Origin of the sequence: Streptomyces sp. NPDC090499 (genome assembly GCF_044769305.1) — a bacterium.
Classification (GTDB): domain Bacteria; phylum Actinomycetota; class Actinomycetes; order Streptomycetales; family Streptomycetaceae; genus Streptomyces.
Window position 1 is genome coordinate 1 of record NZ_JBIVXP010000032.1, and the last position, 57671, is coordinate 57671.

At 68.5% G+C, this 57671-nt stretch carries 48 protein-coding genes and 4 pseudogenes (1 of these 52 running past the window's edge); 20 read left to right on the plus strand and 32 right to left on the minus strand.

Annotation, left to right across the window (positions count from 1 at the left end; all coding sequences use genetic code 11):
• Positions 1–264 precede the first annotated feature (264 nt).
• From ACIQVL_RS49350 to ACIQVL_RS49365, 4 genes are all read left to right on the plus strand, one after another.
• A complete protein-coding gene (locus ACIQVL_RS49350) occupies positions 265–804 on the plus strand; it encodes a hypothetical protein (protein ID WP_403478986.1) in 540 nt (179 codons plus the stop codon).
• The gene (locus ACIQVL_RS49355; protein WP_403478987.1) at positions 747–1835 is read left to right on the plus strand and encodes a hypothetical protein; all 1089 of its coding nucleotides are present in this window, start codon (positions 747–749) and stop codon (positions 1833–1835) included. The genes ACIQVL_RS49350 and ACIQVL_RS49355 overlap by 58 nt, the downstream gene beginning before the upstream one ends.
• Positions 1836–2414: 579 nt before the next feature.
• Positions 2415–3668, plus strand: coding sequence for an IS110 family transposase (locus ACIQVL_RS49360; RefSeq protein ID WP_403479034.1), 1254 nt, complete (start codon positions 2415–2417; stop codon positions 3666–3668).
• 92 nt (positions 3669–3760) lie between these two features.
• A protein-coding gene (locus ACIQVL_RS49365; RefSeq protein WP_403479035.1) for an IS5 family transposase occupies positions 3761–4629 on the plus strand; the annotation gives its coding sequence in 2 pieces (ribosomal slippage) (positions 3761–4100 and positions 4100–4629; 870 coding nt in all).
• Positions 4630–5022: 393 nt separating this feature from the next.
• Here the strand turns inward: ACIQVL_RS49365 and ACIQVL_RS49370 are convergent.
• Both ACIQVL_RS49370 and ACIQVL_RS49375 read right to left on the minus strand, forming a co-directional pair.
• Complete coding sequence (locus tag ACIQVL_RS49370) at positions 5023–5457, minus strand: hypothetical protein (RefSeq protein WP_403478988.1); 435 nt, start codon at positions 5455–5457, stop codon at positions 5023–5025.
• 130 nt (positions 5458–5587) lie between these two features.
• Complete coding sequence (locus ACIQVL_RS49375) at positions 5588–6229, minus strand: hypothetical protein (RefSeq protein ID WP_403478989.1); 642 nt, start codon at positions 6227–6229, stop codon at positions 5588–5590.
• A gap of 204 nt (positions 6230–6433) precedes the next feature.
• Here ACIQVL_RS49375 and ACIQVL_RS49380 point away from each other — a divergent pair, with 204 nt between their 5' ends.
• The 3 genes and pseudogenes from ACIQVL_RS49380 to ACIQVL_RS49390 form a co-directional block, all read left to right on the plus strand.
• Positions 6434–7120, plus strand: coding sequence for a DUF1524 domain-containing protein (locus tag ACIQVL_RS49380; protein ID WP_403478990.1), 687 nt, complete (start codon positions 6434–6436; stop codon positions 7118–7120).
• Positions 7121–7202: 82 nt separating this feature from the next.
• The gene (locus ACIQVL_RS49385; RefSeq protein WP_403478991.1) at positions 7203–7514 is read left to right on the plus strand and encodes a hypothetical protein; all 312 of its coding nucleotides are present in this window, start codon (positions 7203–7205) and stop codon (positions 7512–7514) included.
• Between the two features lie 323 nt (positions 7515–7837).
• A pseudogene (locus ACIQVL_RS49390) lies at positions 7838–8047 on the plus strand (serine/threonine-protein phosphatase); the annotation flags it as partial.
• Between the two features lie 74 nt (positions 8048–8121).
• Here ACIQVL_RS49390 and ACIQVL_RS49395 read toward each other — a convergent pair.
• Positions 8122–8682 (minus strand): hypothetical protein, encoded by a 561-nt coding sequence (locus tag ACIQVL_RS49395; RefSeq protein WP_403478992.1) that lies wholly within the window; start codon positions 8680–8682, stop codon positions 8122–8124.
• 242 nt (positions 8683–8924) lie between these two features.
• Complete coding sequence (locus ACIQVL_RS49400) at positions 8925–9398, minus strand: transposase family protein (RefSeq protein WP_403478993.1); 474 nt, start codon at positions 9396–9398, stop codon at positions 8925–8927.
• Between the two features lie 169 nt (positions 9399–9567).
• Here ACIQVL_RS49400 and ACIQVL_RS49405 point away from each other — a divergent pair, with 169 nt between their 5' ends.
• Positions 9568–10779: a phosphoglycerate kinase gene (locus ACIQVL_RS49405; RefSeq protein WP_403478994.1), complete on the plus strand. Its 1212-nt coding sequence runs from the start codon at positions 9568–9570 to the stop codon at positions 10777–10779.
• 27 nt (positions 10780–10806) lie between these two features.
• Positions 10807–10912, plus strand: a pseudogene (locus tag ACIQVL_RS49410) (triose-phosphate isomerase); the annotation flags it as partial.
• Between the two features lie 728 nt (positions 10913–11640).
• Here the strand turns inward: ACIQVL_RS49410 and ACIQVL_RS49415 are convergent.
• From ACIQVL_RS49415 to ACIQVL_RS49550, 28 genes and pseudogenes are all read right to left on the minus strand, one after another.
• Positions 11641–11997 carry a hypothetical protein gene (locus ACIQVL_RS49415; protein WP_403478995.1) on the minus strand — a complete coding sequence of 119 codons (357 nt, stop codon included), beginning with the start codon at positions 11995–11997 and terminating at the stop codon, positions 11641–11643.
• 93 nt (positions 11998–12090) lie between these two features.
• A complete protein-coding gene (locus ACIQVL_RS49420) occupies positions 12091–12975 on the minus strand; it encodes an IS3 family transposase (protein ID WP_403478996.1) in 885 nt (294 codons plus the stop codon).
• Positions 12972–13280: a transposase gene (locus tag ACIQVL_RS49425; protein WP_403478997.1), complete on the minus strand. Its 309-nt coding sequence runs from the start codon at positions 13278–13280 to the stop codon at positions 12972–12974. The genes ACIQVL_RS49420 and ACIQVL_RS49425 overlap by 4 nt, the downstream gene beginning before the upstream one ends.
• 913 nt (positions 13281–14193) lie before the next feature.
• On the minus strand, positions 14194–14553 hold the full coding sequence (locus ACIQVL_RS49430; protein WP_403478998.1) for a hypothetical protein: 360 nt from the start codon (positions 14551–14553) through the stop codon (positions 14194–14196).
• 261 nt (positions 14554–14814) lie between these two features.
• Positions 14815–15144, minus strand: coding sequence for a hypothetical protein (locus ACIQVL_RS49435; RefSeq protein WP_403478999.1), 330 nt, complete (start codon positions 15142–15144; stop codon positions 14815–14817).
• 1014 nt (positions 15145–16158) lie between these two features.
• Positions 16159–23778, minus strand: a complete 7620-nt coding sequence (locus ACIQVL_RS49440; RefSeq protein WP_403479000.1) for a DUF6531 domain-containing protein — start codon at positions 23776–23778, stop codon at positions 16159–16161.
• 864 nt (positions 23779–24642) lie between these two features.
• Positions 24643–25130 (minus strand): annotated as a pseudogene (locus ACIQVL_RS49445) (hypothetical protein).
• A 30-nt stretch (positions 25131–25160) separates the two neighbouring features.
• Positions 25161–25892: pseudogene (locus ACIQVL_RS49450) on the minus strand (DUF317 domain-containing protein); the annotation flags it as partial.
• A 444-nt stretch (positions 25893–26336) separates the two neighbouring features.
• A complete protein-coding gene (locus tag ACIQVL_RS49455) occupies positions 26337–26648 on the minus strand; it encodes a hypothetical protein (protein WP_403479001.1) in 312 nt (103 codons plus the stop codon).
• Complete coding sequence (locus ACIQVL_RS49460) at positions 26645–32836, minus strand: DNRLRE domain-containing protein (RefSeq protein WP_403479002.1); 6192 nt, start codon at positions 32834–32836, stop codon at positions 26645–26647. Before ACIQVL_RS49460 ends, ACIQVL_RS49455 begins: the two co-directional genes overlap by 4 nt.
• A 713-nt stretch (positions 32837–33549) precedes the next feature.
• Positions 33550–35886 carry a tyrosine-type recombinase/integrase gene (locus ACIQVL_RS49465; protein ID WP_403479003.1) on the minus strand — a complete coding sequence of 779 codons (2337 nt, stop codon included), beginning with the start codon at positions 35884–35886 and terminating at the stop codon, positions 33550–33552.
• Entirely contained in the window at positions 35874–36047 is a 174-nt protein-coding gene (locus ACIQVL_RS49470; RefSeq protein ID WP_403479004.1) for a hypothetical protein, read from the minus strand. The genes ACIQVL_RS49465 and ACIQVL_RS49470 overlap by 13 nt, the downstream gene beginning before the upstream one ends.
• A 3-nt stretch (positions 36048–36050) precedes the next feature.
• Complete coding sequence (locus ACIQVL_RS49475; RefSeq protein ID WP_403479005.1) at positions 36051–36866, minus strand: tyrosine-type recombinase/integrase; 816 nt, start codon at positions 36864–36866, stop codon at positions 36051–36053.
• Between the two features lie 314 nt (positions 36867–37180).
• Positions 37181–37801: an HAD family hydrolase gene (locus tag ACIQVL_RS49480; RefSeq protein ID WP_403479006.1), complete on the minus strand. Its 621-nt coding sequence runs from the start codon at positions 37799–37801 to the stop codon at positions 37181–37183.
• A complete protein-coding gene (locus ACIQVL_RS49485) occupies positions 37798–38940 on the minus strand; it encodes an MFS transporter (RefSeq protein WP_403479007.1) in 1143 nt (380 codons plus the stop codon). The genes ACIQVL_RS49480 and ACIQVL_RS49485 overlap by 4 nt, the downstream gene beginning before the upstream one ends.
• The gene (locus ACIQVL_RS49490) at positions 38937–40163 is read right to left on the minus strand and encodes an ATP-grasp domain-containing protein (RefSeq protein WP_403479036.1); all 1227 of its coding nucleotides are present in this window, start codon (positions 40161–40163) and stop codon (positions 38937–38939) included. The genes ACIQVL_RS49485 and ACIQVL_RS49490 overlap by 4 nt, the downstream gene beginning before the upstream one ends.
• A 237-nt stretch (positions 40164–40400) precedes the next feature.
• On the minus strand, positions 40401–40703 hold the full coding sequence (locus ACIQVL_RS49495) for a hypothetical protein (RefSeq protein WP_403479008.1): 303 nt from the start codon (positions 40701–40703) through the stop codon (positions 40401–40403).
• Positions 40704–40734: 31 nt separating this feature from the next.
• On the minus strand, positions 40735–41970 hold the full coding sequence (locus tag ACIQVL_RS49500; RefSeq protein WP_403479009.1) for an MFS transporter: 1236 nt from the start codon (positions 41968–41970) through the stop codon (positions 40735–40737).
• Entirely contained in the window at positions 41967–42470 is a 504-nt protein-coding gene (locus tag ACIQVL_RS49505; protein ID WP_403479010.1) for a regulator, read from the minus strand. Before ACIQVL_RS49505 ends, ACIQVL_RS49500 begins: the two co-directional genes overlap by 4 nt.
• Positions 42467–43309, minus strand: coding sequence for a winged helix-turn-helix transcriptional regulator (locus ACIQVL_RS49510; protein WP_403479011.1), 843 nt, complete (start codon positions 43307–43309; stop codon positions 42467–42469). Before ACIQVL_RS49510 ends, ACIQVL_RS49505 begins: the two co-directional genes overlap by 4 nt.
• Before the next feature lie 42 nt (positions 43310–43351).
• Entirely contained in the window at positions 43352–43765 is a 414-nt protein-coding gene (locus tag ACIQVL_RS49515) for a hypothetical protein (RefSeq protein WP_403479012.1), read from the minus strand.
• A 10-nt stretch (positions 43766–43775) separates the two neighbouring features.
• Positions 43776–44219 (minus strand): hypothetical protein, encoded by a 444-nt coding sequence (locus ACIQVL_RS49520; protein WP_403479013.1) that lies wholly within the window; start codon positions 44217–44219, stop codon positions 43776–43778.
• On the minus strand, positions 44216–44698 hold the full coding sequence (locus ACIQVL_RS49525) for a hypothetical protein (protein WP_403479014.1): 483 nt from the start codon (positions 44696–44698) through the stop codon (positions 44216–44218). The genes ACIQVL_RS49520 and ACIQVL_RS49525 overlap by 4 nt, the downstream gene beginning before the upstream one ends.
• A 187-nt stretch (positions 44699–44885) precedes the next feature.
• On the minus strand, positions 44886–45650 hold the full coding sequence (locus ACIQVL_RS49530) for a hypothetical protein (protein WP_403479015.1): 765 nt from the start codon (positions 45648–45650) through the stop codon (positions 44886–44888).
• Complete coding sequence (locus ACIQVL_RS49535) at positions 45650–46339, minus strand: hypothetical protein (RefSeq protein WP_403479016.1); 690 nt, start codon at positions 46337–46339, stop codon at positions 45650–45652. Before ACIQVL_RS49535 ends, ACIQVL_RS49530 begins: the two co-directional genes overlap by 1 nt.
• 19 nt (positions 46340–46358) lie before the next feature.
• The gene (locus ACIQVL_RS49540; RefSeq protein ID WP_403479017.1) at positions 46359–46844 is read right to left on the minus strand and encodes a type II toxin-antitoxin system RelE/ParE family toxin; all 486 of its coding nucleotides are present in this window, start codon (positions 46842–46844) and stop codon (positions 46359–46361) included.
• Positions 46841–47392, minus strand: a complete 552-nt coding sequence (locus ACIQVL_RS49545) for a DUF4913 domain-containing protein (protein WP_403479037.1) — start codon at positions 47390–47392, stop codon at positions 46841–46843. The genes ACIQVL_RS49540 and ACIQVL_RS49545 overlap by 4 nt, the downstream gene beginning before the upstream one ends.
• 233 nt (positions 47393–47625) lie before the next feature.
• Complete coding sequence (locus ACIQVL_RS49550; protein WP_403479018.1) at positions 47626–48381, minus strand: DNA-methyltransferase; 756 nt, start codon at positions 48379–48381, stop codon at positions 47626–47628.
• Between the two features lie 516 nt (positions 48382–48897).
• Between ACIQVL_RS49550 and ACIQVL_RS49555 the strand changes: the two genes are divergently transcribed.
• The 11 genes from ACIQVL_RS49555 to ACIQVL_RS49605 form a co-directional block, all read left to right on the plus strand.
• Positions 48898–50031 carry a C40 family peptidase gene (locus ACIQVL_RS49555; RefSeq protein ID WP_403479019.1) on the plus strand — a complete coding sequence of 378 codons (1134 nt, stop codon included), beginning with the start codon at positions 48898–48900 and terminating at the stop codon, positions 50029–50031.
• A 68-nt stretch (positions 50032–50099) separates the two neighbouring features.
• Positions 50100–50456: a hypothetical protein gene (locus ACIQVL_RS49560; protein WP_403479020.1), complete on the plus strand. Its 357-nt coding sequence runs from the start codon at positions 50100–50102 to the stop codon at positions 50454–50456.
• 166 nt (positions 50457–50622) lie between these two features.
• Positions 50623–50937, plus strand: coding sequence for a DUF6112 family protein (locus tag ACIQVL_RS49565; RefSeq protein ID WP_393846127.1), 315 nt, complete (start codon positions 50623–50625; stop codon positions 50935–50937).
• Positions 50937–51635 (plus strand): hypothetical protein, encoded by a 699-nt coding sequence (locus ACIQVL_RS49570; protein ID WP_403479021.1) that lies wholly within the window; start codon positions 50937–50939, stop codon positions 51633–51635. Before ACIQVL_RS49565 ends, ACIQVL_RS49570 begins: the two co-directional genes overlap by 1 nt.
• 35 nt (positions 51636–51670) lie before the next feature.
• The gene (locus ACIQVL_RS49575) at positions 51671–53041 is read left to right on the plus strand and encodes an ATP-binding protein (RefSeq protein WP_403479022.1); all 1371 of its coding nucleotides are present in this window, start codon (positions 51671–51673) and stop codon (positions 53039–53041) included.
• 81 nt (positions 53042–53122) lie between these two features.
• Positions 53123–54592 carry an SCO6880 family protein gene (locus tag ACIQVL_RS49580; protein WP_403479023.1) on the plus strand — a complete coding sequence of 490 codons (1470 nt, stop codon included), beginning with the start codon at positions 53123–53125 and terminating at the stop codon, positions 54590–54592.
• A gap of 94 nt (positions 54593–54686) precedes the next feature.
• The gene (locus ACIQVL_RS49585) at positions 54687–55151 is read left to right on the plus strand and encodes a DUF6238 family protein (RefSeq protein WP_403479024.1); all 465 of its coding nucleotides are present in this window, start codon (positions 54687–54689) and stop codon (positions 55149–55151) included.
• A 28-nt stretch (positions 55152–55179) separates the two neighbouring features.
• The gene (locus ACIQVL_RS49590) at positions 55180–56712 is read left to right on the plus strand and encodes a VirB4 family type IV secretion system protein (RefSeq protein WP_403479025.1); all 1533 of its coding nucleotides are present in this window, start codon (positions 55180–55182) and stop codon (positions 56710–56712) included.
• Complete coding sequence (locus tag ACIQVL_RS49595) at positions 56702–57265, plus strand: hypothetical protein (RefSeq protein WP_403479026.1); 564 nt, start codon at positions 56702–56704, stop codon at positions 57263–57265. Before ACIQVL_RS49590 ends, ACIQVL_RS49595 begins: the two co-directional genes overlap by 11 nt.
• Positions 57266–57373: 108 nt before the next feature.
• Positions 57374–57544 carry a hypothetical protein gene (locus tag ACIQVL_RS49600; RefSeq protein WP_403479027.1) on the plus strand — a complete coding sequence of 57 codons (171 nt, stop codon included), beginning with the start codon at positions 57374–57376 and terminating at the stop codon, positions 57542–57544.
• A 64-nt stretch (positions 57545–57608) separates the two neighbouring features.
• A protein-coding gene (locus tag ACIQVL_RS49605; RefSeq protein WP_403479028.1) for a hypothetical protein crosses the window boundary here: on the plus strand, positions 57609–57671 show its 5' end (the start). Its footprint extends 387 nt past the window's final position; 63 of the gene's 450 nt are visible here — the first part of the coding sequence; it begins with the start codon at positions 57609–57611; the stop codon falls past the right edge of the window.

A 57671-nucleotide genomic window follows, 5' to 3' on the forward strand; every position in this document is an offset into this window, starting at 1 on the left:
GCACACGGCAGGGCAGACAAGAAGCACCTCGGCGCACGCCACGACATTTACCACGCCCCCGGCGCGCACCGAAGGTGCGCTGGGTCGCTGACCTGGGATTTCTTGCAAGGTCGTCTACCTTGACATGACCTCGCACCCGTTGGCCAGTCTTTCCGCGATCTTCCCTGTCTGCCCCCGGCGAACTGTTCTCCGCTGTAGTCCTGTAGGATCTCAATTTCCGTGTCGGAATCTCACGGTCAATGTCGGATGAATTTCGGATCCGACATGAAATTGAGATTGCCAGGCAACGGCCAGCCCGGATTCGTCTCCGACGGCGGCCCCGCCGACGCCACGTCCTTGAATTACCCCGCCACCGTGGCGGTGGACGGGGCGGGGAACCTCTACATCGGCGACGGCCACAACCAACGGGTCCGCAAGGTGACACCCAGCGGAATCATCACCACCGTCGCCGGCAACGGCATCGCCGGGTACATCGCCGACGGCGGACCGGCGGTGGGCCAGCAGCTCTACTACCCCTACGGCGTGGCTGTGGCCCCCTCCGGCGACCTGTACATCGCTGACGCCGGGAACCAGCGCGTGCGCAAGGTCTTCGGAGCGGCGACGATGACCCCGCCGCCCCACCCATCGCCGACCTGTACGGCGAGCCTGTCCTGCTCGTCACCGTCCCGCGCCGTCAGGAGTTCGACCTCGGCGCCTGCGTCCACAACTGCGGCCCCGCCATCGCCTGCGGAGAACACGTCACGATCGTGCTCACCCTGGCCGACGGCCTGGAAAGCGCCCGGGAGACCAACGGACGGCGCCTGACGCGCACCTTCCCCGGCACCGACCTGGCCCCCGGCAAAGGCACCCTGGACGGCGTGTTCCGCATCCGCGCCCTCGACACCACCCCACCAGGCACGTACGAGTCCACGCTGGAGATCCAGTACGGCGGCGACCTCAACCTCAAGGACAACAGCTTCACCCTGCCCGTCACCGTCGTCGTCCCCGAACCGGTCGCCGACAAACGCGCCCTGACTATCTACCAGGAGAACGTCCCCGAAGCCTGCCCCGGCCAGTCGGTCCGTGTCCTGCTGCGCTTCGTGTCACCCGTCGGCCAGCCAGTCAACCCCGGCATCATCACCCAGCGCTTCACCACCCCCACCGGGTTCGTCTTCACCGGCCGGCCCACCTACACCTACCCCGACACCGTCCAGGGCGCCATCACCGGCGAACTCGACCACGAGCTCTACGACTCCGGCCGTACCCTGGCCATCCGCGACAACCCGCACCTGAACACCACCGACACCGACGCCGGCACCCTCGTCTACAGCCTCGGCCTGCGCGCCGAGCCCGGCGCCAGCCCCGGCCTCGCAAGCGACGGCTCGGCCAGCATCGGCCGCCGCTCCCCCGTTCAGATCCTGGCCAAAGTCTCCGGCACCGCGGCCGAACCCACCCTCCGCATCGTGCAGACCCGCCTCGACCAGTCACGGGTCAGGCCCGGCCAGCAGTGGACCTACCCCGCCGTGTTCACCCTCACCACCACCGGACGCACCCGCATCGGGTCCGCGGACATCATCTTCACCGCACCCGAGGGCCTGTGGTTCACCGAGAACCGGGTGATGGCGTGGCGGGAAGGAGCGACCGACGAGGACAAGCTGACCGGGCAGCGCTCCAACGGCAACCGCACTCTGACCCTCAAGGGCGCGGCCCTCGACCTGGACGGCGGCAAGTGGGCCGTCCTCTACCCCGAGATGGAGATCGAGTCCGATGCCGCGACCGGCGCGGTACGCGTCGGCATCCGGATCGGCACCCCGCCCATCGCCACCGGGAACGCCACCGTCACTATCGAGGCATAACCCCAGCGCCCTAAGCCTGTCGCAGACGGGCATCAGCTCGGCAAGGGCAGACCGCCACGGCTGGCGCAGCCGGTCCAGGCCCGGCTGTGCCGGTCACCGTGACCTCGCTGGCGCCGACCGCCTCGAAAGACCACGGTGAGGCAGCACACGCAGCTGCAGCCGTTTCCCCGCAGAGCAGTGGTGGGTTCGTTTCTAATTCGATTCCAAGGAGTAGTCCTCGCCAGGAGGAACACGCCTTGAGGCCGGGTCGTCCCGGCGGGAATGGGTGGCCGGGTCACTCCGGCAGAAGCCTGGATCGTTTCTGGCCGTTGAGGCCCAACCGCAGACCGTGCTCAGCAGGAGCTGGCCCGGCCACTCAGCCCCAGTTTTCCCACCTGTCTCGGTAGATTCACGGCGCGAGCCCGTCGCACGGTGACCTCTTGCTCCCTTCGAGCTCTTGCAGCTCCGACACAAGACCGAGGCCCGTACGGTGCGCTGGTGTCACGAACGGCTAGTGAGGTGGCGGCCCGGCCCTCGGCCGAGGCCTGGAATTAGAACGCTGCGTGACCCGCATGGACTCGTGATCAGCGGGGTCGAGGCATTTTCGGAGAGGGCAACGTGATCTATTGCGGCATCGATTGGGCAGAGGACCACCACGACGTGGCATTGGTCGACGATTCAGGTCAGCTGCTGGCCAAGGTCAGGATCACCGACGATGTCGTCGGCTACGGGCAGCTGCTCGACCTATTGGTCGAGCACGGCGACAGCGCCGAGGAACCCATCCCCGTGGCGATCGAGACCAGCCGGGGGCTGCTCGTCGCTACTCTTCGGTCGGGTACCCGAAGCGTCTATGCGATCAACCCTCTGGCCGCCGCCCGTTATCGGGACCGCCACTCCGTCTCCCGGAAGAAGTCGGATCTCGGCGACGCGCTTGTCCTGGCGAACATACTGCGCACGGACATGCACGCTCACCGCGCCATACCCGAGGACACTGATCTGGCCAGGTCTGTGGCCATCCTTGCCCGCGCCCAGCAAGACGCCGTGTGGAACCGGCAGCAGGTTGCCAACCAGCTGCGGTCACTGCTGCGCGAGTACTACCCAGCCGCCCTGGAGGCCGTGGCCCGGTGGAAGGGAGGCCTGTGCAGGCCGGAGTCGCTGGAGCTGTTGAAGGCGGCTCCGACCCCGGCCGGCGCCGCTCGACTCACCCGGGCCCAGCTCGCGGCCGCGCTGAAGCGGGCAGGCAGACAGCGCGGGATCGACGCGGACGCAGGACGTCTCCGGGACATTTTCCGGGCGGCCCGCGCATCTCACCCTCCCCTCACCGAGCAGGCCATGGGCCGGCAGATGCTGGCCCTGCTCCGCCAGCTCGAAGCCGCCTGTCTTGCCGCGGACGATCTCGCTCTAGCGGCTGAGGAGGCATTCCTTCAGCATGAGGACGCCGAAATCATCCTCAGCTTCCCCGGTCTTGGTCCGCAGCTCGGGGCCCGCGTTCTCGCCGAGATCGGCGACGACCGAACACGCTTCACCACCGCCCGCGGCCTGAAAGCATACGCAGGCTCATCACCGGTCACGCGCGCCTCGGGCAAGAAGACTTCCGTCGCCTACCGAAGGATCAAGAACCAGCGCCTCAACCACGCCGGTTACCTCTGGGCCTTCTCCGCCCTGCGCGCCTCCCCCGGAGTGATGGCACGCTACCGCCACCGCCGGAACACGGGAGACTGGCATGCCTCTGCCCTACGCAACGTCTTCAACGGCCTGATCGGACAGCTTCACCACTGCCTCCGGCACCGGCAACTCTTCGACGAGCAGGCGGCTTCACGCACGGACGCGGCTGTCCCCACGGAGGTTGCCTGATTCCCAACGCATCCCTACGGCTTACTGATCGTTTCAGAATGAGTCGAGCTGCGGGTCTTGTGCTCGACGATCTTGGTCGGCAGGGTGTCCGGGTGCGTGCTGATCTTGTTCCTGACGAGCTGTGGGAGCGGGTGGCCCCGCTGCTGCCGCCCGCTCCCGAACGGCGCCACCGCCACCCGGGGCGGCTGCGGATTCCCGACCGAGCGGCGCTCGCCGGCGTCCTGTTCGTGCTGCGGACCGGTGTCGCGTGGCGCGATGTCCCCGCGGAGACCGTGGGCTGTTCCGGTGTGACGGCCTGGCGCCGGCTGCGGGACTGGACCGAGGCCGGTGTCTGGCCGCGCCTGCACGCTGCCCTGTTGACCGAGCTTCGCCGTGCCGGCCTGCTGGACCTGGACGACTGCTCCGTGGACGGGTCGCACGTCCGGGCTCTCAAAGGGGGAATCACGTCGGTCCCTCGCCCGTCGATCGGGCCCGTCCTGGCTCGAAGCACCACCTGATCGTCGACCGTCACGGAACCCCGCTCGCCGTCACGCTGACCGGCGGGAACCGGCACGACGTCACCCAGCTCCTACCGCTGCTCGACGCCGTCCCGTCGATTCGCGGCCAGCGGGGACGCCCTCGTCGCAAGCCCCGGCGCCTGTACGCGGACCGGGGCTACGACTTCGACAAGTACCGCCGCCTGCTGTGGAAACGCGGCATCAAACCGCTGATCGCCCGACGCGGCGTCGCCCACGGCTCCGGACTGGGCAAGGTCCGCTGGGTGGTCGAGCGCGCCTTCGCCTGGCTGCACCAGTTCAAACGGCTCCGCACCCGCTACGAACGACGCGCCGATCTCCACCAGGGCCTGCTCGAACTGGCCTGCAGCCTGATATGTCTGCGCGAGCTCCAACGGACAGCCAATCGCTCGGTCAGTAGCGCAGGCGAGCTTCAGCCCCATAGATACGCACCATGCAGTCCCTGAAGAGCTGCAACGGAGTCTGCTGGCCGTCAACCGGAGCCAGCGCGAGCCCCAAATCTTGCAACGGCTTGGCCAGGGCGACGAACCTGAGCCCATCCGGGTCCGGGCCCCTGTAGGCCGCCAATGCCTCGAACAACGGCCTCACGCTCTCCCAGCCAGGTCCCGGGCTGAAGCGCGCCAGGAAGAACGGCTGATCACAGCCGTACTCACTGAGCTCACCGACCAGGACGTCTCCCTGTAAGAGCTGCCACCGCGTCATCTGGTGTCCCCGTCCCCCACCGTCCAGTCGAGTTCGCATCATCGCAGCGCGTAACTCTCTGGCCAAGCGCTTCATTCTGAAACGATCAATTACAGTAGGGGTAGATCTGCGGTAATGCTGGACGTCCCCGGCACGCTTCACTGCCCGCTGTCATCGACGACGGGTACAGAACCGTCGTCCGGGAAGAAGGCGTCTTCGATCCGGGCAAGTTCGGCGTCGCTCAGCTGAGGCGGTGTCCAGCCGCGGCCGCGTGCGTGGTCGATGAAACGTGCATCCAGGAGTACGTGATAGCGCTCGACGTAGTGCGCCAGGTCCGTGTACCAGAACCACTCACCGTCAGTGAGGAGATGCAGGCTGCCGATCAGATCGCTCCTGGCGCTGAGGACATCGTGGACTCGTGAGGTGGTCGCGGCCAGCACCGAGCCGGCACGCAGGTAGCGAACAAGGTCCGCTTCATAGGGCGCACCTTCCCGTTGCACGCAGTCCCTCAGCGAGGGCCCGTCAGTGCGGCCATGCTCAAGCTCCCGGAACTCCCCGAGGAACCGGCCTGCGTACATCATCTGGCTGCTCACGGCAGCACCCTAAGCGTCGATCACGGACGAGGGCAGATCCTGCGGGAACGAGCTTTAGTAACGCTCGGTCACGACAACAGGACCCGTTTTCAGAGGAGTTCGAGCTCCGTCACTCGGCCCTCGGGTCCGTTCAGCTGATCGCACACGGCGCAGGAACAAGGCCCAGCTTGCTCCGGCATGAGTCGACGGCCCGCGTGACCCAGTCGCTCACGGCGTCGCGATCTGCCGCGATCGCGTGAAGCTCACGCGCCTTCTTCTGGGCATCGACCATCCACGGGGCCAGTGCGACCTCTCGAAGGACTTGTTGAAAGTGATCGCGGGCCATGTCCGGGTCCCTCGCCAGGGCGGCTGCGATCCCAGAGTCGAAGTTGTCCCACAGGAATCCCCGCCGGACCGGCCTGGAGGTCAGGTGTCGGGCTGCGTCCGACAGAGTCGGGAACCTTTCCCTTAGCGCGGTCACGTTCGCAGCCGCCTGCTGACTGAGGTCGAGTGCCAGCCGCGTGAACTGGTCCTCGGTGCGAAACAGCTCGGAGCCGACCCTGACTGCGTCCACATGGAAGGCCAGGTGGTCCACGTCGTGCCACAGCCACATCGCACCGACGTGCAGACCACTGCCGGCGATTCGCGACGGGGTGAACTCCACAACGCCGAGCCACCACCCGTGATCATCAATCCACAGCCGCGACCGCCCGCGCTGGGCCAGGCCGAGCGGCTTCAGGGAATCCCGCGCCGCCGAGGTGATGATCCGGAGCACCGGACTGCGATCTGCCATAAGCGGGCATTATCGACTGCCGCACCGACACGCCGTCCATCAGGGTGGCCCGCCGTCAACTTGACTACTCCGTTCGTGAGGTGTCTGCGGTGAATTCCTGCCCGCTGTTCGGGTGACACCGCCTCGGGGTGCCCTGCCCCAGAGCGCGTCCACGGCTATCTCTCTTGACCGTCAGCACCCCTGCCGGTCAAGAGAGACGAGCACATGCGCCCCGTCCACAAACTCGCCCTGGCCTCTGTCACAGCGACCGCACTACTCGCCCCGCTCACCACCGTTTCCGCTTCCGCAGCACCGCAGGCGGCCCCTCACACGGCCACTGCCGCACGCGCGTTGCGGGACCTTCCCGAGCCCCCGCCGGCCGAGGTCGTCCGCAAGGAGCTCGGCGAACTGAACGTCGCCGCCCCGCACCCGATGACCGGCTACTCACGGGCGAAGTTCCCGCACTGGGTCATCCAGTACGGAACCTGCGACACCCGCGAGGTCGTCCTGCAACGCGACGGCCAGGACGTCGTCCAGGACACCCAATGCCGCGCGATTGCCGGCATCTGGGTCAGCGCCTACGACGGCAAGGTTCTCACCGCCTCCGGTCAGGCCGACATCGACCACATCGTGCCGCTCGCCAACGCCTGGCGCTCGGGTGCCGACGCATGGGACACCGCCCTGCGCCGCAAGTTCGCCAACGACCTCATCGAGCCCCAACTGCTCGCGGTCTCCGCCTCCAGCAACCGGTCCAAGGGCGACCAGTCACCCGACCAGTGGGCCCCGCCGCTGCGCTCCTACTGGTGCACCTACTCCCGCGCCTGGACCCACGTGAAGTACACCTACCACCTCAACATCACCGAGCCGGAGAAGACCAAGCTCGACGAGATGCTGAACACCTGCGAGGCGTAACCCGCAGCGTTCCGGCACACCACAGCACGCCGTAACCGGCCGGCGCTGCCCGGCCGACGACACCGAGTACAAGGACCGCACGATGCCCCAACCGGACCCCGACCGCCAGGACTTTGCCCTCGCCGCGGCCGGAGCCATCTACGTCGACGAGGTCACGGCCGGCCCGGGCGGCGTGATGACCGACGACGTCGGCGTCATCACCGGCGACCTCACCGTGGCCGTCCACCTCAGCGACGACGGACACAGCGCACACGCCACTGTCCAGTACACCGGCGCCGACGAGTGGTACACCCTGACCGGCAGCCCCGCTCCCATCCCGGACGGCGACCTGGCCGGCTACCACCACAGCCTGCTCGACCGCATCCGCCACGGCCGCTCAGCCGAGGCCACATGACAGCCGCAGGCACCCGTCCCGGATCCCCGCCACCTTGCAAGGACTCCCCGTGATCCGACCCCCATCACGCCTCGGGCGACTCGTAAAAGCCCTCGCCGCCGAACCCGTCCCGGCATCGCCCAGCCCTGCCCGCACCCTCACCCGTCGTCTCCTCGACGCGCTCGCCTGCCGGCCGCCCCGTCCCTGAGCCAGCAGCGATCCGCTACCCGCTTCCTCAGGGGACGGTCCGCTGCGGACGCCCCCCCTGCCAATACCGGGATGGTGTCTGGGATGCCCAGGCCGCGCGGTGCGGGGAAGGTGATACGTGAGGCAGGGAGGCTGTTGTGGCGGGTGACCGGTTCGGGCTGGCTCAGGTGCTGGCTGCGGCGAAGGACGCCGCGCCGGTGGCCTCCATGGATGTAGTGGCACGGAATCTGCAGGAGGGGTTCGGGGCGCGGTCCGTGTCGTTCCTGTTCGTCGATGTGGTGGGCCGCAAGCTGGTGCGGGTCACCGAGGAAGTGGCTGTCCAGCAGGGCCGCCGGGCAGAGCAGATCACGTGGGCACCGACAAAACCGGCTGGCATGCGGTGACTCACGCCTCTGCCCTTGCCCTTGCCCTTGCCGTGTTGCTAGAGATCGTCTCCCGGGGCTGTGCCTGCGGCCACCGTTTCCTCGATCAGCGGGCGGCCGAGTTCAGCGAGCGCAGTTCGGGGGAAGCCGCCACGCAGCAATGGCACGGTCCGGTCGAAGTCCTGGAGCAGCCCTCCGCCGTCGACGGGCCACAGCTGGGGGTCGGCGATCGCGATGCCGACATAGGCTCGTCCTGGCTGGTCGTCCCAGGTCGGGTCCAGCACTGTCCCGTCCGGACGCACGACCCAGGCGTGAGGCAGGGAGACGTCGAACTCGTGGTGGGTGAGAGCGAACCCCTCGGCGTACACCAAGCCTTCGTCACGGTGGGACAGGGCGTAGCGGGCGGCGTTGCTGTAGCACAGCCGGTCCGGCATGCCGATCAGATCATCGGGGCTGGGCCTGGGGGTGAACCGACGGCCCAGGGCCAGCAGGAGATGGAAGGAGCTGGGGTAACTCCAGTCCGCGGGGACGCGGTAGGCGGTCTTGGAGAGTTCGGCGTGCTGTCGAATGTGGTGGATGAGGCCGTCCTCGGCAGCGGTCTGAGGGGCGCTGTTCGTCATGTCGCGGTGACTCTCCGAAGATTTCGCACGGTGCGGGTATCCATCGTCTTCTACTCGGCGTTCCGTCGGTGCTGTGCTCGAACTTTCGTCGGTGCTCCGCTCGAAAAGCGGAGGTCACAGGCGCACCCAGGCATCATTCTGTCCTTCGTCGGTGAGCCCGACCGGCTACGCGCGGGCCAGGCTCATCTCGACGGGGCTTGCGGCGGTCCGACGCCGAACTGCTGTTGCCTGAGATGAACGCCTTACGGCCGGGGCGTCCCGCGCGCGGTCGCCTGACCTGTACTTCGGTGCCGTCGAGGCACAGCTCGATGCGCTCGGCCTCGGCGTAGGCGAACAGGTCTTGCAGGGTGCGGATGCGCAGGCCGGGGCGATCGGGGGATGGCGAAGCCGCGGGCGGCGAGCAAGGGCCGCACCTGGCGGACGGCGCCGGAGACGGTGGAGCGGTCCACTGCGTACAGGTCGGCCAGTGCCTGATGCGGCATCCCCAGGCGCAGGCAGACCAGAGTGACGAGCAGCCGGTCGACGAAGACCAGTTTCGGCTTGCGTCCCGCTCCACAGGCTCGTCTGCGGGCGCCGCCTCGTTGTTCGGCAAGCGTGGCCTCACGGGCCGACTCCCAGCGTGGCGCGAGTTCTTCGATCAACTCGCCGAAGTGTTGGCGAGAGATGCCGGTGAAGGCAGGATGAGACAAGATCACACGGAGTAGCTGGTCATTCACGCTGCGAGAACCCGCGTGGTCGCCCCCATGTCACGGCCCCTCCACCCTGCGATCCCTCTCGAACCCGGAAGCCCCAGAGCAAGCCACTCGATGTGAGCAGGCAGGTCCGTACGCGCTACATCGCGCCGTACCGGCCCTGTAGCCCACCGACCTCCAAGGATCTCCTCTCATGAAGACGATCGATGACCTGATCCAGAACGGCGTCACCGGCAGGCGGGTCTTCGTCCGCGCCGACCTCAACGTCCCGCTCGACGACACCACCATCACCGACGACGGGCGGATCCGCGTCGTCGCCCCGACCATCGCCAAGCTCGCCGACGCGGGCGCCAAGGTGATCGTCGCCTCCCACCTGGGCCGGCCCAAGGGCGCCCCGGACCCGCAGTTCTCCCTCGCCCCCGCCGCGGAGCGGCTCGGTGAAATCCTGGGCAAGAACGTCTCGTTCGCCACCGACACGACCGGCAACAGCGCGAAGGCCACCGTCGCCGCACTGGCGAACGGCGAAGTCGCGCTGTTGGAGAACCTCCGCTTCAACGCGGGCGAGACGAGTAAGGACGACGCGGAGCGCGGCGCTTTCGCCGACGCCCTCGCCGCCCTGGCCGACTTCTACGTGGGCGACGGCTTCGGCGCCGTGCACCGCAAGCACGCCTCGGTCTACGACCTGCCCAAGCGGCTGCCGCACGCCGCCGGCGACCTGATCGACACCGAGGTCGCCGTGCTCAAGAAGCTCACCGAGGATGTCAAGCGCCCCTACACGGTCGTCCTCGGCGGCGCGAAGGTCTCGGACAAGCTCGCCGTCATCGACGAGCTGCTCGGCAAGGCCGACCGGCTGCTGATCGGCGGCGGCATGGCGTACACCTTCCTCAAGGCCAAGGGCCACGAGATCGGCATCTCCCTCCTCCAGGAGGAGCAGATTCCGACCGTCACCGAGTACATGGAGCGCGCCGCGAAGAACGGCGTCGAGCTCGTGCTGCCCGTGGACGTGCTGGTCTCCGCAGACTTCCCCGACCTCAAGACGAAGGCCCCGGCCGACTTCGAAACGGTCGACGCCAAAAAGATCCCCTCCGACAAGGAGGGGCTGGACATCGGCCCCAAGTCCCGTGAGCTGTTCACCTCCAAGATCATCGACGCCGGGACCGTCTTCTGGAACGGACCGGTCGGCGTCGCCGAGCACCCCGACTACGCCGGTGGCACCACCGCCATCGCACAGGCCCTGCTGAACTGCGACGGCTTCACCGTGGTCGGCGGCGGCGACTCCGCCGCGGCCGTGCGTACGCTCGGGTTCGACGAGAGTGCATTCGGCCACATCTCGACCGGCGGCGGCGCAAGCCTCGAATACCTCGAAGGCAAGACGCTCCCCGGCCTCGCCGCACTGGAGGACTGACCCTCAACGACCACGCGTACGCCGCTGATGGCGGGCAGCTGGAAGATGAACCTCAACCACCTCGGGGCCATCGCAACCGTCCAAAAGCTCGCCTTCGGCCCCCGACAAGGACTACGAGGTGGGCGTCCTGCCCGGACCTCAATTTCCCCCAAACTCGTTAGCCAGCCTGAGGATCCGGACACGAGCATGAGACTGACCAGCGTGGAAACCGCCTGAGACAACCGGAGAAGCCGCAGACATGCCGGTACGTCATGACAGCCTTTATGAGATCCCACATCCAATTGTAGGATCTCATTTTCGGCTTCATAATCTCAGGCTCGACTGCACACGCGCAGCACATATGAAGCCGTCTTGAGATTCCCCGCTCAGGGCATTCGCTCTTTCGGGTGATGGCGGTCGCTGCCCGGTGACTTCTCCGGTAAAAGGGAGCACCGTGGTGAGATGGCCCGGCTGGGGCGCGGATCGCGCGGCGGCCGGCCGCGGAAGTTCGACGAGGACGACTGCAAGCAACGGCGCGCGGTCGGGTGCGGGATCAACCGCCTCAAGCGCCGCCGGGCTGTCGCCATCAGGTACGACAAAGCTCGCCGTCCGCTACGGTGCGAAGGTGCTGGTCGCAGCCATCAACGAATGGCTGCGACCAGCACCTTCGCACAGCCCTCAGCCTCCTGCCCGGCCTGTGGAGTGCATGGGCTGAGCCACGGTCCCGGTGTGAGGACACGTATGGCCGGGGCCGCACCACTCTCAGGAGCCGCGTCGCCTGTCGACGCTGCTGCCGACGGCAGGATTTCTTGCCGTCGGCAGCAGCTCGTACCGTTAGGAAACCGGCCCCTTGAGCTGGTGAACTGGTCCCGCAGGCGTCCTTTAGAGTCCGCCGACCTTGACGGGGAACTTCTCGATGACGGCGAGCACCTTGTCCGAGTTCTTCAGGTCGACCAGCTCGACGGGCTGCTCCAGCATGTAGAGGTCGCCGCGGGGCGGGTACTGGGTCAGTTTTCCGATGAGGACCATCGGCTCCTTGGTGGTCAGAACCAGCGGTTCGCTGCCGTTCCCGGGCTGGTCGATGGTCATGGTGAAGCTCAGGATTTCGCGGTGCTCGTACTTGGGCGGGAACTGCTGGGTCAGGCGCAGGGTGGATTTGGCGTCAACATCGACGTCGTCCTGTTCGATGGTGATGGTGCCCGCGCTCTCCCCGTCCTCTCCCGGAAGTTCGCCGGTCACCTTGTGTCCGATGATCCGCAGGCGGACGGAGTTGTGCGGGTCGTCGGGGTCGACGTCGACTGGAGTGACCCCTCGGGTCCCGACACTTCCGTTTTATGCCGCGAGGTCCAGCCGTTGGTGGCAGCGGGTCCTCGCCTGGTACGGCGTGATGTAGCCGATGGTCGAGTGGATCCGCTCCCGGTTGTAATGCTCCGCGATCCAGCGGAACACGTCCTGCCGAGCCTGTGCGCGGGTCTCCCAGATCGTCGCTCCGATCTCCGCTTTCAGGACGGCGAAGAAGCTTTCCGCGGCGGCGTTGTCGAAACACGAACCCGTACGTCCGGTGCTCGACCGGATGTCCAACTCGCCCAGGAGAGCGCGGAATTGGTGAGAGGTGTATTGCGACCCGCGATCCGAGTGAAAGATGGCGTTGCCAGCCGTATGCCCGCCCGTATGCGCCATCCGAATCGCGTCTGCGACGAGTTGCGTACGCATGTGGTCCGCCATCGACCAGCCTACGACCTCCCGTGTGCACAGGCCGATCACCGTCGCGAGGTACAGCCATCCCTCGGCCGTCGGCAAACAGGTGACGTCCCCGACGAATTCCAGGCCCGGCATCGGTGCGGTGAAGTCCCTTTGGACGAGATCCGGCGCTGGCGGCGCCGTGCGGTCCTGCTTCGTCAGCGACCGCGACTTCCGGCGTGTAATCCCGACGATCTCGCGCTCCCGCATGATCCGCGCGACGCGTTTACGGTTCACCGGGTTCCCCTGGTTGCGCAGCGCCTGAGTGATCCTGCGGGCGCCGTAGGCTCCCCGGGAATCGGTGTGGATCGCCCGGATGCTGCCGGCCAGGACCTCTTCCGCGTCGGCCTTCTCCTGCCGTGCTTCCCTGTTCTGGTGCCAGGCGTAGTAGCCGGAGCGGTCCCAGCCGAGAACATCGCACATCCGCTTCACCCTGTGGGCGCTCCGGTGCTCGTCAACGAAACGGAAGCGGATCACCGTGTCGTCTCCCGCGCGACATAGGCGGCGGCTTTCCGAAGGATCTCGTTGTCCTCCTCCAGCCGGGCATTATCCCGCCGCAGACGCTTGAGTTCTTCCTTCTCGTCGGGGGTCATACCGGCATCACCCCCGCCGTCCGCCACCTGGGTGCGGGCCTTGTCGTCGCGGACCCACTTTCGCAGGGTCTCCAGATGGATGCCCAGACTGTGGGCGATGTCGGTGAGGGAGCGGTCTGTCGAGGAGCGCACCAGATCCACCGCGTCCCGCTTGAACTCTTCGGGGTAGTTCCTCCGCTTTGCCACCATGGATCACTTCCCCTGGATGACGAAGCATCCAGCGTCCAGGTATCGGAATTTCGGGGGTCACTCCACGTGACGTCTTGCGGGACCAGACAGCCAGGCTCCGCCGCGAGCGGGACAGCCTCATCGCGCAGGTGCAGCAGCTTGTCCGGATCACCCAGGTCCTGGAACTGGAGAACGAACACCTGCGGCAAACAGACCGCAGACCCGCGCTACGAGTCCTACTGCACCAGCCATGAATGTGTTCACCGTGGCCTGCTTGCAGATCCGAGATTCGCACTTGATCCGCATGACCTCGCAGCCCCGTCGCAAACAGGAACATGAAGACAGCACGCGACTCGATTCTCGCTTAGCCAACCAAGCAGGAGCACGTTCCGGTGCATGCCGCGATATTTACCGCGCCTCGGTGCGCACCGAAGCTACGCCGAATCTCTGACGTGGCACGACTGGGGACGAAAGAGATTCAACGAGTGGGGGGAAGTGCCACATATACGGTGAATGGTGAGAGATCAGAGTCATCGGTCGTGCTGGCAGTGAAACCCGAAGACAGGAGAATCTCTAGGATAGCGTCCCGCATGGCACGGTTCACGACACCATAGTGCTGAAGGAGAGGGGAACTCGATTCACCTTGTTGAATGAGGGCCCACACGTTGTCCCGGAGGTGTTTTGAGGTCCTCCAGGAAACATATACACCACCAGGGCCTTCCTCTTTTACATCAACCTCGACGGTTGCACCGCCTGCCCCATCACTCACATTGAGGGATGAGGGGATTCCAGCGTCTCGGAGTTGCCGAATGATGGATTCTGCCAATTGATCGAGCTCGGGGGGACGAGGGTAGGGGTGGATCTCCTCCATACCTGTACCTTCACGTTGGTCAGATAGCGGAATCAGTCGAGAAAATCGGATGGATCCTCAAGGTTAAATCAGCGAGGCACTGGCCTGAATTTTTGCATACGTAGAGCTCTGGACGAATGAGGGAAACTTCTCTACGAGCCTTCGATTTCCATCGACAAGAAATCCGCGAATCGTCTCTGCCAGTTCGCCCACATCGACTTGGGAGGCCCTTGAAATCTGAGGAGCGGCCACAGTCACGGCCCCATCCTCGTCGGTAGTCAACGAGATGTAGCTGTCATTCTCGGTGAAATCAATCCTGGCCGAGCCATGGTGCTGCAGTTCGCCATACGCATATGCCACACACAGCATGAAGTCAACGACGGGGATTCCCATCAGCATTTTGTCAAAATTCACACCGTTCACGTCGAAGTGGATATCGGTCACGAAGTATCCGTACCTGATATCCGTCTCGCTAGCCCTCGTTAGGTCCTCGGCGGACCGCCCGGGTGGATACGGCCTCATGCGATCTGTTTCAAAATCGATGATTGTCATCGGCTACTACGCTTCAATCTCTCTGGCTTGACTGCTGGCGAGGATGCAAACGACATCCTCGCCAGCAGTCGACCTACCTAATGGGATATGCGGTACGCCGACTTCCGTCGCCGTTCAAAATAACCCGCACTCCCACAGCTTCGCCGCATCCCCCTATGAAGGACGGGCCGCATCCGAAGCCAACGCCGCCAGATTGCGAACCTGCCCAATAGCATCCTCGCGATCGAAACCTGATCTTAGGATCAGACGCTCCTCGGCAACAGGCAGCATCCGACTCGCGAGAATATCCAGAATCTCTTGGGCGGCACGGTCTTCGAAATCCCCGAGATCTAGCAAACCCAAGTTGAGCTCTACAATCTCCCTGAGGCGATTAGTCAACTCGCCCCACTCAACCAATTCAGCTATCCCGCTAACCATCCAGTCAAACAACCACGACGGCCCGGTCCAGTAACCCCGACCTGGAAGGTCCACCATCCCTGCCATTAAGATTCCTTGCCTATCAGAAAGACCCGATCCCCAAGCCCGCGCACAAACTGCTCCCTACACGGCGTTGGGGCTAGAACTTCTGACGCCCACGCGCTGCGCATCGTCGCCGAGTGGTGGGAGTCCGAGGACGACGACAAGCAGCGACCGGCCGTCGGACGGGCCGGAGCCGACTACTTCACCGACCAGGTTCGGGAAGTTCCGGCTCCGGGTCCTTTGATGGCATAGCAGGCTGGCACGGTCCGGACGCGTCGAGCGTGGCCTTGAACACAGTGGGTACGACCGGCCGGGACCGTCATCCGGTCCAGCCCATCTCGTACACCTCGATGCCATCCCCGTCGCCACCCACGCGCGCAGCCGCTGCTGCACCCCACCGTCCCAGCCGCCGGGCGCCGACCACGAACCCAGCCGACTGGAACACCCCGGCCGGCCCTGGGTCCGACATCACCAAAGTCCAGGGATCACCCCTGGTCGGCGGGCTGTTCCCTGACGGCAGATTACTCACGCCGCACTGCCATCAGAGGAGCGCGCGACGGGCGTCTCCGCTGCTGGCGGATCCGCCGGCGCAGGCGCCTCTGCCGCACAGGGCTACGGAAGGGGAAGTGCGACGCCGAGGCGAAGGCGCAGCCTTCCAGGATCAAGCGAACATGAGCGGCACACCGTCAGACACGCATCGCTCCAGGACGGAAACAAGCTCCCGGCCGCTCTCGATGTGTTCTGCGGAAACTGCACTTACACCTCCCCTCTCCCACGAAGATACGATGCTCCGCAATCTTGGCAGAATCTTCATGCAGTCGGCGCACGAAATGTCTTCATATCCATCGTCGGGCCTGTTGAGCAGCGGAATGAGCGAAGTACTCACTGCCGACCAGGATCCATCACCCCCAAATCCCTCCATTTCATCCAGGGAAATCCCTTCCTGCTTCGCCAGCAGTCGACGGAATTTCGCGAAGGCAGAGTAACTCCACGCGACCTCCCGGCTAGTGTCGCTAGCCGGGAAAGCAACCAAACCCATCAGGGCACCACCCTCCAGGGAATCCCCTTCTTGGCCAACCATGCTGTAATTTCGTCAGGGATGGCATTCTGAGATATCACTATATAGGTGGCTCCATTGTCTCGCGCGATGTTCATCGCCTCACCCGCAACACTCTTGAACTTTACAAGCTTTTGCGGATTGGCGAGAATCGAATTCCAATAAGCCCCCGATTTCGCCTCGTACCAGTATTCGACATCGCCATCGGTGTACTTTCCGTCCAGCTGCCTCTTCCCCGACTTAAAACCACCGCTCCCTCCGAGCTCGGCAACAAGATGCTCTTCGTACGCGGCACCAGATTCCTGAGCGATTCTTCCCTTGCTTGGGCCTGTAGATCCAGAGCCGCTTCCGCTGCCTTCGGGAGAGGCAGTGCGATGGGCGGTTCCGTTGCTGGATGGTCCGTCGACGCAAGCGTATTTTCCGCGGAGCGCTGCGGGAAGGTGGCCGACGGTGTTCTTGGCGAGCCATGCCTTGGCGCGGGCGATGGCGGGGTCGATGAGGGGACGGAACCCGCGGAGGGTGTTGGCGGTGACGCGGGCTGCGCCGCTGAAGGCTGCGCCGGTGGCGAAGTCGCGGGCGCCCTGGGAGAAGCTGTAGTTGCCGCCGCTGGTGGCCCAGCCGTAGGCGAGGTTGCCGAAGCCTTCGAGGGCGGCGTCGGCGGCGATGGTGGCGCCGACTCCCCATCCGGCGCCTGCGATCCAGCCGGCGCCTGCGCCGACGGCGGCGCCGATGACTGCGCCGGTGCCGACCTTGCCCCAGAAGCTGCCGCCGTTGATGGCGTAGTCGACGCCGCCGACTACAGCACCGACGACCGCGCCCACGGCGATGCTGCACAGGATGGCGCACTGGCCGGAGGGGTCGGTGAGGGTGGTGGGGCGATTGTAGCCGTAGTGGTAGGTGTCGGTGAAGGCGGCGCCTGCGGCTGCGGGCTGGGGGTCGGGGGTGGTGAAGCGGCCGGTGGCGCTGGTGTAGTCGCGGGCGCGGATGTCGTAGAGGCCGGTGGTGGTGTCGAGGTACTGGCCGTGGAAGCGCAGGGGGTTGGCGGTGAAGGTGCCGGTGGGGGTGGTGAGGGGTTCGCCGTAGGGGTCGTAGGTGGCGGTGCCGGTCAGGCCGGTGGTGTCGGCGGTGTCGGTGATGGTGCCCTGGTAGTCGCCGAGCAGCCAGGTGGGGTCATCGGAGCCGGCGGTGTCGAGGGTGGCGGTGCCGAGGGAGTCGGTCGGGTCGGTCCACCACTGGTGGGTGGTGGTGCCGGCCGCGGTGGTCTCGTCGATGCGGGTGGAGAGGCCGCCGAGGGTGTCCCAGGTCCAGGTGGCGTTTTTGGTGCCGGCGACGGACTGGCTGGTGCGGTTGCCGGATTCGTCGTAGGTGTAGCCGACGGTGCGGCTGTCTTCGAGGGTGGTGGCGGTGAGGTTGCCGTCGAGGCGGTAGGTGAAGCTGCGGGTGCCCGCCGGGGAGACCTGTCGGGCGAGGTTGCCGTTGTCGTCGTAGGTGTAGGTGGTGGTGGCGCCGGAGGTGGTTTCGGTGGTGGGGCGGTCGTCCTTGTCGTACTGGTAGGTGGTGGTCTTGTCGCCGCTGCCCTGGTTGGCGGTGATGGTGGTGGAGCGGTTGCCGTCCTCGTCGTAGCTGTAGGTGGTGGACGGGGAGTCGGCGGTGCAGGTGGTGCCGGTGGTCGGCAGGCAGATGCCGGCGACGGCTCCGGTGCCGTCGTAGCTGTACAGGGCGGTGGTCGTGGTGTCGCCGCGGGTGGTGGTGACGCGTTCGGGGGCGCCGCTCTGGTTCCAGGCGACGGTCTGCTCGGCGAGGGTGGTGCTGCCCAGGCTGTGGGTGAGGTGGGTGAGGTCGCCGGCCGGGTCGTAGTCGCGGGTGGTGGTGGGGCCGTCGCTGCGGCTGGTGGTCTTCAGCTCGCCTGCCGCGTCGTAGGCGTAGGTGAGGGTGGTGTCGGAGGCGAGTTGGCCCCCGTGCAACGTGGTGGTGTCCAGGCGGGCGTCGTCGTCGTAGGTGTACGCCTCGGTGCGGCCGTCGGGCAGGGTGCGTCTGGTCAGGCGGCCGTCGCTGTCCCAGTCGTAGACGAAGTCGTCGTTGCCGCGGGTGATGCCGGTGGTGCGGCCGGCCTTGTCGTAGGTGTACTCGGCCGTCGTGGTGCCGTCGCTGACTTCGGTGGGCCGGCCGGCCTTGTCGTAGGTGTAGGTGGTGTCGGGGGTGGCGGTGTCGCTGTAGTCGGTCTTGGTGGTGCGGCCGAGGGTGTCGTAGTGGTAGCTGATGCTGCCCTGGGGCAGTGTGACGGTGTCGGGCTGGCCGTTGGGGGTGTAGGTGTAGGAGGTGGTGCGGCCCTCGGGGGTGGTGCTGGTCTTGATGCGTCCGGCCGCGTCGTAGGTGTAGCCGTACTGGTGGCCGCGGGGGGTGGTGACCGTCTCCAGCTGGCCGAGGGTGTTGTAGTGGTACTTGGTCACCGCGAGGGTGGCCGTGGTGACCTGGTCGACGTTGCCGGCGTCGTCGTGGCCGTAGACGGTGGAGTTGCTGTCCGGGTCGGTGACCTTGACGCTCTGCCCGGCCTCGTCGTAGTCGGTGTGGACGGTACGGCCGAGCGGGTCGGTGACGTCGGTGCGGTTGCCGTCGGCGTCGTAGCCGTAGGTGGTGGTGTAGTCGGCCGGGTCCGCGCCCTCGGTGTTGCCGCGCGGGTCGGTGACCTTCTTCAGGCGCCCGTCGGTGTCGTAACCGTAGGTGGTCAGGGCGCCGGAGGCGGTCTTGGTGGACTTCAGCTGGCCGGTGTCGGTGTATTCGGAGGTGATGGTGGTGCCGCCGGCCGTCTGGCTGTGGGTGCGGCCCATGTCGTCGTAGGCGGTGGTGGTGACCGTGCCGGTGGGGCCGGTGGTCTTCTCGGCACGGCCGAGGACGTCGTAGCCGGTGCGGGTGACGGCGCCGTCCGGGCCGGTGACCGAGGTGGCCCGGCCTTGGGCGTCGTAGGCGGTGACCGTGGCCAGGTAGCGGGTGGGGGCGTTCGGGTCGACGACGCGGGCCTGGGTCTGGCGGCCGGCGGCGTCGTAGACGTAGGTGGTGGTGTTGCGGCGCTTGGTCTCGGCGTCCGCGCCGTCGACGTTGCCCGCGGGGGCGGTGGTGGCAGCCAGGTAGCCGGTGACCGGGTCGTAGTCGCTGGTGGTCTTCGCGCCGTCGGGGGCGGTGACGGAGGTCTCCCGGCCCGCGGAGTCGTACTCGTAGTGGGTGACGCGGTCTCCGGGGGCGGTCTCGTCGATGACGTTGCCGTTGGCGTCGTACGTGTACTCGGTGACTGCGCCGTCGGGTGCGGTGACCGACTTCAGGTTCCCGAGGCTGTCGTAGATGTTGGTGGTGGTGCGGTCCAGCGGGTCGGTGGCCGTCAGGACGCGGCCGAAGTCGTCGTAGGTCCAGTGGGTGGTGTACTTCTCCCGCTCCGCCGCGCTCGCACCGTCGGCGTTGCCGCGCGGGCTGGTCTCGCTGAGCTTGTTGTGCGAGGCGTCGTAGGCGTAGGTCGTCACCGCGCCGCCGGGGCTGGTCGCCTTGGTCAGGTCGCCGGCGGAGTTGTACTCGAACCTGGTGGTGCGCTCCAGCTGGTCGGTGCTCGTCTCCACCTGACCGAGGGCGGTGTAGGTGAGCTTGGTGGTGGTGTCGTCGGGATAGGTGGTCGTGGTCAGACGGCCCTGGGAGTCGTAGGCGTACGAGGTGGTGTGGTCGAGGGCGTCGGTGTGGGAGAGGACGCGGTTGTCGTCGTCGTAGGTCCAGGACTCGGACGGCGGGTCGGTGTCGTCGGCCGTCGTGGGCAGGTAGCTGCGGGTGAGGTTGCCGCGGTCGTCGTACTCGTTCCGGGTGAGCTGCTGGCCGGTGGTGTTCTCCGCGATGACCTGGTTGTCGTCGTCGTAGTAGACGTCCGTGGAGCGTCCGTTGGCGTCGATCTGGGAGACCAGCACGTTGCCCTGGTAGACGTCCTGGGTGACGGTCCCGGCCGGGTCGGTGATCGTGGCGGTCTCGGTGTCCGGATCCCAGGCGAACTTCCACACCCCGCCCGCCGCGTCGGTCTGCTGGGTGACCCGCCCCGTGTCGGGGTCGTACACCGTCTGCGCGCTGACGTGGCCCTCGGGATCGGTGATGCCGTTGAGGTAGCCGGTGGCCTGGTCGTAGGAGTAGCGGGTGGTCTTGCTGTCGACGCCTCGTACGGCCATCAGCCGGTTCGCGCCTGCGGACAGGTCGTAGACGTAGGAGACCGTGTGGCCGTCGGACGCGGTGACACCGGTGATGTGCCCGGACTCCGCGCCGGTGGTGCCCCAGGTGACGGTGAAGGTCTGGCCGAGGGTGTCGGTCAGCGTGTCCAGCCGGCCGCCGGCGTAGGTGAGGGTGACGCCGTGGTCCTGGTCGTCGACGTCCTTGACCAGACGGCCCGTGCTGTCGAAGAGCAGCCGGTCGCCCGCGAGGTTGGTCAGCTGCCAGCCGCCGCCGCTGCGGTCGGCCATGGTCGCGGTGACGCCCGGGTCCTGCGGGGTATAGGTGCCGTCGGCGTTCTTCGTGAAGTTGGTCTGGCCGCCGGTGCCGTTGCGGAACGTGTACGTGCCGCCGTCATCGACCATCGAGACGCTCGCGTTGTAGGCGAACGTCCAGCCCTGTCCGAACGGCCCGTCCGTCGGGTCGAGGCTGTTGTAGGTGCGGTCCCAGCTCAGCGAACGGCCGGGGCCGGCCAGGGACAGGTCGGTGAAGTTCTCGGTCAGCGTGCCGGTGCCGGTGTTGACGGGGTCGGCGGCCAGACGGGTGTTGACCATGCCCCGCCCGTCCCAGCACGAGCAGCCCCAGGTGCGCTTGAGCGGCTGGGGGTGCGGGCCGCCGTAGCCGGTGAGACTGATGGACTTCAGGAAGACCGAGCGGCCGGTGAAGGACTTGGAGTCGTCGACTCCGTGCCCGCCGGTGTAGTCCTTCTCCTCGTTGTGCGCCCAGTCGGCGATCGGCGTGCCGCCCTGGTCGAGGTGGTGGAAGTCGTCCCCGTCGGAACCGAACCGGTAGACCTTGGTACGGCTGCTGTACGGCTTGTACTCGGTGTACGGCTGGGTGTCGTCGCCGAGCTGTTTGCGCAGATGGTTGTTGTGGAAGGTGTTGCCGGGCCCGGAGGAGCCCGACCACTTCACCGCCTTCTTGCCCGCGGCCCACCAGATCGGATACCAGTCGGAGTCGTCCGGATCGCTCCCGCCCTCATCACCGCAGTTGGTGTCGCAGTTGGAGGAGCGGTGGGCGTAGGGGACGGACACCTCGTTGAGTTCGAAGAGGTTGTTGCGCTCGTAGCCGCCGTGCAGGTTGAGATCGGAGTCGAAGCTGTTGCCGATCGCGACGTTCCCGGACGCCGACCACTGGAAGGTGAAGTGCCGCAGGTTACGCGTGGTGTTGCCGGCATATAGGGAGTCCCAGACGCGGGAGCCGCGGAAGTAGCCGTTGCCGCCCTTGCCCTTGTTCCACGAGCCGTCGAGGGTGTTGTCGACGATGGACAGGTTGGAGGCGACCTCGGTGACGATCGGGTGCGACCCGGTCATCTCCGCCTTGACGCCCTTGACCCAGGAGTTCGCGGCCCACTTGAAGACGATGCCGTGCATCGCCGCGGACGGGTCCATGTTGCCGTAGTTGTGCGACGCCTGCGCCTTGTCCAGGTTCGGCATGTCCTGGGTGAACGACAGGTTCTCGATCCCCACGCCGACCACGGCGTCGACCAGCGGGGTGACCTTCGAGTCGAAGACCTTGCCGTCGATCGGATCGGAGCCGTCGGAGGTGGAGTTCAGGGGAAGGTCGTACTCCAGCGGCTTGTCGAGCTTGATGGTCTTCTCCAGCGGATCGCCGGAGGTGACCATGAACACCTGCTGCCGCATGTGCTCGTTCTCAAGGTCGAAGTCGGTGGGGACCGCCTTCATCTCCTCGTAGAACTTCATCGAGTTCGCGGCCATCACATTGACCAGGCCGCCGACCTTGAGGTTGTCGAACGACGCGTCGGAGGACAGGTAGATCGTCTTGTCGCCCTTGCGGGCCGCATAGCCGGTGTCCCCGGGCTTGGAGCGCAGGGTGAGCCCGTTGATCCAGTGGTCGTTGACCGTGCCCTCGAACAGGTCCTTCCGGTTCGCGGGCGCCGCCGCGTACTGGGCGGCGTACTTGTCGGCCACCGCTCGGGACTGCACCCGGAACATGCCCCGGCCCGGCCAGATCCAGCCGCCGGAGGCATCCCCCGACGTCATGGCGTCCTGGTCCCAGCGAGTGTGGTCCGAGGCGATGGCGTCGTAGCGGGTGTCGGCGTCCGGACGGTAGACCAGGTGCGTGCCCTTGGTCCCGGAACCCGCGCCGCGCAGGATCAGGTAGTCGGCGTCCAGGCTCAGCTCATGGGTGATGTTCAGGGTGCCGGCCGGCAGCAGGATCCGGCTCTCCTTGGTGTAGTCACCGTCGGGAGAACACGCCGACTTGATGTGGTCGACGGCACGCTGCAGGCCGTCGGTGTCGTCCGCGCCGTCGTCCGGGACCACACCGTAGTCGTCCCTCAGCTCGGCGGCGGAGATCCGGCAGGAGTCCTCGGACCGGACATTGGCGTCGGTGGGCAGGACGGTCCCACCGCCGAAGCCCGCCTTCGACCAGTCGTACAGACCGTCCACCGGGGCACGCCGGTTGTCCGCCGTCGTCCACAGGCTCTTCAGCGCCGGCGCCGGCTCCTCGTACACCGGCTTCGGCGGCGTCCACGCCACCGGAGTGCCGACCGTGAACACGGCGAGCGTCTCCACGGTCGCCCCCGTCGACGTGTTGGTGACCCAGCGGGCCTTCAGCTTGTGCGAACCGTCGGCCGTCGTCACCGTCCACTGGTACGGCGCCGCCGTGTCCTTGCCCGCGTACGCGTCATCCAGCAGCCATGTGACATCGCCAGTGATCGTGCTCGCGTTGGCCACCTCGGCGGTGAACGGCGACGTCACCGACGCGCCGTCAAGCGCCGCGCCCCCCGAGGTCAGATACGGGCTCGCGGTGACGGTGAAGTCCGCAGTCACCGACGCGGTCGCCCCCGTGGAGGCGTCGGTGACCCACCTCGCCTTCAGCTTGTGCGAACCCGTGGTCGTCGTCACCGTCCACTGGTAGGGCGCGGTACTGTCCTTGCCCGCGTACGCATCGTCCAGCAGCCACGTGACCTCACCGGTCACCACGTCCGCGTCCGAGATGTCCGCCGTGAACGGCGAAGTGAGCGTCGCCCCGTCCAGCTTCGTACCGTTCGACGACAGATACGGCACCGGCGCCGCCGCACCCACCGTGAACGTCGCCGTCACCGAGGTCGTCGTGGAGCCGGTCACCCAGCGGGCCTTGAGCTTGTGCGATCCGGCGGTGGTCGTCACCGTCCACTGGTACGGCGCAGTACTGTCCTTGCCCGCGTACGCATCGTCCAGCAACCACGTCACGTCACCACTGACACCGTCGGCATCGGCCAAGTCCGCGGTGAACGGCGAACTCACCGTCGCACCGTCCAGCGCCACGCCCCCGGAGGTGATGTGCGGCGACGCAGCCCACACAGGTGGAGCCGTCAGCACCCCCAACCCCAGCGCCAGCGCCAGGACACCGACGAGTACCGTCACCCAACGCGATCTCCACGACCACCATCGAGACGCTCTGCCAGACATCCTGACGCCCCCTCCGAAGCAGCGGAGGCCGTGCCGCCTCCCCCAACGCGAGCAACAGGAAGATTCTTACTACACCCTTACTTATTCACAGAAGACCCAAAGGGCATCCACGTAACAACCAAAAGGTGACGGGTTTTCATTTGAATGGGTCATACATTCGCAAAATGGCGCCAAAGGTGACCGCAGGTCGACACCTCCAGACTCTGCAAGTGGCGCACGTCACTCGATCTGGATTCTGTAACCCTTCTCACCAACGGTCTTTACTAGCGCGGGACAGGCAGCCGTGTGATCAAGCGGGGGACTTGGCCGCGATGCTGGTGAGCAACTTGTCGCACACGACAGGCCACTCGCCCGCCTACACCCTGCGATACGCCGAGTTCCGACGAACGCCGCCCTCAGATGATGATCACCGTTGGCGCCTCAGTGACCTGCCTACTCCCCCACCTTCAGGATTCGCCCAGCTCGACCTGGAGCACAGGCACCATCGATCGCACCGGACCCTCCTCAAGCGTCCTGCTGGTCCCGTCTGCACAGGTTCTTCCGATGCCGCGGCAGGACAGGGTTGCCCAACGGCAGGCAGGCTCAGATCTCAGACCAAGAACGCTGAGCGACAACGGCGGCTCGTCGAGGGGTCGGCTGAACACCAACGCCTCACCGCAGTTCGCGCAGTGAAAGCAACACGGGCGGAGTTGACACAGAATTGCCGGGGAAGGACCTGCACCGGCTGGGCCGGGTCGAGGTTCTCGAAGGGGTGCGTCATCACGGGCAGGGCTCCTGCTGAAGGGTGCGGAACGGCGGGGTAGGCGGTGGGGGCCCGGCTCAGCGGGCGCGGGTGCCGTTGCGGGTGATCGGCGCGGCGGGCGCCGGTTGCACAGTCCGTCCTGCGGCGCGGGCCGGGGTGGAGGTGTTCCAGGCACCGGGGAACCAGACCGCGGTGTACCGCTCGATGGCATCGCGGAGCCCCGTGGTGACGGCGCCAGCCCACGGTGGCTGATCCGGACGGTGGTACTTGTGGATCACGCCGTAACCGTGCGTGTTCGGCCGGGTGTTGGTCGCTTCGTCGCGACGGTGGAATGTGCCGTGGTCGAGGAAGCTGAGTGCCACCGCGTCGATCTCGCGCGGTCCGGGTGGACGACCGCCACGCGCAACCCGCCGTAGGTGTCCGCCCGGATGGTGTCGGTGAAATCGATCCGCAGCCGCAGTTGTCCGCCGGGGGCGGGGACGGCGAGGTAGGTGTTGCCCACCACGGCGTGCTCGGGGAACGGGAGGCACAGCTCGGCGAAGAACTCCGGGGCCTGCAGGAACAAGAGGGGTCTCCGGTAGAGGTCGGGCCCGTGTCAGCGGCGTGGACCGGGCAGGGCTGGTTGGCTGGTGGTGCTCCAGCGCGGGACGCTGGCCGCGGGGAGCGCGGCCGGGCGGCGGGACGCGGCGGCCCGCTGCACATCGAGCGGGGTGGGGGCCGGCGGTCGGGGCGGGAGGATCGGGGTGAGCTGGGCCATGCCCTTGATGTAGCTGAAGGTGTTCTCGCGCCACCGGGGCAGTGGAGCCGGATCGGCGACGCACGCGGTGACGGCGGTGAGCAGGGCGACGGGGGTGTCGGTGCTGGCCGTGGCGTACCAGACGGGCCGGTCGATGGAGGTGCCCGCCCACAGCTGCCAGCGGGCCTCGCGTGTCGTCAGTTCGGCTTCCGCATCGAGGTCGCCGGTGGTGAACTCCAGCCCGGCGAGTGCGTCCGGGGCCTGGATGGCGAAGACGCCCCAGCGGGGGCGGTCGATCTCCCAGCCCCCTTTCAGCAAGGGCACGACGGCGAGGAAGGGATCGTGTTCGTCGCTCCCGGACACCGGCCGGGCGAGGTAGCCGTCCGGCCCCTGCTGGTACGCCGTGGCGAGGGCCGTGGTGAACGCGGTCACAAACTCGGTCGGGACACGGTCGTTGAAGCAGACGCCCCAGGTCGGCGGGCCGAACGGGTCGCGGTAGGCATTGATGCGCCAGAGCCCGTCGTCCTCCCCTTCGGGGAGGTAGCCCAGGCGGACCTTGCCGTCGGGGGCGTTGACGTAGACGTTGCCGATTATGTGGAATCAACCTTGTCAAGCAGCAGCCAAGCCAGCTCAACGGCAGTGCCGTTGGCGACGCGCAGTACCTGGATGCCGATGACAATACCGGCGAGGCACCCCCACGGGTGGCGTTAGTCAAGGAAGCCACCGGATCTTCTGCAAGTACACTTCGCCCGCAGGAGTTACACACTGCTGGAGTTTCTCGGGGCGTAGGCATCGCAGCGCGGGAAGGCTGATGTGGTGCGAGCACTCTTCGAAAGAAGCGAAAGGGCTGCTACGTGGGCTGGTGCCGATACGTCACGCACGCCATGCTCTTCCGGGGCTGCCTCGTTTTCGCTCTTCTTGAGACTTCGGCGGAGCAACAATGAGGCAGCCGTTATTTCACCGGAACCCAATACGGCTTGTGGGCTCGGGGCCGGCCCGGTGACTGATGCCTGACGGGCCGGCCGGCGGTACTGGTCAATCAGTTGTTCGCTGCGCCTCTGCCCATTCGCGGGAGTACCGCTGTGCAAGTGCAAGCAGTCTTGTCGCGACCGGGCTGTCCTGGTGATCCGTCAACCAGGACAGCAGATCCTGCTCGGCGCGGCGTGCCTCCACCACACAGGCCAAGACGTCGTCATCCTCGACATACATCGCGTATTCGGGCCAGAGCAGGCCGAGGAACTCGTGGTACTCACCGGCGTCCTCGCCAGATGAATTCCACGCTTCGCGATATGTCTCGACGTCTTCCAGCATGACACGGCCTGCGAGGACATCGTCTACGAACGTCATATTTTGATCTTCCGTCCCTTTACCGGAGGCTTGTAGATGTGCCCGTCCTCAGGATCGGCGCTCCCGAGATGATTCCCATTCTTGTCGTACACCTCGATATCGCCGTGGGTGTAGTCCCACTCGAAGTATCTCTTTTTTGAGCCGCTCTTCCCGTTGGACTTGGTCTTCCCCTTGTAGGGCTTCAGTTTCCCCCAATACGGGGAACTGCTCGGCGTGGCCTTAGCGACGTGTCCATGGTGGTGGACAAGCCATTCGCCACCCTTGTAGACGGCGTATGTCACGATCCCTATGGCAACCAGAAGGGCCACGATCCAGCCGACCGGGTTCCAGAAGTCCGCCGCTTCGAAGAAGCCTATCGCCGCCACTGCGGCGAAGTCGCCGGTGAGGTCGAGGCAGGTGACGGGGTTGGCGTTGCAGTAGTCGTAAGCGTTGGCGCTGCCGTCGTGGATGGGGTCGGAGGACAGGAAACGCCCGGTGGCCGGGTTGTACAGGCGGGCGCCCATGAGGATGACGCCGGTCGGCGTTTCCGCACTTCGCTCGTGAGTACCGAGCCAGCCGTAGCGGGTGGTGTCCCCGGTGTTGCCGAACTCGTCGTAAGTGTAGGCGCTGGCGGTGGTGGTGCTGAGGACGAGTTGGACGGCGATGTCACCGTGGATGTTGGCGAGTTGGAGGGTGGTGCCGTCGGTGGCGGCTGTTGTGGCAGCGAGGGTGCCGGTGAGGTCGGTGACGTTGCGGCTGATGGTGCCCGCGGTGTCTTCGGCAGTCCAGGCGGGGTTGTCGCCGTCGTCGGCGTAGTGGTTTGTGGCGGTGGCGGTTGTGTTCCAGGTGGCGCCGCTGTCCGTGCTGCTCTGGGTGGTCCAGGAGGCGAGGCGTCCGGCGGCGTCGAGGGTCCAGGTCTGCTTGGTGGTGCTGGTGGTCTCCTGGCGGACGAGGTCGTTGGTGTAGTAGGCGAGGGCCGTGCCGTCGGGAAGAGCGGTGGTGCGGCCGAAGGCGTCGTAGCTGTAGCCGGTGTCCGTGATGCGGTCGGCGCTGTCGTAGGTGTGGTTGGCCGTTGTGGTGGTGGTTGTGCTGGATGTGGTGTCGGAGCAGTCCGTGGTGCTCGCGGCGGTGGTCAGGCTTGTGCGATTGAAGCTGGCGTTGCTTGCGAAGCCGTAGCTGCGGGTGGTGCAGCTGGTTCCGGTGTCGTCAGCGGCCTGGGTGAGGCGGTCGGCCGCGTCGTACGTGAAGTTGCTGGTGGTGGTGTTGCCGTTGTTCTCGGTGTGGCCTGCCTGCTGGCCACCGATGGTGTAGTCGGCGGCGTCGGTCAGCACCGGAGTGGCGCTGGAATCGGCGTAGTCGCGGGCGGTCTGCTCGCCTGCCGGGTCGAATGACTGGGTGAGGGTGTAGCCGCCGGGCAGTTTCTCGCCGGTGAGGCGGCCTTCGGCGTCGTAGCCGGTGGCGGTGAAGGTGCCCGCGACGGAGTCCGTGACGGTGGTCGGCAGGCTGGTGGTGTCGTCGTAGGTATAGGTGACGGTGGACGGAGCTGAGTCCGTGACCGTGGCCGGCCGGTTGAAGCTGTCGTAGGTCGTGGTGGTCGTGTTGCCGGTGCCATCGTCGTACGTCAGCTGGCGGCCGAGTTTGTCGTAGGCGGCGGCGACCGTCTGGCCGTTGGACGCCAAGGCGATGATGGCGCCGGTCGCGGGGTCGTAGCTGTATGTCGTCGCGGGTGTGGTGGTACCGGTGCCACCGGTGATCGATTCCTGTGTGACGCGCCCGATCGCGTCGTAGGCGTAGGCCGTGGTGCGGGTGGTGCTGTTGGCGGCCTCGGTCAGGGTCTTGACCTGGCCGTAGTTGTCGTAGGTGTAGGTCGTGGTCGGCAGCTCGCTCGGGTTGCTGCCGCCTCCGGTGATGGTGCTCGCGGGGGCCGTGGTGCAGACCATCCCGGCCCACTCGGGACGGCCCTGGCAGGCGCCGGTGCCGGTCGCGGTGTAGTAGGCGGTGACGGTGGTCTTGGCATCGGAGCCGGTGGAGGTCGGCTGGACCTCCTTGGTCTGGTTACCGTCGCTGTCGTAGCTGTACTTGGTGGTGATGGCCAGGCCGGAAGGGTCGGTGACCGTGGTCAGAGGAAGGCCGGTGGTCCAGTCGTACGTGGTGGCCGTGGTCTGCTGGTCGCCGTCGGCGGGGTAATCGGCGACAGTGGCGCCGGTCGTGGTCGAGGTGGGCAGGTCGGAGACGGTAGCGGTAGTGGGGCGGTTGTCGTCGTAGGCGTATGCCGTGTGACTCCGCGCGAGGGTTTCCGTCCCGGAGGGCAGATCGGCGGTGCTGGCCCCGCCCGACAGGGTGTGCTGCAGGGTGATGGTGTGAAGGGGGCCGTATTCGCCGGACTGCAGTTCGGAGCCGTCAGCGGCGGTGGTGTACGACGAGGTGGTGGACAGCAGATCCGCCGCCTCCGCCGGGCTGTTGGCGTTGGCGATCGCGCCGGCCAGACCCGGATCGGAGCTCGTGGTCGTGCCAAGGGCCAGTTCCCGGTTGGCAGCGGTCAACTGGCGCAGAGTGTTGCCCAGGGCGTCGTACTCCGTGGTGCTGATGTGACCGCCCGGGGTGGCCGTGTTGACGTCTCGGCCACCGGCATCCAGGTAGGTGATGGTCGCCTTGGCATACGCGGAGGACGACAAGGCGGTGCCGTCATGGCTCGATGGCACGGAGGTCGGCGGGAAGATGGCCGTTCCGACGGTGGGGTTGTCGGTCTGGCCCCACGCCGTGGTGGCCGTGGCGGACAGGCTGTACGGGGCTGCCGAGCCGGAGACTGGGACGCCATAGACCACGCTGGTGGTCGCGGTGCCGCCGTCGGTGGTGCCGGTGGTGCCGGCGTTGAGGGTGGGGCGCGAGGCGGTCAGCAGCATGCCGTAGCCCGCATCGCCGTTGCTGCCGACCTTGTCGTAGGTGAAGGTCCACGGCAGCTGGCCGGGCGGGGTCAGCGTGGCGACCCGGCCGGCACTGTCGTAGGTGTAGCTGGTCTTCAGGGGGTTGGACAGCCGGGGGTCCCAGGCATCGGCGAGCTGGCCGCTGCTGGTGTAGTCGTACGCGGCGATCGGGGTGGCGGTAGACGCCGAGGCGCTCGGGGCAGTGGCCCACAGGTTGATCTGCTGCACCTGGCCCGAGTAGTTACCAGGGGTCGAGGCGGTCGCGGTGGTGGAGGACGCGTAGACGAACTCGAGGACACGGCAGCCCGCCGTGGACGGGTCGCCCGCGCAGGTGGCCGCAGAGTGGGCGCTGGTGGGGGCGATGACGTACTGCGGCTCGGCCCGGTATTCCGTGCCGCCCGAGACCGCGACCGGGTGGGATACGACCGTGGTCGTGTTCGCGGAGTCGCCGGTGACGGTGTAAGAGGTGGCGAGCTGCCAGGTGGTGGAACTGCTGTTTGGCTTGGTGAAGGTGGCTGTCGTGCCGTCGGTGTCCGTCAGGGTGAAGGAGCTGCCGGACAGCGTGCCCGTCAGGGTGAGGTTCTCCGCACCTGGCTGTGGGGTCCAGGTACCCGAGGTGGCGTTCAACACGGTGAAGCCCGTTGAGGCGCCGGTGGCGTCGATCAGCGACACGGAGCTGGACGAGGTCGGCTTGATGTACGACCAGTCCGAGGTGGCGGCGGTGATGCCGGAGGTCCAGTTCGGGCCGAAGATGGAGATCTGGCCGTCCTGCTCGGCGGCGCCCTGCGGGTCCCGAGAGGAGAACGTACGGGTCACGGCCGAGCCGAAGGCTGAGGCGTCCGTGGTCGACAGGCCGAAGTCCCCGGTCAGCAGGTTGATCTGGCCCGGGCCGACGGCAGCCGTGGGGGCGTTGTCGGCCTTGCGATTGATGGTGACTGTGGCCGCACTCGTGGCGTAGGTGTTCGTGCCGTCGGTGAACAGCGCCCGCACTTGGACGGGGCCGTCGTCGGAGAGCTGGCTGGTGGCGGTCCAGTCGAGGTCGGCCGGCTGGGCGGATGCGGAGAAGGCCAGCGGCCATGACGAGACAGCCGAGCCGTCCGAGGACTTGGTGACGTACGTCAGCGGAATGGGCTGCCAGCCGTAGGGGTCGGCGGAACCGATCTCGTACTGGTACGTCACCCCGGTGAACGCCCCCGACTGGGTGGCCGACAGCGTGACGGCGTCGTCCGTCGTGTCGCCGGTCGTCGGGGAGTTGAGGCTCGCCTTGCCCACACCGAAGGAGTAGGAGGTAGTGGACGTGGAGAGGTTGCCGCCGGAGTCGATGGTCTTTGCCGAGAAGGTGTGCCAGCCGTTGGCCGGGGTGATGTGGACGGTCAGCGGGTCTCCGCCGTTGCCGTCAGCCGTGTCGAAGACCTTGTTGGGGACGGTCGAGTTGTCCAGGCCCCACTCGTAGCCCTGCCCGTCGCTCGATGAGGTGTCGATCGTGCAGGTCGCACCGCTGCTGGACTTGTCTGTCCAGGCACCCGAGGGGTAGGCGTCGCAGGAGATGGTGGGCGCGGCTGGCTTGCCGACGTTCGGCACGAAGTAGATGTAGGACGACCAGGAGCCGTAGTCGGTGCCGTCGTACCCGCGTACCCGCATCCGCAGGTGTGAGGCCGCGAGCTGACTCGCGGCCGGGATGGTCAAGGTCGCGGTGGAGCCGGAGGAGACCGAGGAGGAGGTAGCGGTGTAGGAGTACGTCGTCTCGCCGGTGTAGGCCGGGTCGTTGGTGATCTCGAACTGGGCCTTGACCGTCGAGCCGTCCGGGTCAGAGACCTTGGCGGAGAGCGTGGGGGTGTAGGAGGTGACGTACTGCTTGCCGCTGTAGGCGTTCACCGACGACGGGGAGACCGCCACCGACGTGGGCGTGGCCGGGTAGGAGTTGTAGTTCACCACCAGCTTCGGCGCGTACCCGGAGGTGGTGTAGTTCGCCGAGCGGAAGCGGCGCCAGGTCGTCGAGTCGGTCTCGTCGGCGCTGCGCAGCTGGATGCCGTTGTTGGCCGAGCCATTCGCCCAGTCCTGGACCATGCCGGTCAAGGCCCAGTTCGACCAGTTCGCCGGGCAGGAGGAGCTGTATCCCCAGTGTCCGGTGTTGGTGGCCATGTTCGTCGTCGTAGTCGACGGCTGCGCGCCCCAGGTGATCGACGAGGACGACCAAGTGGAGGTGATGCGGCGGGCCTGGGTGGCGGCGCCGGAGGTGGAGCAGGTCGCCGAGTAGTAGTTGTACAGCGACATCGTGGCCGACGTGATGTGCTTGCCGGTGAACTTCGACATGTCGAACTTCAGGTACGAGCGGGCGGTGTCTGTACCTCCGTCGTACGTGCCCGACTTCAGCTCCTGCGAGGAGATCTGCGAGTCGGGATAGTCGGGGTTCTGTACCCAGGTGTCGGTGGTGACCGCGAGGGTGGTGGTCGGGTCCACGGTGACCGGGTAGGTCGCGGTGGCCAGGAAGGTCTGGTCCGGGGTCAGGACGAGGGTCTGCGAGCCGTCGTCTGCGGTCTCGATCTTTGTAGAGACCTGCTCCTGGTGCGCGGACTCACCCGATGTGTCGTCCTTGGAAGAGTCCCACATCATGGGCGCCGGGGCCTCGGCGACCAGCTTGCCGTCGCTGTCCTTGAGCAGCAGGTGCCCGGAGTCGGCCTGGGAGAGTTTCAGCCCGTCCAGGTTCAGCGGGATGCGGTACGAGAGGGTGTCGTTGCCCGGCTGCTGGGCGAGTTTGATGTTCTCGGAGAAGCCCTGCGCGAGCGCGGTCACGGACAGGGTCTGGCCGCTGCCGAGGTTGTAGGAGGCGGTGCTGTCCTTCACATCAGGGGTGGGCAGTTTGTCCTGCCACCCGAGCCCGAAGGAATCCTTGCCCTTGGCCACTGAGGCGAGCTGGGTGTCCCCACCGTCGGAGACGTTGATGTCCGCGGCGGCGGCCTGTGGCTCCAGAGTGTCTCCGGTATCGGACAGCGAGGTGTCGATGTCCTTCCAGGTCCCGTCCTGCTTCACGCGGACCGGACCGGCGTACGCCTCCGTCTGCAGCTCACCGCTGGGCAGCGCGTACGTCGTCGAGTCAGCGGTCCTCTCCGACAGCACCTCGATGTTCCGGTTTTGGAGACGGGCCATCAGCACCGCCGACGCCTCGTCCTGGGCCTGCGCGGGCCCCGACGCCGTGGCGGTGGCGTCGGACGCCGAAGTGGCCGCGGTCTCCGTGGCGAACGCCATTCCGGTGCTCTGCGACACCAGCGCCAGCTCTGCGGCCATGGCCAGCGCCAGGCCGATCGCTATCTGCCCTAGCCGACGTGGCCGCGGCGTCCGTCTGAATCGCGATCCCCGAGGGATCACTTGTCTGTGACGCATGGTCAATTTCTTCCCCTGAACATTCCGCATGGCGGAGGCGACAAAAACGCGATGATCTTCGCAGAAGCTCCGCAATGTGGCCTATCGCGTCACACAGTCCACCCAATTTCAGTCCTTGAAATGGTCAAGATGAACTAAAAATGCCTCGCGGAGCGGGCATTTCGGAATGTCCCTATTGAAAGTTTTCATGTGCATCCATGCCGAGGCGATTGAGGTTGCGGGCCGAGAAATCGTTCCCTGGGGCGCTTCAAGACTTTCCCAAGATATGGGAGAAGAAGAGGATCAATCGGTATGAGGTCGGCAACGAATCTCAGCCCCTATCTGCCGTTCCCAGTGTCCTTGTGAGGAGCCCGTCCAGTTGGATCCGTCAGCACTCGGAGCAACGTCCGTGCCTGCGCCCATCTGTACGGGTCGATCATCCGGGCCTCAAAGCGCCAGTTCACCGTCGCGCGGGGGCACTACCAGCCGCTGCTAGCGTCCCTCCACTTCTACGTGATCGGCAGTGACTGACGCGGGGTAGGTCTGGAAGGAGTGGGGATGGCCGCGAGACGTTCAGGAGCCGGTTGAGTGCCGCCTGCCCTCCGGAAGATCAATCTTCCGTTCGGCTTCAGAGCCGCTCATTTCTGTTTTCCTTGGCGGACTTCCACGATGGGCAGCGTGGTGATGGTGGAGGAGAGACCGAGCTCCCGTGGTGTGGGGCCTGCGGGTGTGGGGATGTCGGACAGCCGGGCGAGGAGCGCGTCAATGGCGCTTCGGCCGTCGTCGACCGCGGCGCGTTCCTCCTCGGACAGCGGGATGGACGCAAGCATGCGCTGCAGGTTCTCTTTGGCTTCGAGGAGGTGGGCCTTGCTGGAGCCCTTGGGGGTGTAGAAGTCGCAGCGGGCGCAGGCCATCCGGTGCTGGCACTGTTCGAAGAAGGAATAGGTGCACCAGCCGTGACCCAGGTCGTAGTACTGCCAGGGCTCGCCGGTGGCCGCTGCGCCCGAGGCGACGGCGTCGCGATCGACGAGGACCTCGATGGTGCGCACGTTCCGGGCGAAGTAGCCGGCTTCGCTGTACGCCGTGGCCAGTGTCTTGGGGGAGATCTTGGCGTAGAACTGGGTCGAGCTGGGCGACCGGTGCCCGAGCCACGCCTGCAATTCGAACAGGGTCATCGGTTCCTTGGCGTTGTAGAGCTGGCTGGCGACGGTGCTGCGGGCCCGGTGGCTGGTGATTTTGCCGCGGACGTCGCTGGCGGGGACCCCGGCCTTCGTGCACAGCGCCGGGATGATCGTGCGGTTGATGTAGTCCTTGGAGACCCGCTTGGCACGGTGGGCGAACAGGAACTCAACCCGCTCGCCTGTCTTCGCGTCGAGCATCACCGGCTGCTCAGGGCGGACGGCCTGCCAGACCTCGATGGCCTGTCCGAGCAGTGGGTCGACCGGCTTGGTGAAGCTCGTGCCGGTTTTGTGAGCCGGGACATCCAGCAGACAGATGGCGTCACGGGCGAGCACGTCTGCGGCGTCCGGGCTGACGTCCGTGCCGTCGTGCTGCCAGCGGATGCAGCCGGTGCGCAGGCGGCGGATCTCGTCGCTGCGTTGGCCGCTGAACAGCCAGGTCAGCGCCACGGCTCGGGACAGCTCGAAGGGATAGCGCGGGCCGCTGCTGGTTGTGGGCAGGTCGTCGGAGGTGAGGTTGATGCCGGCCCACAGCAGCTTGGCCCATACCTCGTCGGCGATGACGCGGGGGTTGGGGCCCAGCAGTGCGCGGATGCTGCGGGGCGTCTCCAGAGCGCGCCCGGCCTCGAACCGGCGCGGGAGCCACTCCCATTCCTGAAGGTCGCGGAAGAACGCGCGGCTGGCGGTGAGCGCACTGTCCTTGGTGGAGGGGGACATTGGATCTCCGAACACGCCGCGGGTGGCGGTGCGTTCGACGTAGTCGCCGATCCGCATCCGGTCCACCGTGGCCACCCAGGCCGCGCAGGTCGCCCGAGTCCACTGGGCGGGTTCGGTGATCTGCGGGTGCTCGGCCGCGAGCCACCGGCCCATGCGGGCGAGATCCTGGCGGTAGGCCAGGCGGACGTTGCGGCTGAGTGTGGAGGTGTCGAACCACCGGGAGACGATCTCGGCCCACGGCGCCGGCACGTCCGTCCACCGCTGGGTCCGCAGCTCACTCAACAAGGTCTCGTTGCGGGCGACGGGCGGCTCGCACCGTCCCAGCGCCGCCAGCGCCCGCTGGAAAGAGTGCATGTCACCAGAGGCCCTCCCGGTGGAACGCACTGACTGGCGCAGACGTTCCAGTAATGCCGCATCCATTTCCGCCAGCAGCGGGCTGCGGTTGAGGAGCATCGCGTGTGCGATCAACGTGCGTACCGCGTTGTTGCCCGCCGTCTCAAGGCGGTAACCCCAGCCGCGCAGCAAGCCGTAAACAGTGCCGACCTCCCGGTCCACGATCTCGGGGCCGAAGACCGTGTGGGCCAGGCGCAGCCGTTCGAAGCAGAGGAACAGGGCCTCGTCCACAGGCGCTTCCAGAAGGTAGGCGTAGGCCAGCAGTCGGGGGCGGCATGCCCGCGATGCCTGCGCCGGCCACTGGCGACTCCATTCCTGCGCGTCGGACCCGATCACATGGGTCCACGCGCTCTGGTCCCAGCTCCACCACGCCGAACCGGTCTCGGCGGTGTGCCATAGCAGCATCCCGACCACCTGGTAATCGACCCACCGGTGGTGTCCGGACTTGTCCGGGATCCGCAGGCAAGAGCGCACCTGCTCCAGCGGCCCGAGCAACCGCACCAGCGCACCGCGTTCCGCCCGGGTCAGCCGAGAGGAGTGCAACAGCCGTGGTCCCGCATGCACCAGCACCGCGCGCTCTTCAGCGCTCAGTTGCGGGTCACGGTCCCAGGCATCGCCTTCCAGCGGCCAGGCCCAGCCGGGTGCTGCCTTCCCCGTGGCCGGGGCAAGGGCGGTCACCGAGGCCATCCGGTGTCCTCGGCATCGGCGCTCAGCAGCGCGACCCGCTGGGCATGGATGTGCTCCATCCCGCGCGCGAGTTTCTCGGCCAGGTCCCGGCCCGAGAGGTGGATGTAGCGCATGGTGGAGTCGGTGTGCCGATGTCCGGCGAAGGTGGCGATCGCGTGCACCTCTCAGCCCATCCGTGCCAGGTCCGTCAGGCACAGGTGTCGCGTGGTGTGCGTGGAGAAGCGTTCCACCCCGGCCTCCACGGCGATCCGTCGCACCACCTTCGACCACGTCCACAAGCTCAGCGGCTGGGCGAAGTTGCGCCGCGACTCGGACAGGAACAACCCACCGCGTGCGCGGCTGACCGAGGCCCGATGCACCAGGTACTGCGACAGCAGGACCCCGGTCGTCGCCGAGTAGGGCACCACTCGTTCCCGCCTACTCTTGGTCGTCTCCGCGCGTACCCGCACCAGCCGCCGCCCCGGGTCCAGGTCGTCGGTACTCAGCGAGCACAACTCCTCCCGGCGCAGCGCCGCATCGTAGGCCAGGGCCAGCATGAGCCGGGTGCGTACCGGCTCGGCGGCGGCGATCGCCAGAATGGCTCGCCACTGCTCGTCGCTGGGAATCCAGGGAAGCTTCTCCAGCCTGCGCACCAGCCCACGTTGCTGCCCGCCACCACGAGCCCCCAGGGTGTAGCGTCCCCGGCCGACGGGATTGTCCTGGCGCAGCCCCTCCTCGACGAGGAAGTCGTAGAATAACCGCACCGACACCAAACGCTGCTGGAGCGTCGCGTTCGACAACCCGGCACCGAAGTCCAGTGCCACGACATTGGCGCCTCTACGGCTCGGCCGCGAGCGCACCTCCCTCACATGTCGCGCGACATGGGCCCGCGTGGCTTGTACCGGGTCCACGCTCTCCTGTTCGCACAACTCCAGGTACTCCGCGAGTCCCCGGGCGTAGGCATCGATCGTCCTCGGTGCCCGTCCCAAGTCCTGCCACACTTGCAGCCAGGCCGCTGCGTGCTCGTGCCGACCGAGTATCGGCTACTTCTCCTTCAGCTCGACCATCTGGTACCGCTGATCCCTTCAGTCCGTGGGTCTCCGTACGAGGCACTCAGCCTCGCAAGTGATTCCACGTAACTTCTAGGTCGTCGTGGTGAAGATCCCAGCCGAGGTCGGTGAGGGGAGCGAGGGCGGGGTCACCGATCCCGGTGGTGGAGGCGAGGTGACGCGGAGAGACGAAGACGTCTCCGTCGATCGTGCGCAGGTCGTCGTGAGAGGTCACAGGTTCCTGAAGGGGTGAAGGCGCGGGTGGGTCAGGCGGCGAGCACCAGGGCTTCCTGGAGGACGTCGCTGGAGCCGGTGTAGTGCAGGGTCTGCAGGCCCGAGCGGGCGGCGGCCTGGCAGTTGTCGGCACGGTCGTCCACGAACAGAACGCGTCGTGGATCGCGAACTCCGGTGGCCCGTACGGCGTGTTGGTAGGCGGCCGGGTCGGGCTTGCACACCTCAAGGCGGGCCGAGTACAGCGCCTGGGTCATCAGGCGTCGCCACCCGTGGGTGTCGAGCACGGTGCTGAGATGGGCGGGTGCGTTGGACAGCAGCACCATCGGCATTCCCATGGCGTGGGCGCGGCGGAGGACGGCAAGGACGCTCTCGTCGGTCTCGGTCCACATGTTCGTGTCCGCGGCGAGGAGTTCGCGCAGCAGGCGGGGACCCGGGTGGGCGCCGAGGACGCGCGCCCAGTACGCCAGGTCGCTGAGCTGACCGGCGTCGTAGAGGTCGCGGTCGTTCCAGAAGGCGCGTTGGAAGCCGGTGAGATCGTCTTCGGGCCAGGAGGCGGTGCGGGCCAGTCGGAGCCAGTGGGCGCGGGTGGGCTGGAGTCCGATGACGCCGTTGTAGTCGAGGATGACGGCGTCGATGCTGGTGGCGCGGGTCAAGGGGCGGTGTTCTCCAAAGCACGGTAGGCGAGGGCGGCGAGGGCTGCTGCGAGGAGGGCGGGCAGCAGCAGGGCGGTGGGCAGGGTGGTGATGCTGGCGAGGGCGCCGATGAGGGCGGGGCCGGCGAGCAGGCCGAGGTAGCCGGTGACGGACACCGTCGCGACGGCCCCCGGACCGTGGCTCCCGGCGGCGGTGATCAGGGAGGGGACCGTACCGGACAGGCCGAGCCCGAAGACCGCCCAGCCCACCAGCGCCGCCGGCACGCTGTCGGCCAGGACACCGGTGGCCAGTCCCGCGGCGGCGAGCACAGCGCCGACGCGGACCACGGCAGGGGCCCCGAAGCGAGTCGTGAGCCGGTCTCCGGTCAGCCGGCCAATCGCCATGCCGGTGCTGTAGAGGGCGAACGAACTCGCGGCGACGGCCGTACCGGCGTGCAGGGCGTGCACGTGCACGGCGGCCCAGTCGGCAGCCGCTCCCTCCCCCAGCAGGCTGGCCGCTGCCAGCGCGCCCAGCAGCCATACGCTCCCCGTCGTACGGTTCCGTCCCCCGTGCAGGCTCGGGGGTGTGGGGTCGGTGCCGCTCAGGGTCAGGGTGGGCGGAAGGGCCGCGAGCACGCCCACCGCCAGTAGGGCTCCGACCGCCAGGAACAACGTGCTGTGGGCGGTGCCGGCGGTGGCAGCGGCTAGGGCCGCGCCGATCAGCGCTCCGATCGAGTACGCGGCGTGCAGCGACGACATGATGGGCGTGCCGTAGGCGTGCTGGCAGCGGACCGCCCCCGTATTCGCGGCGACGTCCAGGACCCCGTGCGCGGCGCCGAAGGCCAGTGCTGCTGCGAGCAGCGAGGCCAGTGTCCGGCATTGGCCGAGCACGGCGAGGGCTGCCGCCAGTGCGACCGCTCCGCCGATCAGGAGCACGGGGAGGCGTTCGGGCCGGGCGAGCCGGCCTCCGGCCTGCAGCCCGGCGACCATGCCGGCAGCGGCGGCGAGCAGGACGAGGGAGAGGCTGCCGGTGGTCAGGTGGGCGGTGTGCTGGACGGCCGGCATCCGGGCGCCCCAGACAGCCATCACCATCCCCAGACCGAGGAAGTAGCCGGTCAGCAGGACCCGGCTGCGCCGGAGGGATACGTCGGTGCGGCTCATGCGGGGCGGCCAGCGGCTACAGGCTCGGCGGCGGGGCGGGACTCGACGTGTACCTGGAGGCGGCGCACCGCTTCCTCGGCGCGGGCCTGTGCGAGGTCTGCGGTGGGCGCGGTGGTGATCAGGTAGCCGATCCGCGCGGTCCACATGTTGCCGCCGTCGGCCGGCAGGAGCAGCTGGTCGCCGACCTGGTGCTGGAAGGACACGCGGTCCAGCCAGTCCGGACGGACGCCGTCGAAGCCGAGGCGGACCAGGGTGCCGGAGGTGTCCGGGTAGAGCAGCTGGATCGCGGCGGCCGAGGACCTCGTCGCGATGAGGTCGGGACGACGGCCGCAGGCGACGTCGGCGGCGGCACGCGGCAGGTCGATGCCGGTCGCGAGCCGGACGAGGTGGCCGATCATGTCGCCGCCGATCCGGCCGTTGACCTCGACGAGCCGTGGCCGGCCGTCGACCAGGCGCATCTCGACATGGCTGACGCCGTCGGTGATCCCCAGGGCGCGGATCGCGGCCCGCGCCACCGGGGTCACCACGTCGAGCAGCGGGTCCGCGGCGTCCACGCAGTGGGCCAGTTCCTCGAAGAAGGGCGGAGCACTGACCGTCTTGCGGGTGACCGCGACCACGTTGGTCTCGCCGCGGTAGGTGACACACTCGACCGACACCTCGGGCCCGTCGAGGTACTCCTCCACGAGCACGCTGGTGGATTCCCGCCCGAGCCCGGCCGACTGGTCGGCGAACTCGAAACCGGCGGTGAGCTGTTCGGGGGTGTCGGCGCGGATCACGCCGATACTGGCCGCGTGCGCGGCGGGCTTCAGCACGAGCGGGTAGCCGAGCCGCTGGGCCGCCGCCTCCGCCTCGGCCAGGGTCCGCACGCTTACCGAGGCCGCCGACGGAACGCCGTGCCGTGCGAACAGCGCACGGGAGGTGGCCTTGTTGCGGCACGCCTGCATGGCCTCCGGGGCGGTGGTGGGCAGGCCGAGCTGGCGCGCGAGGCGTGCCACGGACACGAGGTACCACTCGGTCCAGGTGAACACCCCCGCCAGGTCGTGGCGTTCGGCGAGCATCCGGCCAGCGGCGGACAGCGCGGCCTGGTCGGCCGGGTCGGAGACGACGACGCAGTCGCGCAGGTACGGCACCTCCCACGTGGGCTCTTCGCTGGTGATCAGGACCACGTCATAGGCGGCGGCCACGGACTGAAGGCAGTACGCGCGGTATGCCTCGGCCTCCATGTCAGCGGCTGCCACGATCAAGGCGACGGGACGGTCGGACAAGGGCAAGCTCCTTGGATGCAGAAGATGGAAAGGTGCGCAGAAAACGAACGGACCGCAGTGGCACCGAAGTCAGAAGCACGGTCGGCCGGGACGGGTGGGGCCTCGGGCCGAGGCCGGTCACGCAGCTCGCGCACCGGCAGGGCCGCGGACGAGGCGTCCCCGTCAGGCGTTCTTCGGCCGGCAGGGTGAGGGGTGTCAGGCAGCGCGGCGGCGGCGCAGTTCGAACAGCCTGGCCCAGTGGGGGTGGTTGTCGATCAGGCGGCGGGCGTAGAGGACGGTGAAGTTGTTGTTCAGCCCGGCGACGCCGTGGGGAAGTTGGCGGCGCAGATCCTCGAACAGGTCCTTCAAGCTGACGCGGGTGGCGCCAGTGGCCAGGCGGCGGGCCGTCATGTGTTCCAGAGCGCGGTAGACGTGCGGGTTGCGGGCGTCGAAGGCGTAGAACTGCTCGGTGATGGTGCGGCCGGTCGCGCGGTGCGACCCGAGGGCGGCGATGGACATGACGTTCTCCACAGGCTGGGGCGCAGCGGGTTCAGGTGCGCAGGGCGGGATCCGTGCGCAGACGAGCGAAGGCGCAGAGCAGGCCGAGGGCCTGCAGGACCGCGCAGACGGTGATGACGTGGCCCAGTGCGTCGGGCGGGGTGAGGGCGGTGAGCACGCCGGCGGCGGGGAAGGGCAGCAGGAGGATGAGGATCGTCGCCGACAGGGTGCTGGCGAACTTGTCCGGCGGGATCAGGCGGGAGCGCAGGGTGCGCAGGACGACCGCCAGGCCGCCGTCGGCCGCCATGAGGACGGCGACCAGGACGAGGTAGGACGGGTAGTCGGGGGCCCGGGCAGCGGCGAGGCAGCCGAGCGAGGCAAGGACGGCGCAGGTGGCGCCGACCGGCCACAGGCCGAGGCGGTCCAGGGCGAACCGGGCGAGCGTGACGCTGAGGAGCGTTGCTGCGGCTGCAGCGGACCAGACCAGGCCGACAGCGGTGGTGGACTGCCCGAAGTGCTGGACGACGATCACCGGGCCGGCCGCCTGGAGAAGGCCGGTGGCCAGGTTGGACAGGGTCAGCCCGGTCACGAGCCAGCCGAGCGCGGGCAGCGAGCGGATGGTGCGCCACCCGGTGAGCAGTCCGGCACCGGACTGCCCCTTCGCCGCACGGGCCGGCGCCACCGGCGAGGGCGGGGTGCGCAGGGCGAGCAGCGCGGCGATCAGCGAGAGCACGGTGATCACCGCGAGCATCGACGGCGGACCGGCGAGCAACAGCACGCCGGCGAGCGCCGGACCGGCCAGGGTCGCCGTCTGGTCGATGCCGAGCAGGACGGCCTGGACACGGTGCGCCCGCCGTCCCGCTCGACGACCGGCGGCGGCGCCCGCCGTCTCGACCGCGATATAGCTGAACTCGGTGAGTACGCCGGTCGTTGCCGCCAGCACCATCACGGTCACGCTCGCCTCGGCGCCCGCCGGGTGGAAGTGGAGCAGGACCGCGCCGGCGGCCAGCGCCAGCGCCCGGCCCAGGGCGGCCCGGTGGAAGACCACCGCGGCACCGTGCCGGTCGACAACCGATCCGGCCCACCCGAACGCAGCCAGCCGCGGGATCCACTCCAGGGCGAAGGCGGCGCCCGTAAGCGCAGCGGAGCGCGTCGTGGCCAGGACCAGCAGCGGAATGCCGTAGGTGGACATCGCGAACGCCAAGGCGTCCGCCGTGCGCGGCAGGTAGACGCTGCGCACCAGCCCGCCGGTGTGACGTGCGCGCCGGGGCGTGGCCGCTTGGCTCACGCGACCGGCTCGGGTTCGGACACTCTGGCCGCCTGGGGGTTGTCGGCCAGCCACCGGATCAGGAGCATGCGGGGACGGGCCAGACCCGCCTCGTCTTCGCCACCGTCCAGCGGGGAGGGATTGTCGACGTACTCACCGGTGAGCGAAGGTGCCAGCAGACCGAGGACGTGCCGGATGCGGCTGCTGAACTCACAGACGGGGGCCGGGACGGCGTGACGCCGAGCCCAGCGGGCCATCGCGTCGTACAGGTCGGCCAACTCCGTCCCGGCGGGGGTGAGTTCCAGTCCGGCGCCGGGCGTGATCAAGATGAGGCCGTGGGCGCGGGCCGTGTCGGACGCGCTGCGCACCTGATGCGTGGAGAGGTCGGGCAAGGTAGGGGCCAGTCGTCGCGGCGGTATGGCGCCGTTGTCGTCGATCTCGGTGACCAGGCGGACCAGGGGCCGCGAGGCGAGCAGTTCGACGGCGCGCAACGCTTCGGCAGAGGTCATGGCGGTAGTCATCGGCGCGGGCCTCCCGCCGGGACGGCTGCCTTCGGGTGGGCGGTCGCGGCGTGCGAGAAGAGGTCCCGGTTGTGCCAGGCCGGAGAGGTCTGGGGTGTCCGGGCGGGTGGGAGTGCCGTGGGGGCTGGCCTAGGCTGGCTGCTGATCCACGGCCTCGGCGCGGGCTTCGCCTGCGGGTGCCCCCAGACCGGGTGCTGAGCGGCAGTGTCGAGGGGCTGCCCGGCGGACCAGGCGGACAGGGAGCCGAGCACCGGACCCAGGCCATCACCCGCTGCGGAGAGCCGGTAGGGCCGGCCGATGCCGTCGGTGTCGACCAGGCCGTCGGCGACGAGCTGCCGCAGCGGCGGGTAGATGTTGGTCCAGTCGCTGCTGGGCATCACGATCCGGGCCAGGGCCCGGCCGCTGACCTCCCCGCGGGACTTCAGCACCCACAAGATGGAGGCGGCGTGCCGTCGGGTGAGCAGGGTGAGGCTGTCCTCGATCTGCTCGATCGCGGGCAGCGGGACGTCCGGCGTATCCAGATACTCCTCGGCCCAGGTGACGATCACCGGCAGCACCGGCAGCAGAGCAGCGGCACGCCCGGCATGGCCGTAGGTCACGTGCCGCGCATCGTGTTCGGCGCGCTCGACCAGACCGGCGTCACACAGCGATGTGAGCTTGGGGTGGAGCTGGCCGTCCCGGAGCCAAGGCATCTTGGCTGCCAGCTCGCTGTAGCGCAGCGGCGATCCCGAGAGGGCCAGGAGGATTCTCACGTTCCAGCGCGGGGTGATCATGGCGAGGGCCTCGGTGACCCGGGCGACGTCAGCGTCGGTGTCAGGGGGCAGAGCGGTGGGGGCCAAGGGAGGAACTCCTGGGTGATGGAAAGGGGGATCGCCTGCAGGTCAGCGGCTGTGCACCGGGCTCGGCGCCGCAAGAGGCGGAGCCGGGGCAGGCGGTGAGGGAGCGAGCGGGACGGGCGTCGGGGCCGGGACGCGGGCCAGGCTCTGCAGGACAGCGGCGACGGAGGTGGCTTGGACGTCGCGGACGGCGACGGCTTCGGCAAGCCGACGGGTGCCGTCGAGGAGGTGGGATACCTCCTGCGGGCCGAACTGCCGCTCGCGATGGACGAGCCGGGCGAGGTGGCCGCGGTGGACATCGATGCTGCGCTCGGCGAGAGCGAGGTCGTCGTGCATGCCGAGCAGGGCGGAGAGCATGCCCGGCGGCTGATCCTGGGCGCGGGCTGCGAGGTCGGCGAGCGATGCGCCGTACAGGTCCTCGATCCGTCCGGCTATGTCGGTGGACGTGGGACGGGGCAATCGGGGGCCTTCACGGTCGGCGGGCCCTGGCCGCCCCGGCACGCTGGGGTGCCGGGGCGGCGGACCGGGGCAGGCTTGCGGTGGCCCTGAGCTGCGTGGTGCGGACGGGACGGGGCTGATGGGCGGGCGGAGGCATGGTGCGCAGCAGCTCGCCGAGGGCGGCCCGGTAGCTGTCGCGGGCGTCGAGCGCTGCCTCCAGCCACTGCGCGTCGAAGCGGAGCCGGTCCGCCGACAGCTCGCCCATGTCGCGGTCCGGGTCCATGTCCGCGTGCACGCGGTCGCGTACGCGGGCGACCTGCTCCTCCGTCAGCGCCAGGAAGGAGCGCAGCTCCAGGACGCGGGTGAGCGCGGGAGAAGTATCGCGGCCGACAGCCGCCTCATACAGCTCCGAGACCGGGGCCCCGAAGACCTCCTGCAGCTCGTCGTCCATGGTGCTGGCCCTGTCCCGGCTCAACGGGCGGGCCTTCCCGGCTGCCCCGCCGACATCGGCGCGGGTGTGCCCGCGGGTCGGTGGGGGGCGCTGGTTGGCACCGCCGACCCGGTTCGGGGGCGCAGGCGGGCGAGGCGTTCGGCGGCGAGGTCCTTCTTCCCCGGAGCGTCCGGGTCGAGGAGCCACCGCACGACCATGGCCCGGCCGTCGCGGGTGGTGACGGCCGCGTTCACGCGGTGGGCGAGGCCCATCGTCGGGCCGTCGACCTCACTGGACTGTGTCTCCAGCGCGGCAAGAAGGTCGTCCTCCGCGCGGTCGAGCACGGACTGGGCCTCGGCGAGGAGGCCATGCCACTTGACGACATCGGAGGCGGCAGGATTCGCGGCCGGCGCGGCGGCGACCGCGGCCTTCAACCGGCCAATGTCCATGCCGAAGCGCGCTTCGATCCGTTCGGTGAGTACGCCCAGGACATCCTTGACGTCATCGGATATGCCGTCGGACAAAGCGAGGACTCCTGATTCTGGGAATGGGGGTGGAGGACATGCGGAAGAAGCCTCCGAAGAGACATAGGGATTGCGTGATTGGTGCTGCGGGGAGGTTGTCCCGGCGGCTATAAGAGTCCGGAGAATCGCCGGTTTGGCTAACCGGCGATCGTCGGCTATGTTGCGTCGCCCGCGTCGGGCCGGGCACTCAGCGCGAACGGCCGGGCGGTCGCGGGGCGGGGGACCTCGCCACACCGGCCGGGCGGCTAGCGGCGGACGTCGGGCGGACCGGCGGGAGAGGACCGGCCTCGCCCATGAGGCGGTCCTCGCACCACTTCAGGGCCTGGCCGACCGTGTCGAAACCGCCCTCGCGCAGGGTGTGCGTCCACGTTTCGGTATCGACCTCTTCGACCACGACACGGAACGGCGACAGGGCACGCTCGTCCAGCGCTCGCAGAGCCACCACGACGACCATGTCGTCCAGGTCGTCCCTGGTGTAGGAGTAGCCCATGGCGTAGTGGTCGCCGTCGCCGACGAGGCGTCGCTCCAGTGCTCGCGTGGCCTCGTCCGCCGGCGGCGGTCCGCTCAACTCCGGGTCGAGGCCGATGGCATCGGGCGGGCAGCCCCGGTGGATGAGCCAGGACTGCGCCATCGCGGGCAGCGGCAGCGGCTTCTGCTCGAAGGCGAACGTCTTCTTCTCGTGGTCCCGTTGCAGATAGACGGCGAGCATCTGGGGCAGGCCCGGGTGTCCCCAGGTCACGGTGCGGTCGAACAGGACGTAGTAACTGTGCGGCCCGTCGTGGTGTTCGGCCATGGGGACGAGCATGTCCTCGTGGACGCCGACGTTGCGGTAGAAGTCGAGGTACTTCTCCTCGTCGGCGTCGAGGTCGTCCAGACCGAAGTCGACCTGGGGAATGGGCTTCCCGAACGGCGCCGTCTCGGCGTAATGCAACAAGGGCCTTTCGGAGAACATCAACGCCGCTGCGCCAGAGCCGACGGCGACGTGCCGGGTCGAGCCGGCACCTTCGGCGCCTGTGTCGTGGATGTCCGGCTGGCAGCGAACAGCGCGGCTCGTCCCGTGTCGGTGAGCGTGACCGGCTGGCCGGCGTGCACGGGGTGGCCCGTGTCCCGGACGACCAGACCGGTCTCCTCCAGCCGCAGCAGCTTGGCGTGCGGGATGCGGGTGCCGGAGGCTGCCGTGACGCTCATCCGGCCGGTGAGCAGGTGTTCGTAGAGCTTGGCTCCGCCGGCGATGGCGAGCAGCGCCGCCTGGTCGTCCGTCGAGAGCTGCTTCGCGTCGGGCGCTGCTGCGGCTTCGATGGGTTCCAGGGCGGCGAGCACCGCCCGGGCGGCGGCGTCCCGCGCGGCGGCGGCCTCTTCCAGTTGTTCCGCGGTGCGGTCGATGCGGGTGAACAGGGCGTCATCGACGTCGAACTCGCCGCTGGAGAGGCGGTTGAGGAGGCGCAGGTGGAAGGTGACGCCGGTCTGGGCCGTGGCCAACTCGCGGTGCCGGTCGACCAGATGGGCGTGGGGCTCGTCGAGGACGCCACGGTCGCGGAAGTCCCACAGCATGTCGATGTCGTGGCCGGTGACGGCTTCGATGTGGTGGTCGAGCGGGGAGATTGCTCGCCGGACTGCAGGCGGTGCGGGTTCAGGGGGCATAGGCGACGCTCCGTTGCGTTCAGCGGGTGGGATGGTGCGCGGGGTGGGGTGCGGGACGGGGCAGGCCCGGTGCCGCGATGGGCGGTGGGGCGGGCCGGGGCGCGGGAGTGCGGGTGGTCAGCTGCGGGGAGCGGGAGCGTGCCGCGTGGGTGCGGGCGCTCAGCGGCCGGCGGGTCATCCCCAGGCGGCGTCCGACCTCGTCGTAGACGTCGTTGCCCGCGCGGGGCCGGATCGCGACGACGTGGATCTCCTTGTGGAGGGGGGATCCCGCGGGCGCCGGGCGGACGGTGTAGACGACGCGCCAGTCCTTGCGCGAGTCCACGAACAGTTTCCTGAAGCCTTCCAGGTCACCGTCGAGACGCAGCCCGAAGCGCTGCGCGTTCACGACTTCCTGCAGGTAGGCGAGGGTGAGGTCGCGGATGTCGCCGGGTGCCTGGAGGAGATCGGTCAGCGCCCGGGGATCGAAGCTCAGTCCGAAGGCGGCCTGTCCCGCTCCCGCGGTCATGTCGCCGGCTCGTACGGCTCGGGCGTCCCGGTGGCCTCCTCAGCGGTGGCCCTCTCCGTACGCACGGACGGCTGCGGGCCGGGCAGGAGTCGGTGCGCGGGCCGGTCGGGTGAGGTCATGCAGGCCGACAGCGGACCGCCCGGCGCGCGGATCGCCGCGACGGCGTGGGTGAGGAAGTCCCGGTGCCACACGAACATGCCGGCCGGCCCGGCTTCGGGGTCCTTGTGCTGCTGGTAGGCGAGCCACAGGGCATGGAGCCAGGCCACGACGTCGTCGTGCTCCTGCCACTGCAGGCACCAGGGCGCCGCGGTGGTGACCTCCGCCCCGTAGACCGGGAGGAAGAAGTCGTCGACCCAGTCGGACAGGGCGTCGAGTTCGTCCTCGCGTTCCTCGCCGTCCAGTTCCAGGATCGGGCGGGGCTCCGGTGAAGCGGTGGCCGGCGGGCCGCCGAATCCCGGCATGCCGAACGCGGCAAACGGTGACCCGCTCGGTGACGAGTCGGACGCGAGATGGTCGAGTTGCTGGGCCTGTTGCGCCGACTGCTCCATGAGCCGCCGCACGCTCGCCTCGATCCCCTCCAGCTGCGGATCCGGAATACGAATCGGCTCCAACTCTCCACCACCGGCGGGTTCTACGGATTCGGGCATCGAGAAGTTCGGCCTCCTACAAGACGCGGAACGAGGGAAAAGCCGCGCCCGCACGCGGCGCCGCCAGCGAATTGCGCGGTGCGCCGGCAGGTACGCGTGGGGACGGGCCGTCTGGGCGGCGGGCAGGGGGCGGCTCAGGCGGTGAGAACCATGTCGTCCTGCGTGAGGGTTGAGCGGAGCGTCTCGGTGAGCCGCTCGGCCGCGATCGACGCGTAGTGCTCGGTCTTCTCCACGCCGATGAAGTCCCGGCCTTCCAGCAGGGCGGCCACGCCCGTGGAGCCTGAGCCGGCGCAGAAGTCGAGGACCGTTCCGCCCTCGGGGCTGATCTTGACCAGCTCGCGCATCACCTCGACCGGCTTCTGCGTGATGTGCCGGCGCTGCGCGCCCGAGGGCTGCGACGCCGAGTACATGCCGGGCAGATAGACCGGGTTGCGGGAGCCGTCGATCGGCCCCTTGCTGGCCCAGACGATGAACTCGCAGTTCTGGGTGAACCGGCCCTTCTGGGGCCTGGCCTGCGGCTTGTACCAGGCCAGCACCCCGCGCCACAGCCACCCGGCCGCCTGGATCGCATCCGTCGTAGTGGGCAGCTGGCGCCAGTCGGTGAACAGCAGCGCCGTCCCGCCGGTCTTGGTGAGACGGTGGGCTTCGGTCATGATCTGCGTCAGCCAGAACGCGTAGGACCTCTGGTCCATGTTCTCGCCGGTGAAGTCGGCGAGGTCGCTCTTGGAGTCGGCGGAGGTGTACTTCTGCTTCGCGGAGCGCGTGGTGCGCTCCTTCGCCGTCCGGCCCCCGGAGTTGTAGGGCGGGTCGGTGATGACGGAGTCGACGCAGCCGTCCGGGAGGCCGACGAGAACGCTCAGGGCATCGCCCTGGTGCAGGGAAAAAGGCAAAGAGGAGCCCCAATTTCGGGTACGGAATCGCAGAGGGAGCTACCCGTCTCGCACGGGTGTCCTCGCGGGCCGGAAGTGGGCGTGCAGAAGCCCAGGGCCACGGACCGAGGAGAGCGAGGGGGAGTCCAAAAACTGTAGAGGCGAATGTGCCGACGGCCAAGAAGTGCGTTCCTGAGGTGCCGGATTCCGGCACCTCACGCCGACTTTTTGGTCAACCGCCGATCCGCGCCTACTGTTTTTGAACCGCCCGGCGCACACCGCCGCTGGCTCACCCCCTGCCCCACCTCGCGGAGGTACCCCCTGCCCTGGCACACCTAGCTCACGGACCGGCCACGCGCAGCGAGCGGCAACTCACCGCGCACCGGCCCGCCGTCGATCGCCCACCCCGGCTGCCGCGCCCTTCCAAGACACCTCGCGGACGCGGTACGCCGGACACCGCAACCCCAAGGACACGTTCATGACGTCCCGCTACCCACCCATGCCCGAACCCGCTGACCGACGAGCGGCCCGCTCGGGTTGAAGGGGCTCGCCGCTGGCATCGGCGTCGTCTTCCTCTCCCCGATCCTTCTCGCCGGCACCGGCATGATGCTGGCCTCCGCCGCCGACGCCGTACAGCACAGCGGCTCCTTCAGCACCTGCCTGAGCGACATCGACACCGCCAAGGTCACGGAGCAGGTCGCCGAGATCCTCGACGGATCCTCCGGCAAAGACGTGCACATCGAGGGCCTGGACCTGCCCGCCGAGCAGATCCCCAACGCGGCGACGATCGTGGCCACCGGCCTCTCGCTCGACGTCCCCACGAAGGGGCAGATCATCGCGCTCGCCACGGCGATGCAGGAGAGCCGGCTGCGCAACCTCAACTACGGCGACCGCGACTCCCTCGGCCTCTTCCAGCAGCGCCCATCCCAGGGCTGGGGCACCGCCCAGCAGATCCGCGACCCTACCTACGCCAGCGAGCAGTTCTACAAGCACTTGCTCAAGGTGGACGGCTGGCAGCAGATGACTGTCGCCCAGGCCGCCCAAGCCGTGCAGCAGTCCGCACTGCCGGACGCGTACGCGCAGTGGGAAACCCTGGCCGCCGCGCTGCAGGCCGCTATCGCCAAGACCTTCCTCGGCGGCGGCAACGCCACCGACGGCAAGGATGCGGACCAAACCCAGCAAGCCGCGTCCGACACGAGCGGCTGCACTGCGAGCGAGGACGGTTCCGGGTTCGGCCGTATCCCCGAGGGAAGCGTCCCCACGGGCTACAAGATCCCCGCAGACACCGACCCCAAGGCGCGCAAGGCCATCATCTGGGCGATGCAGCAGCTCGGCACGCCCTACCAGTGGGGCGGATCCTGCACCGACGCGCACGGTCCCGACCCCATGGGCCGCTGCGACTGCTCCAGCCTGGTGCAACAGGCATACGCCCACGCCGGCATCACCCTCACCCGCACCACGTACACGCAGGTCAACGAGGGCAAGGCGGTCTCCCCCGCCCGCCTTGAGCCCGGTGACCTGATCTTCAGCCGCGGCACCGCCAGCCGGCCCGAGCACGTCGGCATGTACATGGGCGAGGGCCTCGTGATCGAGGCACCGCGCACCTCCAAACCGGTCCGGATCACTCCGATCAAGGACTGGACGATCCTCGCCGCCCGCCGCGTCCTGTGATCCCGGCCGGGCGAGACCGCCACGACACACCATCTCTGAGTGAGATTCCCCGACAGTACGGAGCATCCTTGATATCCCGCCACCGCGCTCTCGCAGCAGCCTCGCTGGGCCTGGCCGTCGCCGCCGGCGGCCTGGTCACCGCCACCACGGCACAGGCGTACGACACCGGCAAGACCACCATCAGCTGCAGCGCGGTCAAGATCCGCAAGGCCCCGTCGAAGACATCCACGGTCGTGGGCATCGGCTACCGACACGACAAGGTCCTCTACGACCAGTGGGCGTACAAGAAGGCCGAGAAGACCTGGTACACCCGCGGCACCGTCACCCGGAAGTCCGACGGCAAGAAGATCCGCGGCTACATGATCTACAACTGCGCGAACCCCTATCAGACCAACCCCGCGCCGGAGCCGTCGATCCCGAAGTAGAGCACCCCGGCCACCGCCCCGGAGCGTGACCACTGCCCTGCCGCCGGCAGGGCAGTCCCCGGCCCGGACGGCGCCCTAGTTCCCGCCCGAGGCAACCGCTTCACGCCTCCCCCGTCTCCCGTCGGCCCCGCCCGGCCTTCGTACGCAAGGAGTCCCTGCCACGCCCATGTCCGTCCCTCTCGCAGACCGCGTCATCCAGCTCGCCTACGACCCAGGCATCACGCCCTCGGGCGGCGGTCTCCCCGGCCTCTCCGTGCTGAAGAACGTGGTCAACTCCATCAACCTGTTCGCGATCGTCGCCGTGGTCGGCGCCCTCGCGGTCTCCCTCGGTGTGTGGGCCTGGGGACACCACACCGGTGGTCACCAGGCCGAGGCCAACGGCAAGAAGGGCGCGGTCGTGGCCGCCGGCGCCGCCCTCGGTCTGGGTGCCGCGAACGGGATCATCGCCTTCTTCTCCGGACTGGGGTCGCAGGTCCACTGATGCGAAACCCGCTCCCCTCCCTTTCGCTGTCCACGTACGGCGCGAGCTGGTCGGTCAACCGGCGCATCGCGATCGTCACCTGCACCGTCGCCGTCCTGCTCGCCCTCGCGGGGGTCGTCGCCGTGGTGACCGGCAGCGGGAACGGCCGCCAAGCTGCGGACACCGCCGCACCGGCCACGTCCGGCAGCAGTCCGTCCCCCGCCGCCGAGGCCGTCCCGACGCCGTCGTCCGGGTCCGGGTCGGTGCCCAAGCCCCCGCAGATCGCCGATCCGGTCGCCTACGCCAAGGCGGCAGCGCAGATGCTGTGGTCCTACGACACCCGCGCAACAAGCCGCGACCAGCAACTCGCCGGCATGCGCGCCTGGATGACCACGGAGACCAAGTACGCCGACTGGGCCTCCGTTGCCGGCCAGGTTCCCGATCCGGTGCTGTGGTCGCGGATGGCGGACCAGGACCAGCACGCCACCGCCCACGTCACCGAGGGGCACTACCCCTCCGCGTTCAAGCAGGCGCTGGCGGACGATCCGTCCGCGATCACCGAGGCGTACATCTACGTCGTCACCGTCAACGGCACACAGCAGATCGCCTGGAAGAAGGGCGGCAGCGGGGCCGAGGAACGGGCCGTGACCCTCGCCGTCCAATGCCGCCCGGACCACGACTGCACCCTGGCCGCCCTCGCACCGAGCGTCACCCAGTGACCCGCGTCCGAGAACGAAAGGAGGGGTGACTCCCCGTGGGTTTCTGTGACTTCCCCCTGGCCGACAAGCTGTGCGACGTCGGTGACGCGGTGGATTTCGCCTCGGATCCCGGCAAGGCCATCGGTGACTGGATGGCGAAGTCCGCCGGCGAACTGGCCGCCGCCGCAGCCGATCTGGCAGCCGAAGCGGTCGACACCACCACGAAGGTGGACCTCAACGCGACGTGGTTCGTCGACAACTACGAGACGCTGCTGCCGCTGGGCCTGGTCCTGCTGGTCGCGACCTTCTGCGCACAGCTCGTGCGGGCCGCTGTCCGACGTGACGGACAAGCCCTCACCCAGGCGTTCACCGGCACCGCGTCCGGGGTCCTGTTCGCCTTCTGCGCCATCTCCTTGACCACGGTGGCCGTCGAAGTCGTCGACGCCGTCAGCGACGGCCTGTTCAAGACCGCGCACCTGGACATCGAGTCGGCCGTGCGCCGCATCGTGGAGGTCAACCAGATCGGATCGCTGGCCAGCCTGGGCTGGCTCGTCCCGGTCGTCGCCGGGCTCGGCGCCGCCATCGGCGCCATCCTCTACTGGTGCGTGATGATGGTCCGCAAGGTCGGCATCCTCGTCATGGTCACCCTCGCCGTGTTCGCGTCCGCCGGCGGCGGCTGGGAAGTCGCCCGGCGCTGGCGCAAGGGCTGGATCGAAGCCACCGCCACCCTGGTCGTCTCCAAGCTCCTGATGACCGTGATCTTCGTGCTCGGCATCGCCGCCATGGGCAAGACCGAGGCCCAGGACGGCATCGCCGCCCTCGCCGACGTCATGTCCGGCATCGTGATCATGGTCCTGGTGCTGCTGTGCCCGTACGCGGTCTTCAAGTTCGTGCACTGGGCGGCCGACGGCACCGACGGCGAGTCCATCCACCGTGCCGGCGGTGCCGGAGCCCAGATCGCCAGGGTGCACGCGGAGAAGGCGGCCCGCAAGGCCGCCGCGGCAGCGACCGCCGGGACCGGTGGCGCTGCCGCCGGCGCGGGTGCCGCACCGCAGGGCCCAGACGCCGGCGGCGGATTCCCCAGCGACATCGCCGCCAACCCGACCGGCGGCGACGAAGGCAAGGAGGGATCGCAGAGCGGCGGAACGGGCGTCTCGGCTGGCGGCGACGCGGTCAAGTCCGGCCTGGGCAAGGCCGTCCAGCCCGCGCCGGCCAGCATGTCCGACGCCACCAGCGGCCAGGTGGGAGGCAGCCCGGGACCCGGTGGATTCGCCACGAGTGCCGCGTCCGGGCCGAGCGGCGGATGGCAGTCAACTCCGCCGACCACGACCCCACCGCCGCAGAGCGCACCGCCGTCCTCCGGTACGCAGAGCGCCTCGTCGACCGGGGCGAGCGGCCCCTCGCTGCCGCCTCCGACCGTCCTCTGATTCCCTGACCGACTCCCGGGGGCGGGGTGCGCAGGCTCGCTCCCGCCCCCGGGTTCCACCCGCGCCTCCAGGACCGCCCCTTTGACTGATCTCCCCGCTCCGGTCACGGTGAAGTTCCCGCACCGGTCCCGCCGCGGCATCCTCCTCGGCCTCTCCTGGCCCCAACTCGCCCTCGTTTCCTGCACGCTGGCACTGCTGCTGATGACGGTGATCTCCACCGGACTGCTCGGCGCCGTCGCCCTGACCCCTGTGTGGGCCACGGCCGGTGCGCTCGTCGCGATCCGCCGGCACGGCCGTTCACTGATCGACTGGACGCCGATCGTCACCCGGTACACGCACCGCCGCCGCACCGGCCAGACCCTCTGGCTCGCCCGGCCCGTCACCCGGCCCCGCCACGACGGCGTCCTCCACCTCCCCGGTACCGCCGCCTCCTTGAAGGTGGTCACCCCCGGCGATTCCGCCAACGGCGCCGCGGCCGTTCACGACCCGCACCGGCAGACGCTGACCGCCGTCGCCCGCGTCACCAGCCGTGCCTTCGCGCTCCTCGACCCCGCCACCCAGAACCACAACGTCACGGCCTGGGGGCGCGCGCTCGCCGGGATCGCCCGCACCGGGCACATCGCCACCGTGCAGGTGCTGGAGCGCACCGTTCCCGACAGCGGCGACACCCTCACCCGGCACTGGACACAGAACGGGCAGCCGCATACCCTGGTGGCGGGACAGATCTACTCCGAACTGGTCGCCTCGGCCGGACCGGCCGCCGCTCCGCACGAGACCTACCTCGCCATCTCCCTCGACCTCAAGGCCGCCCGGCGCCTGATCAGTCAGGCCGGGGGCGGGCTTCCGGGGGCGTTCACTGTCCTGGAGCAGACCACCGCTTCCATCGCCCAGGCCGCCCGCACCGCCGGGCTCCAGGTCACCGGGTGGCTGAGCGCGCGGGAGATCGCCGCCGTCATCCGTACCGCCTACGACCCGAAGGCGCTCGCCGCGCTCCAGCAGTGGTCCGAGACCGGCCGCGCCGAGGCCGACCCCGCCGCTGCCGGGCCTGTCGTCCAGTTCGAGGAGTACGACCGACTCGCCACCGACAGCGCACGGCACGCCACCTACTGGGTGGAGAACTGGCCGCGCACCGAGATGGGGGCCGGGTTCCTGCACGGGATCATGTTCACGGCCGGCGTGCGCCGCAGCCTCTCCCTCATCTACGTGCCGCAGGGCCTCGAATCCGCGTTGCGGGACGTCCAGCGCAAGAAGGCGGCGATCATCGCCGATGCCAACGAGCGGGCCCGCCGGGGGCAGGTCGACAGCGAGGAAGACTCCGTCGAGTACGCCGATGTCAAAACCCGCGAACGCCAGCTCATCGCCGGGCACGCGGACGTGGCGCTGACCGGCCTGGTCACCGTGACCGCCGAGACCGACGCCCTCCTGGACGCCGCCTGCGCACAGATCGAGACCCACGCCGTCACCTCCGGCGTCGACTTGCGTCGCCTCAACTACCAGCAGCCGGACGCTTTCGCGCTCGCCGCGCTCCCGCTGGCCCGCACCGCCCTGTGAGCCAGGGCCGTCCCCGGCCTCCGGCCCCTTGACTCATCCAGGACCGGACCGCCCATCGCCACCCCCTGCCTCCCGGCAGGAAGGATCACCGCTCTTGCCCCCTCGCACACCCCCGCCCGACGCGCACCCCTACCTCCGCGCCGCGAGCGCCGGAATCCGCCACCACACCCGGTCCCTTGCCTCGCCGGACGCGGCCCCGCCCCAGCGAGCGGACCGTCTGCACCTGGACGTGCTCCACGCCCACCTCACCGCCCTGCTCCACCTCCTGGACCACCTCGCCGAAAACACCCGGCCGCCGTACCCCACCGCCGGCCGTCACCTGGCCACCGCGCACACCCGCCTCTGGCAGGCCACCAGCGAGGTCCACTCCGCCTTCCACCTGCTGCCCGCCGACACCGCAGCGGAAGAGGCCGAGGCCAGCGCGTGCCGTCCAGAACGGCTGCCCGAGGGCCCGCCCGAGCTGACGATCTGCCAGCGCCACCTCGCCGCCGGGCACGTCCTGCGCCGCAAGACCACCCCCACCGACCTCCGCCCGCACACCACGGCCTGCGCGCGATGAGCACCACCCGCCGAATCGAGGGCCCCCGTTGAGCCACCGGCCCGCCCGCCGCGCCTCCGCCACTGCCTTGTTCACCCCGCACGGCGCCGACCGCGCCAGCCGCAAGGCCGCCCGTCGCCAGGTTGCCGAGGCCACCGCCAAGGCCCGCGCCGAAGCCAGCGCCCACCAGGACGAGGGAATGGTCGCCCAGCACCGGATGCCCGCCCCGATCCACCCGCCGAACGGACGCCCCGGGCCCGCTTCCGCTCGCGGGAACCGGCTGAGACTCCCCGCCCACCGCATGACCACCGCGATCGCGGCCGGCGCCTATCCCTTCCTCGCCGAAGGCGGACTCGGCGCCGAGGGCATCTACATCGGCCGCGACATCCACGCCGAAGCGTCGTTCGTCTTCGACCCATTCGCTCTGTACGGCAAGGTCGAGGGGTTCACCAACCCCAACCTGCTGCTCGCCGGGGTCATCGGGCAGGGCAAGAGCGCCCTGGCCAAGTCCTTCGCGCTGCGCTCGGTGGCCTTCGGGTACCGCGTCTACGTGCCGTGCGACCCGAAGGGCGAGTGGACGCCGGTCGCACAGGCCCTCGGCGGCCGGTCCGTCGCCCTCGGTCCCGGACTGCCCGGCAGACTGAACCCCCTGGACGCTGCGCCCCGCCCGGAGAGCGTGCCGGAGGCGGACTGGGGCGGCGAGATCCGCAAACGACGCCTGCTCCTGCTCGGCTCCCTGGCCCGCACCGTCCTGGGACGGGACCTGATGCCCATGGAGCACACCGCCCTGGACGTCGCCCTCGACGCCGTCGTCACCCACGCCGAGGCCACCAGCCGCACCCCGCTCCTGGGCGACGTCGCCGCCGCCCTCAACAACCCTCTGGCGCTCGACGAGGCCGCCGGAATGATGTCGGGCCAACTCGGCGATGCCGCCCGCGACCTGGCCCACGCCATGCGGCGCCTGGTCCACGGCGACCTGGCCGGCATGTTCGACGCCCCCTCCACCGTGGCCTTCGACCCGACCGCGCCGATGCTCACCATCGACCTGTCCAGGCTCGGCGGGTCCGGGGACGACACCGCCCTCGTCCTGGCTATGACCTGCGCGAGCGCCTGGATGGAGTCCGCCCTCTCCGATCCGAACGGTGGCCGGCGCTGGATCGTGTACGACGAGGCATGGCGGCTGATGCGGCACGTCGGACTGCTCCAGCGCATGCAGGCCCAGTGGAAACTCTCCCGCGGCCTCGGCATCGCCAACCTCATGGTCATCCACCGGCTGTCCGACCTGCTCACCGCCGGCGACGCCGGATCACAGGGCCGCGCACTGGCCGAGGGACTCCTCGCCGACTGCTCCACCCGCATCATCTACCGCCAGGAGACCGACCAACTCCACGCCTCGGCCTCCCTGCTCGGCCTGACCTCCGTCGAGATGGACGCCATCGCCCACCTCAACCGAGGGCGCGGCCTGTGGAAAGTCGCCGGACGATCTTTCATCGTGCAGCACCTCCTGCACAACCACGAGCTGGCGCTCTTCGACACCGACACTCGAATGAGTATAAAGGCTGCAAAAGCTCATGAAACCTGATATCCAGCGTGAATTGATCCCGCGCGCCACCACCCTCCACCTCATCGACGCGCTCAACGCCGTCAGGGGCAAACTCTCCGGCGCGTTCGAGCAGTGGGAGTTGCTGGACGACACCGGTCATGTCCTGGCCTCGCCGTCCTTCACCGCGCTGCTCCGGCACGTCACCGACGCGCAGGCTCTCGCCCGTGATGTCGTCCAGCTGACCGCCGACTTCGCCCGGACCACCTCCAGCCAGAACCGTGCTGGCAGCGCCGTCCTCGCCCATCTGGCGTCCGCGGTCACCCTGTCGAGCCAGGCCGTACCGCACTTCGCCGAGACCGCGCAGACCGCGCTCTCACTGCCCCGGTCGCACAGCGAGAACGACAGATACTTCCGGGACAACCGCATGGTCATCGAACACGCGACGGCGCGTTCCTGTCTGCGGCGCGCGTCGGAGTCAGTCGGTGACGCAGTCCAGGAACTCACCGACCACCTCGACTTCCACCGCTTCTTCCTCACGCCCTCCCCCCGCCAGAGCCCGGTGCCGCCCAAACCGGGCGGTCGCCACCGCTGACCCGGGCCGACCCCCGCCCCTTCAAGGAGTCCTCTGAACCGCCCCGCCCACTTCAGCGACGCCGACTGGGCCAACTACCAGCACTGCCAGGCCGAGCACGACGACCTCATGGCACAGATCGCCGAGCGCGAAGCTCAGATGGAGCACGGCCTGATCGCCGTCTGCGACGAGTACGAACTCGATTTCAGTCCGGTGCCGAAGCCGCAAGCCGTCCCCGCTCGCCGGATACCTCCGTCCCACCGCCCGACGGCCTCCCGCAGGCGGAACCGTGGCCGCTGACCAGCAGAGCACTCCAGACGCCCGCCGCGCGGCTCCGCTCGCGCCGCTTCCCGACCATCGCAACGTGGACACCCCGTGGTGGCAGGAGTTGTGGCGCCGCCACGCGCACATCACCACGCCGCTGCGA

Bases quoted from the DNA above. Each gene is read 5' to 3' on its own strand.
- ACIQVL_RS49350 (WP_403478986.1), top strand. From the start codon at position 265: ATGAAATTGAGATTGCCAGGCAACGGCCAGCCCGGATTCGTCTCCGAC.
- ACIQVL_RS49375 (WP_403478989.1), bottom strand. From the start codon at position 6,229: ATGGCAGATCGCAGTCCGGTGCTCCGGATCATCACCTCGGCGGCGCGG.
- ACIQVL_RS49380 (WP_403478990.1), top strand. From the start codon at position 6,434: ATGCGCCCCGTCCACAAACTCGCCCTGGCCTCTGTCACAGCGACCGCA.
- ACIQVL_RS49385 (WP_403478991.1), top strand. From the start codon at position 7,203: ATGCCCCAACCGGACCCCGACCGCCAGGACTTTGCCCTCGCCGCGGCC.
- ACIQVL_RS49395 (WP_403478992.1), bottom strand. From the start codon at position 8,682: ATGACGAACAGCGCCCCTCAGACCGCTGCCGAGGACGGCCTCATCCAC.
- ACIQVL_RS49405 (WP_403478994.1), top strand. From the start codon at position 9,568: ATGAAGACGATCGATGACCTGATCCAGAACGGCGTCACCGGCAGGCGG.
- ACIQVL_RS49425 (WP_403478997.1), bottom strand. From the start codon at position 13,280: ATGGTGGCAAAGCGGAGGAACTACCCCGAAGAGTTCAAGCGGGACGCG.
- ACIQVL_RS49435 (WP_403478999.1), bottom strand. From the start codon at position 15,144: ATGGCAGGGATGGTGGACCTTCCAGGTCGGGGTTACTGGACCGGGCCG.
- ACIQVL_RS49455 (WP_403479001.1), bottom strand. From the start codon at position 26,648: ATGACGTTCGTAGACGATGTCCTCGCAGGCCGTGTCATGCTGGAAGAC.
- ACIQVL_RS49460 (WP_403479002.1), bottom strand. From the start codon at position 32,836: ATGGCCGCAGAGCTGGCGCTGGTGTCGCAGAGCACCGGAATGGCGTTC.
- ACIQVL_RS49465 (WP_403479003.1), bottom strand. From the start codon at position 35,886: ATGGCCTCGGTGACCGCCCTTGCCCCGGCCACGGGGAAGGCAGCACCC.
- ACIQVL_RS49485 (WP_403479007.1), bottom strand. From the start codon at position 38,940: ATGAGCCGCACCGACGTATCCCTCCGGCGCAGCCGGGTCCTGCTGACC.
- ACIQVL_RS49490 (WP_403479036.1), bottom strand. From the start codon at position 40,163: ATGGAGGCCGAGGCATACCGCGCGTACTGCCTTCAGTCCGTGGCCGCC.
- ACIQVL_RS49495 (WP_403479008.1), bottom strand. From the start codon at position 40,703: ATGTCCATCGCCGCCCTCGGGTCGCACCGCGCGACCGGCCGCACCATC.
- ACIQVL_RS49505 (WP_403479010.1), bottom strand. From the start codon at position 42,470: ATGACTACCGCCATGACCTCTGCCGAAGCGTTGCGCGCCGTCGAACTG.
- ACIQVL_RS49530 (WP_403479015.1), bottom strand. From the start codon at position 45,650: ATGTTCTCCGAAAGGCCCTTGTTGCATTACGCCGAGACGGCGCCGTTC.
- ACIQVL_RS49535 (WP_403479016.1), bottom strand. From the start codon at position 46,339: ATGCCCCCTGAACCCGCACCGCCTGCAGTCCGGCGAGCAATCTCCCCG.
- ACIQVL_RS49540 (WP_403479017.1), bottom strand. From the start codon at position 46,844: ATGACCGCGGGAGCGGGACAGGCCGCCTTCGGACTGAGCTTCGATCCC.
- ACIQVL_RS49545 (WP_403479037.1), bottom strand. From the start codon at position 47,392: ATGGAGCAGTCGGCGCAACAGGCCCAGCAACTCGACCATCTCGCGTCC.
- ACIQVL_RS49565 (WP_393846127.1), top strand. From the start codon at position 50,623: ATGTCCGTCCCTCTCGCAGACCGCGTCATCCAGCTCGCCTACGACCCA.
- ACIQVL_RS49570 (WP_403479021.1), top strand. From the start codon at position 50,937: ATGCGAAACCCGCTCCCCTCCCTTTCGCTGTCCACGTACGGCGCGAGC.
- ACIQVL_RS49595 (WP_403479026.1), top strand. From the start codon at position 56,702: ATGAAACCTGATATCCAGCGTGAATTGATCCCGCGCGCCACCACCCTC.
- ACIQVL_RS49600 (WP_403479027.1), top strand. From the start codon at position 57,374: ATGGCACAGATCGCCGAGCGCGAAGCTCAGATGGAGCACGGCCTGATC.